Annotated in this window: 53 protein-coding genes (2 of these 53 only partly in view); 34 read left to right on the plus strand and 19 right to left on the minus strand. The window is 72.7% G+C overall.

Annotated elements, in window-relative coordinates; translation table 11 throughout:
* The 10 genes from DSM112329_RS08615 to DSM112329_RS08660 all read left to right on the plus strand — a co-directional run.
* Window positions 1–900: the 3' portion of an MlaD family protein gene (locus DSM112329_RS08615; RefSeq protein ID WP_354701409.1), read on the plus strand. 477 nt of this gene lie to the left of the window's left edge; 900 of the gene's 1,377 nt are visible here — the last part of the coding sequence; its start codon lies beyond the left edge, outside the window; the stop codon is at window positions 898–900.
* Complete coding sequence (locus DSM112329_RS08620) at window positions 897–2,342, plus strand: MlaD family protein (RefSeq protein ID WP_354701410.1); 1,446 nt, start codon at window positions 897–899, stop codon at window positions 2,340–2,342. Before DSM112329_RS08615 ends, DSM112329_RS08620 begins: the two co-directional genes overlap by 4 nt.
* Window positions 2,339–3,673 (plus strand): MlaD family protein, encoded by a 1,335-nt coding sequence (locus DSM112329_RS08625; protein WP_354701411.1) that lies wholly within the window; start codon window positions 2,339–2,341, stop codon window positions 3,671–3,673. The genes DSM112329_RS08620 and DSM112329_RS08625 overlap by 4 nt, the downstream gene beginning before the upstream one ends.
* Complete coding sequence (locus DSM112329_RS08630) at window positions 3,670–5,019, plus strand: MlaD family protein (RefSeq protein ID WP_354701412.1); 1,350 nt, start codon at window positions 3,670–3,672, stop codon at window positions 5,017–5,019. Before DSM112329_RS08625 ends, DSM112329_RS08630 begins: the two co-directional genes overlap by 4 nt.
* Window positions 5,016–6,368, plus strand: a complete 1,353-nt coding sequence (locus DSM112329_RS08635; protein ID WP_354701413.1) for an MlaD family protein — start codon at window positions 5,016–5,018, stop codon at window positions 6,366–6,368. The genes DSM112329_RS08630 and DSM112329_RS08635 overlap by 4 nt, the downstream gene beginning before the upstream one ends.
* Entirely contained in the window at window positions 6,365–7,732 is a 1,368-nt protein-coding gene (locus DSM112329_RS08640) for an MlaD family protein (RefSeq protein WP_354701414.1), read from the plus strand. The genes DSM112329_RS08635 and DSM112329_RS08640 overlap by 4 nt, the downstream gene beginning before the upstream one ends.
* On the plus strand, window positions 7,732–8,523 hold the full coding sequence (locus DSM112329_RS08645) for a hypothetical protein (protein ID WP_354701415.1): 792 nt from the start codon (window positions 7,732–7,734) through the stop codon (window positions 8,521–8,523). Before DSM112329_RS08640 ends, DSM112329_RS08645 begins: the two co-directional genes overlap by 1 nt.
* Entirely contained in the window at window positions 8,520–9,107 is a 588-nt protein-coding gene (locus DSM112329_RS08650; RefSeq protein ID WP_354701416.1) for a cytochrome c oxidase subunit 3, read from the plus strand. The genes DSM112329_RS08645 and DSM112329_RS08650 overlap by 4 nt, the downstream gene beginning before the upstream one ends.
* On the plus strand, window positions 9,104–9,373 hold the full coding sequence (locus tag DSM112329_RS08655) for a cytochrome C oxidase subunit IV family protein (RefSeq protein WP_354701417.1): 270 nt from the start codon (window positions 9,104–9,106) through the stop codon (window positions 9,371–9,373). Before DSM112329_RS08650 ends, DSM112329_RS08655 begins: the two co-directional genes overlap by 4 nt.
* A gap of 327 nt (window positions 9,374–9,700) precedes the next feature.
* Window positions 9,701–10,339 (plus strand): lysophospholipid acyltransferase family protein, encoded by a 639-nt coding sequence (locus DSM112329_RS08660; RefSeq protein WP_354701418.1) that lies wholly within the window; start codon window positions 9,701–9,703, stop codon window positions 10,337–10,339.
* Window positions 10,340–10,396: 57 nt separating this feature from the next.
* Here the strand turns inward: DSM112329_RS08660 and DSM112329_RS08665 are convergent, their stop codons facing one another.
* Window positions 10,397–11,326, minus strand: a complete 930-nt coding sequence (locus tag DSM112329_RS08665) for a LysR family transcriptional regulator (RefSeq protein ID WP_354701419.1) — start codon at window positions 11,324–11,326, stop codon at window positions 10,397–10,399.
* 119 nt (window positions 11,327–11,445) lie between these two features.
* Here DSM112329_RS08665 and DSM112329_RS08670 point away from each other — a divergent pair, with 119 nt between their 5' ends.
* The 4 genes from DSM112329_RS08670 to DSM112329_RS08685 all read left to right on the plus strand — a co-directional run bounded on the left by DSM112329_RS08670 (window position 11,446) and on the right by DSM112329_RS08685 (window position 14,729).
* Entirely contained in the window at window positions 11,446–12,261 is an 816-nt protein-coding gene (locus DSM112329_RS08670; RefSeq protein ID WP_354702456.1) for an EamA family transporter, read from the plus strand.
* A 145-nt stretch (window positions 12,262–12,406) separates the two neighbouring features.
* Window positions 12,407–13,840 (plus strand): alpha/beta hydrolase, encoded by a 1,434-nt coding sequence (locus DSM112329_RS08675; RefSeq protein ID WP_354701420.1) that lies wholly within the window; start codon window positions 12,407–12,409, stop codon window positions 13,838–13,840.
* 76 nt (window positions 13,841–13,916) lie between these two features.
* Complete coding sequence (locus DSM112329_RS08680) at window positions 13,917–14,378, plus strand: hypothetical protein (RefSeq protein ID WP_354701421.1); 462 nt, start codon at window positions 13,917–13,919, stop codon at window positions 14,376–14,378.
* A gap of 141 nt (window positions 14,379–14,519) precedes the next feature.
* Window positions 14,520–14,729 carry a hypothetical protein gene (locus tag DSM112329_RS08685; protein WP_354701422.1) on the plus strand — a complete coding sequence of 70 codons (210 nt, stop codon included), beginning with the start codon at window positions 14,520–14,522 and terminating at the stop codon, window positions 14,727–14,729.
* Between the two features lie 25 nt (window positions 14,730–14,754).
* On the opposite strand, the gene DSM112329_RS08690 is transcribed toward DSM112329_RS08685, so the two are convergent.
* Window positions 14,755–17,046, minus strand: a complete 2,292-nt coding sequence (locus DSM112329_RS08690) for a molybdopterin-dependent oxidoreductase (RefSeq protein ID WP_354701423.1) — start codon at window positions 17,044–17,046, stop codon at window positions 14,755–14,757.
* Between the two features lie 55 nt (window positions 17,047–17,101).
* On the opposite strand from DSM112329_RS08690, the gene uvrC reads away from it, so the two are divergent.
* The 8 genes from uvrC (at window position 17,102) to gpmI (ending at window position 27,064) form a co-directional block, all read left to right on the plus strand.
* Window positions 17,102–18,991 (plus strand): excinuclease ABC subunit UvrC, encoded by a 1,890-nt coding sequence (gene uvrC / locus DSM112329_RS08695; protein ID WP_354701424.1) that lies wholly within the window; start codon window positions 17,102–17,104, stop codon window positions 18,989–18,991.
* 121 nt (window positions 18,992–19,112) lie between these two features.
* Entirely contained in the window at window positions 19,113–20,975 is a 1,863-nt protein-coding gene (locus DSM112329_RS08700) for a thrombospondin type 3 repeat-containing protein (RefSeq protein WP_354701425.1), read from the plus strand.
* A 189-nt stretch (window positions 20,976–21,164) separates the two neighbouring features.
* Window positions 21,165–22,088 (plus strand): RNase adapter RapZ, encoded by a 924-nt coding sequence (rapZ, locus tag DSM112329_RS08705; protein WP_354701426.1) that lies wholly within the window; start codon window positions 21,165–21,167, stop codon window positions 22,086–22,088.
* Between the two features lie 37 nt (window positions 22,089–22,125).
* Entirely contained in the window at window positions 22,126–22,491 is a 366-nt protein-coding gene (locus DSM112329_RS08710; RefSeq protein WP_354701427.1) for a VOC family protein, read from the plus strand.
* A 91-nt stretch (window positions 22,492–22,582) separates the two neighbouring features.
* Window positions 22,583–23,581 carry a type I glyceraldehyde-3-phosphate dehydrogenase gene (gene gap / locus DSM112329_RS08715; RefSeq protein ID WP_354701428.1) on the plus strand — a complete coding sequence of 333 codons (999 nt, stop codon included), beginning with the start codon at window positions 22,583–22,585 and terminating at the stop codon, window positions 23,579–23,581.
* A 44-nt stretch (window positions 23,582–23,625) separates the two neighbouring features.
* Window positions 23,626–24,768, plus strand: coding sequence for a phosphoglycerate kinase (locus tag DSM112329_RS08720; protein ID WP_354701429.1), 1,143 nt, complete (start codon window positions 23,626–23,628; stop codon window positions 24,766–24,768).
* On the plus strand, window positions 24,765–25,520 hold the full coding sequence (tpiA, locus tag DSM112329_RS08725) for a triose-phosphate isomerase (RefSeq protein ID WP_354701430.1): 756 nt from the start codon (window positions 24,765–24,767) through the stop codon (window positions 25,518–25,520). Before DSM112329_RS08720 ends, tpiA begins: the two co-directional genes overlap by 4 nt.
* Window positions 25,521–25,579: 59 nt before the next feature.
* Window positions 25,580–27,064 (plus strand): 2,3-bisphosphoglycerate-independent phosphoglycerate mutase, encoded by a 1,485-nt coding sequence (gene gpmI, locus DSM112329_RS08730; protein ID WP_354701431.1) that lies wholly within the window; start codon window positions 25,580–25,582, stop codon window positions 27,062–27,064.
* Window positions 27,065–27,074: 10 nt separating this feature from the next.
* On the opposite strand, the gene DSM112329_RS08735 is transcribed toward gpmI, so the two are convergent.
* From DSM112329_RS08735 to DSM112329_RS08755, 5 genes are all read right to left on the minus strand, one after another.
* Entirely contained in the window at window positions 27,075–27,935 is an 861-nt protein-coding gene (locus tag DSM112329_RS08735; protein ID WP_354701432.1) for an alpha/beta hydrolase, read from the minus strand.
* Window positions 27,936–27,993: 58 nt separating this feature from the next.
* Entirely contained in the window at window positions 27,994–28,449 is a 456-nt protein-coding gene (locus DSM112329_RS08740) for an MmcQ/YjbR family DNA-binding protein (protein WP_354701433.1), read from the minus strand.
* Window positions 28,446–28,949, minus strand: coding sequence for a GNAT family N-acetyltransferase (locus DSM112329_RS08745; RefSeq protein ID WP_354701434.1), 504 nt, complete (start codon window positions 28,947–28,949; stop codon window positions 28,446–28,448). Before DSM112329_RS08745 ends, DSM112329_RS08740 begins: the two co-directional genes overlap by 4 nt.
* A 171-nt stretch (window positions 28,950–29,120) precedes the next feature.
* On the minus strand, window positions 29,121–29,780 hold the full coding sequence (locus tag DSM112329_RS08750; RefSeq protein WP_354701435.1) for a phospholipase: 660 nt from the start codon (window positions 29,778–29,780) through the stop codon (window positions 29,121–29,123).
* Complete coding sequence (locus DSM112329_RS08755; protein WP_354701436.1) at window positions 29,777–30,724, minus strand: VOC family protein; 948 nt, start codon at window positions 30,722–30,724, stop codon at window positions 29,777–29,779. Before DSM112329_RS08755 ends, DSM112329_RS08750 begins: the two co-directional genes overlap by 4 nt.
* Before the next feature lie 128 nt (window positions 30,725–30,852).
* Between DSM112329_RS08755 and DSM112329_RS08760 the strand changes: the two genes are divergently transcribed.
* From DSM112329_RS08760 to DSM112329_RS08775, 4 genes are all read left to right on the plus strand, one after another.
* Window positions 30,853–31,257 (plus strand): hypothetical protein, encoded by a 405-nt coding sequence (locus DSM112329_RS08760; protein WP_354701437.1) that lies wholly within the window; start codon window positions 30,853–30,855, stop codon window positions 31,255–31,257.
* Between the two features lie 3 nt (window positions 31,258–31,260).
* Window positions 31,261–32,274: an agmatine deiminase family protein gene (locus DSM112329_RS08765; RefSeq protein ID WP_354701438.1), complete on the plus strand. Its 1,014-nt coding sequence runs from the start codon at window positions 31,261–31,263 to the stop codon at window positions 32,272–32,274.
* A gap of 125 nt (window positions 32,275–32,399) precedes the next feature.
* Complete coding sequence (locus DSM112329_RS08770; RefSeq protein ID WP_354702457.1) at window positions 32,400–33,365, plus strand: nitrilase-related carbon-nitrogen hydrolase; 966 nt, start codon at window positions 32,400–32,402, stop codon at window positions 33,363–33,365.
* An 83-nt stretch (window positions 33,366–33,448) separates the two neighbouring features.
* Window positions 33,449–34,318, plus strand: coding sequence for a hypothetical protein (locus DSM112329_RS08775; RefSeq protein ID WP_354701439.1), 870 nt, complete (start codon window positions 33,449–33,451; stop codon window positions 34,316–34,318).
* Window positions 34,319–34,383: 65 nt separating this feature from the next.
* Here DSM112329_RS08775 and DSM112329_RS08780 read toward each other — a convergent pair whose 3' ends face one another.
* Window positions 34,384–35,280 carry a DNA-formamidopyrimidine glycosylase family protein gene (locus DSM112329_RS08780; RefSeq protein ID WP_354701440.1) on the minus strand — a complete coding sequence of 299 codons (897 nt, stop codon included), beginning with the start codon at window positions 35,278–35,280 and terminating at the stop codon, window positions 34,384–34,386.
* 291 nt (window positions 35,281–35,571) lie between these two features.
* On the opposite strand from DSM112329_RS08780, the gene DSM112329_RS08785 reads away from it, so the two are divergent.
* Window positions 35,572–36,906, plus strand: coding sequence for a hypothetical protein (locus tag DSM112329_RS08785; protein ID WP_354701441.1), 1,335 nt, complete (start codon window positions 35,572–35,574; stop codon window positions 36,904–36,906).
* A gap of 89 nt (window positions 36,907–36,995) precedes the next feature.
* Here the strand turns inward: DSM112329_RS08785 and DSM112329_RS08790 are convergent, their stop codons facing one another.
* The 4 genes from DSM112329_RS08790 to DSM112329_RS08805 all read right to left on the minus strand — a co-directional run bounded on the left by DSM112329_RS08790 (window position 36,996) and on the right by DSM112329_RS08805 (window position 40,554).
* Window positions 36,996–37,238 (minus strand): hypothetical protein, encoded by a 243-nt coding sequence (locus DSM112329_RS08790; protein ID WP_354701442.1) that lies wholly within the window; start codon window positions 37,236–37,238, stop codon window positions 36,996–36,998.
* Window positions 37,238–38,164, minus strand: coding sequence for a CoA-binding protein (locus tag DSM112329_RS08795; protein ID WP_354701443.1), 927 nt, complete (start codon window positions 38,162–38,164; stop codon window positions 37,238–37,240). Before DSM112329_RS08795 ends, DSM112329_RS08790 begins: the two co-directional genes overlap by 1 nt.
* Entirely contained in the window at window positions 38,164–39,381 is a 1,218-nt protein-coding gene (locus tag DSM112329_RS08800) for an ATP-grasp domain-containing protein (RefSeq protein ID WP_354701444.1), read from the minus strand. Before DSM112329_RS08800 ends, DSM112329_RS08795 begins: the two co-directional genes overlap by 1 nt.
* 111 nt (window positions 39,382–39,492) lie before the next feature.
* Window positions 39,493–40,554 carry a CoA ester lyase gene (locus DSM112329_RS08805; protein WP_354701445.1) on the minus strand — a complete coding sequence of 354 codons (1,062 nt, stop codon included), beginning with the start codon at window positions 40,552–40,554 and terminating at the stop codon, window positions 39,493–39,495.
* A gap of 38 nt (window positions 40,555–40,592) precedes the next feature.
* Here DSM112329_RS08805 and DSM112329_RS08810 point away from each other — a divergent pair, with 38 nt between their 5' ends.
* From DSM112329_RS08810 to DSM112329_RS08830, 5 genes are all read left to right on the plus strand, one after another.
* Window positions 40,593–41,747 carry an acyltransferase gene (locus DSM112329_RS08810; RefSeq protein WP_354701446.1) on the plus strand — a complete coding sequence of 385 codons (1,155 nt, stop codon included), beginning with the start codon at window positions 40,593–40,595 and terminating at the stop codon, window positions 41,745–41,747.
* A 115-nt stretch (window positions 41,748–41,862) separates the two neighbouring features.
* Window positions 41,863–42,372, plus strand: coding sequence for a MaoC family dehydratase (locus DSM112329_RS08815; RefSeq protein ID WP_354701447.1), 510 nt, complete (start codon window positions 41,863–41,865; stop codon window positions 42,370–42,372).
* 137 nt (window positions 42,373–42,509) lie between these two features.
* Complete coding sequence (locus tag DSM112329_RS08820) at window positions 42,510–44,315, plus strand: phosphoenolpyruvate carboxykinase (GTP) (protein ID WP_354701448.1); 1,806 nt, start codon at window positions 42,510–42,512, stop codon at window positions 44,313–44,315.
* A gap of 88 nt (window positions 44,316–44,403) precedes the next feature.
* Window positions 44,404–45,525: a glycerophosphodiester phosphodiesterase gene (locus DSM112329_RS08825; protein ID WP_354701449.1), complete on the plus strand. Its 1,122-nt coding sequence runs from the start codon at window positions 44,404–44,406 to the stop codon at window positions 45,523–45,525.
* 51 nt (window positions 45,526–45,576) lie between these two features.
* Window positions 45,577–46,869 carry a Glu/Leu/Phe/Val dehydrogenase gene (locus DSM112329_RS08830; RefSeq protein WP_354701450.1) on the plus strand — a complete coding sequence of 431 codons (1,293 nt, stop codon included), beginning with the start codon at window positions 45,577–45,579 and terminating at the stop codon, window positions 46,867–46,869.
* A 341-nt stretch (window positions 46,870–47,210) separates the two neighbouring features.
* On the opposite strand, the gene DSM112329_RS08835 is transcribed toward DSM112329_RS08830, so the two are convergent.
* Entirely contained in the window at window positions 47,211–47,777 is a 567-nt protein-coding gene (locus DSM112329_RS08835; protein WP_354701451.1) for a hypothetical protein, read from the minus strand.
* 26 nt (window positions 47,778–47,803) lie between these two features.
* Between DSM112329_RS08835 and DSM112329_RS08840 the strand changes: the two genes are divergently transcribed.
* A complete protein-coding gene (locus DSM112329_RS08840; RefSeq protein WP_354701452.1) occupies window positions 47,804–48,469 on the plus strand; it encodes a molybdenum cofactor guanylyltransferase in 666 nt (221 codons plus the stop codon).
* Here the strand turns inward: DSM112329_RS08840 and DSM112329_RS08845 are convergent.
* From DSM112329_RS08845 to moaA, 3 genes are all read right to left on the minus strand, one after another.
* Complete coding sequence (locus DSM112329_RS08845) at window positions 48,456–50,252, minus strand: cytochrome c biogenesis protein DipZ (protein WP_354701453.1); 1,797 nt, start codon at window positions 50,250–50,252, stop codon at window positions 48,456–48,458. The genes DSM112329_RS08840 and DSM112329_RS08845 overlap by 14 nt on opposite strands.
* A gap of 78 nt (window positions 50,253–50,330) precedes the next feature.
* A complete protein-coding gene (locus DSM112329_RS08850; protein ID WP_354701454.1) occupies window positions 50,331–52,286 on the minus strand; it encodes a hypothetical protein in 1,956 nt (651 codons plus the stop codon).
* 49 nt (window positions 52,287–52,335) lie between these two features.
* The gene (gene moaA / locus DSM112329_RS08855; RefSeq protein WP_354701455.1) at window positions 52,336–53,337 is read right to left on the minus strand and encodes a GTP 3',8-cyclase MoaA; all 1,002 of its coding nucleotides are present in this window, start codon (window positions 53,335–53,337) and stop codon (window positions 52,336–52,338) included.
* Window positions 53,338–53,361: 24 nt separating this feature from the next.
* On the opposite strand from moaA, the gene DSM112329_RS08860 reads away from it, so the two are divergent.
* Window positions 53,362–53,889, plus strand: a complete 528-nt coding sequence (locus tag DSM112329_RS08860; RefSeq protein ID WP_354701456.1) for a hypothetical protein — start codon at window positions 53,362–53,364, stop codon at window positions 53,887–53,889.
* A gap of 16 nt (window positions 53,890–53,905) precedes the next feature.
* On the opposite strand, the gene DSM112329_RS08865 is transcribed toward DSM112329_RS08860, so the two are convergent.
* The 3 genes in view from DSM112329_RS08865 to DSM112329_RS08875 are tightly spaced (at most 14 nt apart) and all read right to left on the minus strand, a layout consistent with a single transcriptional unit that may run on beyond the window.
* Window positions 53,906–54,067 carry a hypothetical protein gene (locus tag DSM112329_RS08865; RefSeq protein ID WP_354701457.1) on the minus strand — a complete coding sequence of 54 codons (162 nt, stop codon included), beginning with the start codon at window positions 54,065–54,067 and terminating at the stop codon, window positions 53,906–53,908.
* The gene (locus DSM112329_RS08870) at window positions 54,064–55,074 is read right to left on the minus strand and encodes a GTP-binding protein (RefSeq protein WP_354701458.1); all 1,011 of its coding nucleotides are present in this window, start codon (window positions 55,072–55,074) and stop codon (window positions 54,064–54,066) included. The genes DSM112329_RS08865 and DSM112329_RS08870 overlap by 4 nt, the downstream gene beginning before the upstream one ends.
* Window positions 55,075–55,088: 14 nt before the next feature.
* Window positions 55,089–55,896: the end of a protein meaA gene (locus DSM112329_RS08875; protein WP_354701459.1), read on the minus strand. Its footprint extends 1,211 nt past the window's final position; only the last 808 of its 2,019 coding nucleotides appear in the window; its start codon lies off the right edge, out of view; the stop codon is at window positions 55,089–55,091.

The raw sequence follows: 55,896 nt of genomic DNA on the forward strand, positions 1-55,896 counted from the left end.
ACCGCCCTCGCGGCCGCGCGGCCCGGGCTGAGCGCCGCGCTCGACGAGGCACCGCCCGCGCTGGCCCAGGCCCGCGCCGTGCTCACCGACCTCGGCAGCGACGAGGCGGCCCTCGACCAGCTCGTGCGCTCCGGCGACCGCGTCACGGCGGCGATCAACGCCGCCGACCCGGGCCTCGGCCCGCTCGTCGCCGGAGCCGCGCAGACCTTCGCCGCGGTCGGCACCCGCGCGGACCGGCTGCAGACCGCGCTACGCGAGCTGCCCCCGACGCTGTCCACCGCCCGCGGGACGCTCCGCCGCGCCGACGTCACCCTCGCGAAGGCCGACCGGCTGACCGAGCGGCTCGCGCCCGGGATCGGCGAGGTCCGGAAGATCGCAGCCCCGCTGTCCCGGACGCTGACGACGCTCGCCGCCGTGGCGCCCGACGCCCGCGCGACCGTCGCCACCCTCCGCAAGGGCGCCCCGGACCTGACACGCGTCCTCACCGCCGCCCGGCCGCTGCTGCCGAAGCTCGGCGACGTCGGGAAGGAAGCCGCACGGCAGCTCTCGTGCGTCCGGCCCTACACCCCGGAGATCGCCGGCTTCGCGTCCACCTGGGGACAGGTGTCGTCCAACAGCGACGGCAAGGACAAGTTCGCCCGGATCACCGCCCAGGCCTACCCGTTCGGGACGTTCACGCCGCTGACGAACCCGCAGCTGAGCAAGGTGCTGCCGGCCGCGCAGGAGCAGTACGCGTTCCCGCGCCCGCCGGGCCAGAACGCGAACCAGACGTGGTACCTGCCCGAGTGCGGCGTCGGCCCCGACTCCACCGATCCCACGAAGGACCCCGAGGCGATCGCCTTCGACCCGCTCTCCAAGAACATCCTGGAGATCGACAACGACGACGAGTTCCGCCCATGAGCCCGCGTGTGCTGCTCACCGGGCTGTTCGCCTGCGTCGTGGCGCTGATCGCCGGCCTGCAGCTGGTCGGGGGCGACGACGCGTACGAGCTGAACCTGCGCCTGAAGTCCGCGAACGGGCTGCGCAACGGGTCGGAGGTCCGGACCGGCGGCGTCCCGGTCGGCCGCGTGCTCGCGCTGAAGCTCGGGCCGAAGGACGCGGTCGACGTGCGCATGGCGCTCGACGACGGGCATGACGCCGTCGGCCGCAACGCCACCGCGCGGATCGTCGCCACGAACCTCGTGGGGGAGAAGTACGTCGAGCTCGACCCGGGCGACACGCGGACCCCGCTGGCGTCCGGCGCCTGGCTGCCCACCCGCCGGGTGAGCACGTCCGTCGACCTGGACCAGGTCCTCGACGTCCTCGACTCAGGCGTGCGCACGCGGCTGGCCGTCCTCATCAACGAGACCGGCTTCGCCCTGACGCACCGCCGGGCGGACTTCAACGCGTTCCTCCACGAGCTGCCGCCGGCGCTCAGCGCCGGTCGGAAGCTCGTCGGTCAGCTCGCTCAGGACAACCACACCGTCGGGGACGTGGTCGATCGCGCGGGCCGCCTCGTTGCCCGCGTGAACGCCGAGCGCGATGAGCTGAACCGGATGGTCGACGTCACCGGGAAGACCGCGGCCGCGGTCGCCGCAAAGCGTGCGCAGCTGCGCCAGACCCTCGCCGAGGCGCCCACCACCCTCGCGTCCGCCGACCGCCTGCTCACCGATCTGCAGGACACCACGCGGCCGCTCGCCTCCGCGGCCCGCCTCATCACCCGGACCGCGCCGGGCCTCCGCGCCACGCTGACCCAGGTGGAGCCGTTCGAGGCGAGCGCCCGCCCCGCGCTCGACGAGGTCCCGGACCTCGCCCCGGAGCTCACGCGCCTCGGCGTGAAGGCGGCGCCCGTCGCGCGGCAGGCGGTGCCGACGGCCAAGGCGTTGACCGCGCTGCTCACCACCTCCGGGCCGGCGACCCGGACGCTCGGCGCCTCGGTCGACGACCTCCTCGGGCTGGCCGAGGGCTGGTCGCGCTCGATCCAGCTGCGCGACGGCCTCTCACACGTCTTCCGGGGCCGCGCGTCGATCTCGGTCGACACGATCCAGACCCTGACGCGACGGCTGCAGCTGCTGAGCCCGACGGCCCCGGCGCGCCGGACGGGCGGCACCGGCGGCGCAACCAAGCCAGGCCCGGCGCCTTCTGGCGCGGCCGCCACGCCCGCCCGGCAGGACGACAGGCGCCCGGGTCCTGCCAAGGCCCTGAAGGACGTCGTCGGCAAGACGCAGGACACCGTCACCGGCGTGCTCGCAAAGCTGCTGCCCGGCCTCGCGGGCCCGGCCGGATCAGCTCCGGCGCCAGCCCCGGACGACAGCCGTGACGACCCGGCCGGTGCCCTCCTCGACTTCCTCCTGAAGCCATGACGAGCGCTCGCCGAACCCGCCGCCCGCGCCGCGAGCAGGCGCGCCCCTTCACCGTCCTGAGCACCGGGCTGCTCGTCCTCGCGCTGCTGGCGGGCGTACTCACCGTCGCGCTGCGCTCCCCGGGTGGCGTCCCGGGCGTCAGCTACGGCAGCTACGAGGTCGCCCTCCCGGACGCCGGGAACCTGCGCCCGCACAACGAGGTCCGCATCGCCGGCGTGCGCGTCGGCCAGGTGGCGAGCAAGGACGTCCGCGACGGGCAGGCCCTGCTCCGCCTCAAGCTCGACTCCGGGACGGGTCCGCTGCCGCGCGACACCACCGTCTTCATCCGCAGCCGTGGCCTGCTCGGGCAGCGCTACCTCGAGCTCGTCCCCGGACGCAGCAGCACGATGCTCGCCCAGGACGCGACGATCCGCTCCGGCACGGATTCGCTGACCTTCGGCGTTCCCGAGACGCTCGACACCTTCGACACCGCCACCCGGCAGGGGCTCGGGACGACGTTCGGCGAACTGGGCCGTGGCCTGCTCGGCCGCGGCGACGACCTCAACGGCGCCCTGCGCGTCGTCGCCCCGACCGGCCGCCGCCTGCGCACCACGATCGGCACGGTCCTGGAGCGCGACGGCGCGGTCGCCCGCCTCGCCCCGTCGCTGAACGCCGCCGCCACGCCGCTCGACGGCGCCCGCGAGGACATCGCCCGCGGCCTGAAGCCCGGCGCCGATGCGCTGACCCCGTTCGCCGACCACGGCGAGGACGTGCAGCAGCTCCTGGCCGAGGCGCCGCCGGCCCTGCGCACCGCCCGCGCCGGTCTCGACGGCGGCGCCCGGCTGCTGGCCTCCGTCCGGACCGTCGCGCGCGCCGCGGACGGCACGCTCCCGGCTGCCCCCGCCGCCCTGCGCCAGACCGCCACGCTCCTGCGCACCAGCCGCGAGCCCCTGCGCCGGACGACCCGCCTGCTGAAGGCCGCCGGCCCCGCAGTCCCGGCGCTCGTCAAGGTCACCGACGCCCTCGAGCCGGACCTCAAGCTCCTCACGAACGCCGCGAACGCCCTCCGGCCGACGCTCGTCACCGTGGGGCAGCACGGCTGCGACGTGAAGAACTTCGCCACCGTCTGGCGCAGCTTCCTCGGTTTCGGAGTCGCCGGCGGCGGGGCGATCGGGCCGCTGAACAGCATCCGCGTCGTCGCGACCCCCGCCTTCGAGGAGATCCGTGGACAGGGTGAGCTCATCACGAGCGTGACCGAGAAGCTCGTCGACCACGACCCCTACCCGCGCCCCTGCAAGTTCGTCCCCGGCGCCTACTACCCGGTGTCGCTAACGCAGGGAGCACCCAAGTGATCCGTCGCCTGCAGCAGCTCGGCATGAGCGCCGAACGCCACGTCGTCCTCGTCGGCGTCGTGTCGACGGCGGTCCTCGCCTTCGTCGTCGTCGCCGTCTACAGCGGGGCGTACCGGAAGCCGTTCGCCGCGGACACGACCACGGTCCGCGCCGTCTTCACCGACACCGCGCAGCTCACCAAGAGCGACCCGGTCCGCGTCAAGGGCGTGAACGTCGGCACCGTCTCGGACATCACGCTCGACGGGGACGGGCGCACCGCGACCGTGACCATGAAGGTGGACGAGACCGCTGCGCCGATCTACGCCGACGCGACCGCCACGCTGCGCTGGCGCACCGTCCTGGGCGGGACCTTCGCCGTCGACCTGGACCGCGGGTCGAGCACGGCGGGGACGCTGACCGGCCCGATCCCGGCCGTGCGCACCGAGGGCCAGGTCGAGCTCGACGACGTCCTCGCGAGCGTGCGCGGGCCGCAGCGCGCGGGCCTGCAGAGCCTGCTGCACGAGCTGCCGCAGGTGTTCGCCGACCCGGCGGCGCCCGCGACGGCGCTCGACACGCTGGCCGCGTCCGCCCCCGACCTGCGCAAGGCACTCGCAGCCGCGCGGGGCCGCAGCGACGGCGACCTGCCCGCCCTCGTCCGGAACACCGCCGCGGCCGTCCGCGCCGTGAACACTCCCGGTGACGCCATCCGCGACGTCGTCCAGGGCGGCGCCACGACCCTCACGACGACCGGTAACCGCGCCGGCGACATCGGTCAGGCGATCGACCTGCTGGCCGACATCACGCCGCGGGTGCGCGCCACGCTGACCCGGCTCGACACCACCCTCACCGGGGTCGACGGCCTCGCCGACGACCTCGACGCGCCGGCGGGGCAGCTCGCACCGGCCGTCGCGCGGCTGCGGCCCGTCGTCCGCCGCGCCGAGCCGCTGCTGCGCGACGTCAGGCCGCTCGTCAGGCGCCTGCGTCCCGCGGTCCGCTCGCTGGTGGTGACCGCCCGCGCCGGGACCCCCGTCATCGAGGACCTCACGCCGAGCGTCGACCGCGTCCGCGACACGATCCTCCCGTTCCTGGCCGAGCGCGACGCGGTGAGCAAGCGCACGACCTACGAGATGATCGGCCCGACGTTCGCCTCCACGAACTCCGCGATGGCGGGCTACGACAAGTCCTCGAGCCTGTTCCGGTTCCCCCTCTTCGCGCAGGGCACCGCGATCGACTCGCTGCCGTGCGGCGAGATCATCACGGACCCTGAGAAGAGCGCGGTCCTGCAGTGCGAGAACCTCATGAGCTCGATCAAGCAGCTGTCGGGCTACAACCCGCTCGGCCCCGTTCCCGGAAGCGTGAACCCATGACGGGCGGCCTGCTCGACGGCGACCGGGACGAGGACCACGTGGACCCCCGCGACCGCCTCACCGAGGGTCTCACGCGCGACCGCCTGACGGTCGAGCTCCGCCGCGCCGCCCACCCCGCCGTCGTCACGCTGATCGGCGGGCTGCTCGGCCTCGCTGCCTTCGGGTTCATCGTGTCCAAGACCTCGTCCGGCAGCTTCCACGGGCAGACCGAGCTGCGCTTCGCGGTCCGCGACGCGACCGCCGTCGTCCCCGCCGGCCGCGACGAGGTCCGCTTCCACGGGATCCCCGCCGGCGTCATCACGACCGTCAAGACGGTCGATCACCAGCCGATCCTGACCGTGAAGCTGCGCTCGTCGATGGGCCCGATCTACCGCAACGCCAGGGCGCAGTTGCGGCCCAACACCGCGCTACAGGACATGTACCTGGACATCGTGGACCGCGGCACCCCCGATGCCGGGAAGGCGAGCGCCGACGTCCCGATCGTCGCCTCCCGCACCGACACCAGCGTCAACGTCGCCGACGTCCTGCAGACCTTCGACCCCGAGGCCCGCGCCCACGTCTCGACCGTCCTGCGCGACCTGGGCGAGGGACTCGGCGACCGCGGCGACGAGCTGCGCCAGGCGTTCGTCGAGGTCACGCCGTTCCTGCGCGTCGCCGACCGGCTCTCGCAGCAGCTCGCGGTCCGCAGCGAGCACACCCGGAACCTCGTCAGCGACACCGCGTCCCTCACCGGTGCCCTCAGCCGCCGCGACCGGCAGCTCCGGCGCCTGATCACCGAGGGCGGCACCACGCTCAACACCCTCGCCGCCGGCTCGCCGGACCTGGACGCGACGCTCACGCGCCTGCCGCCCGTCCTGCGCCGCCTGGACTCGAGCTTCACCGCGGTCCGCGGGGTCGTCGGCGACGTCGACCGCGCGGTGGCCGCCGTCCGCCCCGCCGCCGGGGACCTGACCGACGCCCTGCCCGCCGTCCGCCGCCTCGCCGACCACGCGGACCCCGCCGTCCGCGCTCTGGCCCGGCCCGTCGTCGCGCTGCAGCCGCTGGCCCGCGACCTGCGCCCGCTCGCCCGGGACCTCAGCACCGCGCTCGTCGCGCTGCAGCCGCAGGTCGCGGACGTCGACCGCGTCACCAAGAGCGCGGCCGGCTGCAAGCTGCCCCTCCAGCGGTTCTTCCAGTGGACCCCCTCCGTCTTCAAGATGGGCGACGCCAAGGGCGTCGGGCCGCGTGCGGACGTCACGCTGGCCGTCGAGTCCAGCGGCATCGCCCGCGACCCGCGTCTGTTCGCCGGCAAGAGCTGCGCCCCCGGCATCCAGCTCGGCGGCTCCATCGCCAAGAGGTTCGACCCATGAACGCCCGCCCGCGCGGCTTCGCCGGCCACGTCCTCACCGTCCTCGCGGCGGCGCTCGTCGCCGTCGCGTTCGGCGGCGCGATCCTCTACCAGGCCGGGACGTTCAGCTTCCTCGAAGACCCTTACGAGGTGCAGGCGCTCGTGCCCACCGTCGCGTCCCTCGGCTCCGGCGCCAGCGTCCGGATCGGCGGCGTCCGAGTCGGCCGCGTGACCGAAGTGCGGCGCCAGGGGCTCGGCGCCCGGATCGCGATGGAGATCGACAAGGAGCACGGGCCGCTCGCACAGGACGCCCGCGCGACCGTCCGGCTGCGGACGCTGATCGGGGAGAACTACGTCGAGCTCGAGCCTGGCACGTCGACGTCGAAGCTCGACTCCGGGTCCACCCTGCCGATGTCCCGCGCCGGCGACTACGTCGAGGTCGACCAGGTCCTCTCCGTCCTGCGCGGCGAGACCCGTGAGCGCGCCCGCCGGCTGATGCAGGACACCGGCCGCGCGCTCGACGGCCGCGGCGACGAGGTCAACGACGTGGCGCGTGACCTGTCGGGCGCGATCAGCAGCGGCTTCACCCCGATCAGCAAGGTCCTCTACCAGGACCGCGACCGCCTGGCGGCCTTCGTCGACCAGCTCGGGGTGTTGTCCCGCGCCGTCGGGGACCGCGGGGATCGCATCCGCGGGCTGGCGCGGCAGGCTCGCAGGAGCTTCGCGGCGATCGCCGCCCAGGACCGCTCGGTCCGCACGCTGCTGACCGACCTGCCGCCGACCCTGCGCCAGGTCCGGGCGACGACTCAGGCTCTGCGCACCGTCTCCGGCCGGGCGGCACCGGTCCTGAACGAGCTCGGCGGCGCGCTGGTCGACCTGCGGCCCGCCGTGGGGAGCCTGCGCCCCGCGGCCACCGAAGGCACCGCGCTCGTCCAGCAGCTCGGCCGCGCGGCCCCCCGCCTGGAGAAGACGCTCGACGCCGCGAAGGCCGCGAGCGACCCGGCGGCCAAGGCGCTCCCGCAGCTGAAGGCCGTCCTCTGCCAGGTGAACCCGATGCTCCGCTACCTCGCCCCGTACCGCGACGACGCGATCGCTGTGCTGAGCGGCCTCGGCTCGACCGTCAACTACTACGACGCCGTCGGCCACGCCGGGCGCGTGTCCCCGACCATCGGCGAGGACACCCTCGTCGCGATGCCGCAGTCCGTGGCGACGGCCGCGAACACGCTGATCCAGGCCGGCCTGCTCAGCAAGGTGCGGCAGTTCGGCTACAACGCCTACCCGCCGCCGCGGGCCGGCGGGACCACTGAGCTCGGGAACCGCGCCTCGGGCCCGGTCGACAGCGGCAAGGCCGGCGTCCACTTCAGTCGCGTGATGGCGGACTGCTGATGGCGCTGCTCCAGCACGAGCGCGAGACACCCGTGGCCCCGCGCGCCGCCGCGGGCGTCCCGCTCGACATCACGCTGCAGCGGATCTGCACGTGGAGCGGGCCGATCTTCGTCGCCGTCTTCTTCACCGGCATCCTCGTGGCCGGCTGGCTTCCGCCCGTGTCCGCCAACCAGACCGCCGCGCAGGTCAAGGCGATGTACCTGCAGGACACCGACCAGATCCGGCTCGGCGCCGTCCTGATCGGCATGTCCAGCTTCTTCCAAGGCGTCTGGGCGGCCGTGATGAGCGTCCAGCTCCGGCGCATCGAGGGTCACCGGCCGCTGCTCACCTACGCGCAGCTCGCCGCCGGTGGAGTCGGCATGTTCGTGGTGATCCTGCCCGCGTTCATCTTCGCCGCGGCCGCCTTCCACCCCGAGCGCAGCGCCGATGTCACGCAGGCGCTGCACGACTTCGGCTGGCTCGCGCTCGTCGGCGTCGGCTGGCCCGCGATCCTGCAGTGCGTCGCGGTCGCGGCCGCCACGCTGACGGACGGATCCGAGCATCCGGTCTTCCCACGCTGGTTCGGCTGGTTCAACCTCTGGACGGCATTCGGGTTCCTCCCCGGCCCGTTCCTCGTCTTCTTCCATGCCGGCCCGTTCGCATGGTCAGGCGCTGCGGCCTTCTGGCTGCCGGCCGTCGTGTTCAGCCTGTGGTTCCCGGTCTGGTTCGTCGTCCTGCGCCGGGCGATCACCGCCGAGGCCAACGAGCGGATGTCGTCCGCGCGGACCCGGGACGCGGGGGTGCGCACATGAGCACGGCGGAGGACGGGCGGCTGCGCAGCCCCGGAGCGATCCCGGGCGAGGGCGGCCTGTGGCTGTTCATCCTGGCCGACATGACGCTGTTCGCCCTGTTCTTCGCGATCGTGCTGATCGTCCGGGCCGACGACCCGGCGATGTTCGCCCGCTCGTCCGCCGAGCTGCACCAGGGGCTGGGCCTGACGAACACGTTGCTGCTGCTCACCGGCTCGGGGCTGGTCGCGGCGGCGGTCCGCGCGACCCGCCGTGCCGACGACCGTCTGGCGGCCCGGCTGCTCGGCGCCGCGATCGTCTGCGCCGCCGGGTTCCTCGCCATCAAGGCGATCGAATGGCGGGACCTGCTCGCGAACGGGCACTCGGTCTCGACCGACAGCTTCTTCCAGCTGTACTTCATGCTCACCGGCATGCACCTCGCGCACGTCCTCATCGGGACGGCGACGCTCGTGTTCCTGCTGCGCCGGCTGCGGCAGCCGGCACCCGGCCCCCACGACGCGCGACTGCTGGAAGGCGGTGCCGGCTACTGGCACATGGTCGACCTGCTGTGGCTCGTCCTCTTCCCGCTGCTGTACCTGATCGGATGAGCGCCGTCGTCTGTTCCCCTCCGGTCGTCGTCTGGTTCGTCCTCGTCGCGGCGACCGTCGCGTCGTACGTGCTCGGGGTCGAGCACGGCGTGACCGACCCCGGAGCACTCGCCGCCCTGTTGATCGCCATCGCGTTCGTCAAGGTCGCGCTCGTCGGACGGCACTTCATGGAGCTGCACGCCGCAGCGCCTCCGCTACGACGGGCCTTCCAGCTGTACCTCTGGATCGTCGGCGGGGGTCTCGTCGTGCTCGCAGTCGCCCTCTGACCGCCGCAGGCCGGCGGGCATCGGCGGGGCATCTATTCCCGATCGACCGCGCGGCGCCGCGCCAGCCGGTCGCGAATGCGGTCGTGGACGAGGGGAAGTCGCTCCGCTGACCATGGCTTGTCGCCCCCCGCGAACCTCGCGGACTGGAGCTCGAGGATCGGAGGCCAACGGTGGTGTTGAGCGCGGCGGACATCCAGGCGATGGCTCGTGCCCGTCTCGAACAGCACAAGGTCGCGCTCCTCGTCGGTCGGGACCAGGCCGAACGGAGCCGGGCCCCGTTCAGCCAATCGGGCCGGTGCGTGACGCGCACGTAGTATCCGGAGCCTGATGGCGGAGCCCGTGCCAGCGATGTACCGCGTCGCCATGGGTGCAACCACGCCTGCGGTGAAGTGGTGGGGGCGTCTGCAGGTCGCCGGGCTCGAGCACCTGCCCGAGGAGGGGCCGGTGATCCTGGCCGGCAACCACGATTCGTGGTGGGACTCGGTGGCGGTCGGCATCGCCGGCCTGCCGCGGCGCCAGGTCAAGGCCCTGGCGAAGGCGTCGCTGTGGGAGCGGCCCGGGCTCGGCCGCGTCCTCGACGGGATGGGACAGATCCCGATCAACCGCGGTGCCGGTGACGCGCATGCTCTGGAGCGGGCGATCCAGGAGCTGCGCCTCGGGGCGTGCATCGGGGTGTTTCCCGAGGGCACCCGGGCGCGCGGGCGGGAGCTCCGGGCCCGCACGGGGCTGGGACGGCTTGCCGCTGCCGTCCCTGAGACTGAGATCCGGTGCTGCGCGGTGACCGGGACCTCGGACATCTCCCGCTTCCCGTACCGGCCGCTCGTCACGGTCCGGTTCTTCGTGCCGCGCGGGGGAGGCCTGCTGCGAGGCGAGGCGCCGGGGGAGCTTGCCAAGCGCCTCCTCGACGAGATCCGGGAGCAGGCGCCCGTCGTCAGGTCGGTGCCGCGCAGACTCGACCGGCGGTAAGGACTGTCGGAGTCGTGTCGGACTCGGCCACGCTGGCGGTGCGACTGGTGAAGTGACCTAGGAGTCGCTGGTCTCCGGCGGGTGCTCGGGCGGCATCGCGGCCAGCATGCTGGAGACGAGCGCGACCGGGGCCCAGCGCTCGCGACCGCGACGGGTGACGGCGAACGCGCGGAGCGTCGCACCCGGGTCGCGAAGGCCGATGAGGTGCAGCCCGGGATGCGGTGGGTGGTCGGCGGGCAGCAGGCCGACGCCGAGGCCGGCCAGGATGAGCTCCTGGACGAGCTCGAGGCCGTCGGCGCGGTGGGCGATCGTCGGCGCGAAGCCGGCGATCGAGGCGATCGTCCGGACGGCCTGCTCGTCAGCGGTGTTGCGGGAGTTGACGATCCAGTCGTGGCCGGCGTAGCGCCGGGCAACGTCCGGGGACGCCGACGCGGCCGGCTGCGGCGGGGCTCCGTCCGGGCCGGCCGGCACGGCAAGCGCCCACGGCGCGGTCCACAGCGGCGTCGGGACCAGCGCGTCGTCGAACGTGTGCGGGGCGAGGTCGTAGTCGTAGACCAGCGCAAGGTCGACCTCGTCCGCGGCCAGCAGCGCGAACGCCTCGGGGGGCTCGTGCTCGTGGATGCGGAAGTGCACCGCCGGGTGCTCGACGGCGATCTGCCGGGCGATCGGCACGAGCATGCGCCGGATCGCGGTCGCGAACCCGGCGACGCGGACGGTCCCGGCCGGGGCCGCGCCCGGGTCGAGGTCGACGCGCGCCGCCTCGACCGCGGCCAGGATCACGGCCGCGTGGTCGGCGAGGCGCCGGCCGGCAGGGGTGAGGCGGACCCGTCGCCCGTCCGGCTCGAGCAAGGGGGTGCCGGCCTCGCGTGCAAGGGTCGCCAGCTGCTGCGAGACGGTCGACGTCGTGTAGCCGAGCTCGTCGCCGACGGCGCGCATCGAGCCGTGACGCGACAGCTCGAGCAGGAGCCGCAGGCGGTGAAGGTCCATCGCACCATTGTCCGGCAGGACCGAACGGTACGTCAACGAATCCGGCGTGGACGCTGACGATCATCGGCGCTGTAGTGCTCCAGGTGCACAAGCTCACATCGACGCGCGCCGGGGCCGGGATGGCGGTCGTCTCGATGCTCTGCGTGCAGGTCGGGATCGCCGCGTCGGTCGGCCTCTTCGATCAGCTGGGGCCTGCGGGGGTTGCGTCGCTCCGCCTGGTCTGGGCCGGGGTGCTGCTGCTGGTCATCGTCCGCCCGCGGGTGCGGACCTTCTCACGGGTGGCGCTGAAGACCGCCGGACTGCTCGGCCTGGTCACCGCCGGCGTGACGCTGTCGTTCATGGCCGCCGTCGACCACCTGCCGCTCGGGACCGCCGTCGCGCTCGAGTTCCTCGGTCCGCTGGGGGTCGCGGTGGTCACCGGGCACGGAGCGAGCGCGCGGTGGCCGGCGGTCGCCGCGGCAGGCGTCCTCCTGCTGACCGAGCCGTGGAGCGGAGCGGTCAGCGCGATCGGGGTCGGCTTCGCGCTCACCGCCGCATGCAGCTGGGCTGCGTACATCGTCCTCACCCAACGGGTCGGCGACGAGCTCGCCGGCATCACCGGCCTGGCCGTCAGCATGCCGGTCGCCGCGCTCGCGTCGCTGCTCGTCGCCGGACCGCCACTCGCCGCCGACCTCACCCCAGGGCTCCTCCTCGCCGGGCTCGGCCTCGCCCTCCTGCTGCCGGTGATCCCGTTCGCGCTCGAGATGCTCGCCCTCCGGCGCCTCACCACCGCGGCCTTCGGGACGCTCATGTGCCTCGAGCCCGCGTTCGCCGTCCTCGTCGGCCTGCTGTTCCTCGGGCAGGTGCCCGGCGCGCTCGCGGCCGCCGGCGTGCTGCTGGTGATGATCGCGGGGGCCGGGGCCGAACGCGCCGGCGCCCGCTCGGACAGGCCGTGAGCGTCGTCGCGCCCAGTCAGAAGCGACGAGGCGTCGCGTTTCGGCGGGCCGGGTACCGCCGCCGCAGAAGCCCACCGTCCCTGTCAGACGAAAGACCTCCGCCATGCCGTCAGCAGTTCGTAGAGGGGCCGCGCTCGCTGCTCTGGTGTCCGTCGTGGCAGTCGCGGCACCGGCCGCCGCAAGCGGCGCGCAGGCGTCGGTGCAGGCCCGCGTCGCCAAGTGCCCGAAGCTGCCGGCCGGGGTGAAGGAGGGCAAGGACGTGCGGTGCTACGCGGTGCGCCAGCCGCTGCGCCACGGCCGCCGACCGGACGACCAGCGGAAGGTCACCATCGGCGTCACGCGCGCCGTGGCGCTGAGGCACACCAGCGCCCCGCCGCTGATCTTCCTGTCCGGCGGCCCGGGCGAGCCGAACGCGCAGAACGTCCTGGCGGCTGTGAAGCCCAAGCAGCCGAACGCGCTGTCCAGCCTGCGCCGCACGCGGGACATCTATTTCATCGAGCAGCGCGGGGTCGGCCTGTCGAGGCCCGAGCTCAGCTGCGAGAAGGAGATGAAGGCCGCAACGTCGATCCCGGGCACCGATGCGGAGATCAGCGCCTTGGTGATCGCGACCTACGAGGCCTGCGCCGGCCGCCTCAAGCGCCAGGGCATCGACCTGGGCGGGTTCACCACCGCCCAGATCGCGCAGGACCTCGACAGCGTGCGCCGCGCGCTGCACATCGGACGGGCCGACGTGCAGGCGACGTCGTACGGCACGAAGGTCGCGCTCGCGGCCGCGCAGCGCAACCCGAAGTGGATCCGGCGGATGTTGCTGGTGTCGACGATCGACCCGCGCGCGAACTTCGCCCTCGACGCGCCGGGGAACCTCGTCCGTGCCGTCAACACCCTCAACGCCACCTGCAACCTCACCAGCTGCCGCACGCGCTACGGCAACCTGCGGGAGAAGCTCGACGCCGGCATCGAGTCCCTCGCCCAGGCTCCGCTCACCAGTCCGGCCGCACCCGGACAGGTCCTGACGGCGGGTCTCGCGATCACGAAGGTGTTCAGCGCCTTCTACACCAAGCAGGGCATCGATCAGCTTCCGTCGCTCATCAGCGCGATCGCCCGTCGCGATCCCAAGCTGCTCAAGGCCGGCGACGCGGGCGCCACCGCCGGCCTGGTGACCGGCCAGGAGTACTCGGTGCTCTGCGGCGAGGAGCTCTCCCACCTGACCGCGGCGCGGATCGCCCGCGCCAGCGCGTCGCTGCCCAGCTACGCCCGGACCTTCGCCGGGACCCAGACCACGCTCGGGCTGCCGGCTGTCTCCATCTGCAAGGCGTTCGATCGCAAGCCCCAGGTCGCGCGCCCGACCGGGCTCAGCAACGTGCGCATGCCGGTGTTGCTGGTGTCCGGCTCGCTGGACCAGGTGACGCCGCCGAGCTACGCCGCGGCCGTGCGCAAGCGGCTGCCGCGCGCCACCAGCATCACGCTGCCGGCCGGGCACTCGGCGGTCAACAACGTCGGGCCGTGCGGCCAGAAGCTCGTCGTCGCGTTCTTCGACGTCAAGCGCCTGCCGCAGTGCCCGAAGCAGCGCCGGAACTGATCAGGCGAGCGGGCGCGCAAAGACCCGGGTGGGAACCCTGATGTGAGGAGGGGTGCGCTGCGACAGCATGCGGCCCATGCGACGCCTCCTGCTGCTCCTCGCCCTGTCCCCGCTCGTCCTGCTCGTCGGTTGCGGCGACAGCAACTCGGACTCCACCGGGGGCACGTCCGCCACCACGGCCGTGACGACGACGATCGCCGCCGCCCCCGATACCGACGCGGCCGCCGCCTGGTCCGGGAGCTGGCGGTCGTCGTTTGGGGCGATGGAGCTGTCCGCGGGAGCCGACGGCAGGGTCACCGGGACCTACGCGTACTGCGGCGGCACCGTCACCGGCACCGTGTCGGGGACGGTCTTCACCGGCACCTGGGCCGAGGACCCGTCCTCCGGAAGCTGTCAGAAGCGGGGCGCGACCGCGGACACCTCCGGCGACTTCACCTTCACGATGAACGGCGACGGGACGTCGTTCGAGGGCAGCTGGACCTACGCCGACGGCCGGAAGAACAGCGGCGGCGACCGCTGGACGGGCACCCGCGGCTGAGGCCCCAGCCTGCACTCGGCGAACGCCGGCGCGGGAGCCGCGGCCGCCGACCGGATCGGTGCGTCGTCCCCGCGTCGGTGCTTCCGAATGGACACCCCGACGTCCGCTAGATTAGTGTCCAGGTCGAATCTAGAGACACTGATGTCTGCTCCCGCCCAACACGCCCAACCGGGCTCCCGCACCTACGTCTTGGACAACGCCTCGGAATCCGCCCTGCAGTGCGTCCTGGCCGCACGGCTCGAGATCGCCGCGGCCGTGGGCGGCGACGCCGAGGCACTCGACCGCCTGGAACGGGCGCTGGACGCGGCCGTGCTGGCGCTCCGCGATCTCACGGAGGACGGCGCGGTCTGAAGGCGCGGGCGCGCCCGTGCCGTCGTCAGCCGGCGACGGCCGCCGGCACGCGGACCGGTTCCAGCGCCACGGCGATCCCGTTGAGGATCGCGGTCCCGCTCAGCGGCTCGAGCTCCTGGTCGTCGGCCAGGATGTTCGAGTTGACGCCCGCGTGCGCGGCGGCGACCTGCATCGCCATGCCCGGCAGGTCGTGGCCCCAGCCGTGCGGGATCGAGACGACCCCCGGCATCACGTCGGCCGTCACCTGGACCGGCAGCTCGATGGCGCCGGTCCGGGCGGTGACGCGGGCACTGCCGCCGTCGACGAGCTCCAGGCGGTCGGCGTCGTCCGGGTGCACCCAGACCGTGCAGCGCTCCTTGCCCTTCACCAGCGGCGTGAGGTTGTGCATCCACGAGTTGTTCGACCGCAGGTCGCGGCGCCCGACCAGCCGCAGCGGCCGGTCCGGGTCGGCGCGCTCGACCGTCCACTCCTCGAGCCGGACGTGCAGGCGCTCGACGTCACCCACGAGCAGTGGCGGTGTCAGGTCGATACGGCCGGTCGGCGTCCGGAGCACCTCGGGCAGCCGCGGTTTCAGCGCGCCGAGGTCGATCCCGTGGGGCTCCGCCTCGAGCGCGGCGAGGGACAGCGTCCCCGGTGCGTCGCCCGCACCGAAGCCGTCGCCGTACGGACCGGTGCGGAGCAGCAGGTCGAGCAGCCGCTCGGGGCCGACCCGCGGCGCGAGCGCGGCCAGGATCTCGTCGACGGACCGATCGGCGATGACAGAGCCCGTCGCGCCGATCGCGCGCCGGACCGCCTCGCCCGCGACGAACGCGTCGATCGCCGGAACGCTCGCGTCCGCGCCCTGCCCGGTCACCACCCCGACGAGCCGCAGCAGCGTCTCCCACTCGTGCGGCATCCCCGCCGGCGGATCGAACAGCGGCGGCGAGTAGTTGGCCACGTCGCGGATCGCGAAGCTGTAAAGCGCGACGTCGTAGTGGGGGCGTTCGAGCGGGGAGGGCACCGGCAGGATCACGTCCGCGTGCCGGGTCGTCTCGTTGAGGTAGATGTCGACGCTGACCATGAACTCGAGCTCGTCGAAGGCGGCGGCAAGCCGGCTCGAGTTCGGGGTCGAGACGATCGGGTTGCCGGCCATCGTGATCAGCGCACGGACCCGGCCCTCGCCGGGCGTCTGGATCTCTTCCGCAAGCACGGCGGCCGGGAGCTCGCCGAAGACCTCGGGCAGCCCGCGGACCCGCGAGCTGAACCGCCCGGGGGCGACCCCGCGGCCGCGGCCGGGCTCACCGGTGAGGTTCGGTCCGCCGGTCGCCGGGGTCGTGAACATCGCGCCGCCGGGGCGATCGAGGTTCCCGGTCAGGACGTTGAGCACGTCGACCAGCCACGACGCAGTCGTCCCGAAGGTCGTCGTCGTCGTGCCGATCCGGCCGTAGACGGCGGCGGCCTGAGCAGCCGCGAGCTCGCGCGCCATCCGCTCGATCACGTCCGCCGGGATGCCACAGGCGGCGGCGACCTCGGCCGGGGGGAAGCCCGCCGCCAGCTCGCGCAGCTCGTCGAGGCCGTCGAGCAGGCCGTCGACCTGCGCGCCCGGGGCGACCAGGGACTCGGCGAACAGCACGTGCACCATCGCGAACAGCAGCAGGCTGTCGGTTCCGGGGCGGATGAAGACGTGCTCGTCGGCGACCTGGGCGGTCCGGGTGCGCCGCGGGTCGACGACGACGACCTTGCCGCCGCGCTCCTGGATGGCGCGCAGGCGGCCCCGGACGTTCGGCGCCGTCATCAGCGAGCCGTTGGAGGCGAGGGGGTTCGCGCCCAGGATCAGCAGGTGGTCGGTCCGGTCGAGGTCCGGGATCGGGACGCTGACGGCCGTCCCGAACATCAGCCCGGACGCGAGCTGCTTGGGGTACTGGTCGACCGTCGACGCCGAGGTGATGTTCTTCGTCCCCAGCGCCTTCAGCAGGACCCGGCCGTAGAGCATCTGCGACAGGTTGTGCGCGCTCGGGTTGCCGAGGTAGGCCGCGACGCTGTCCCGCCCGTGCTCGGCCTGGATCGGGGGCAGGCGGCGCTCGATCACCGCGAACGCCTCGTCCCACGTCGCCTCCGCGAACGTCCCGTCGGACTGCTTGACGAGCGGCACCCGCAACCGGTCCGGGTCGTCGTGGAGCGCGGCGAGCGAGCCACCCTTCGGGCAGATGAAGCCCGCCGAGAAGACGTCGTCGGCGTCGCCCTGGATCCGGGTGACGCGGTCGTCCTCCACCGTGACCTCCAGTCCGCACGTGGCTTCGCACAGCGGACAGGTCCTGACGCTCACCGAGTCGGGCATGACGGGAGTCTACGGGGCGCGGGAACGCCTGACCGCGTCTCTATCCTCGATCGCGGTGAGTCCCGATGGTCAGACAGACAGCCGCAGGTCGCGGCTGGCCGCGCAGCGCAAGCAGCTCCCCGACGGTCCGGGCGTCTACCTGTTCCGGGACGAGAAGGGCAAGGTCATCTACGTCGGCAAGGCGATCTCGATCCGCAAGCGGGTCGGGTCGCACTTCTCGAACCCGGTCACCCGGGGCGCCGTCGAGATGACCTCGGTGATCGACAGCGTCGAGTTCGTCCTCGTGTCGTCCGAGACCGAGGCGCTGCTGACCGAGCAGGGGTTCATCAAGCAGTACCGCCCGCGGTTCAACATCCGCCTGCGGGACGACAAGTCCTACCCGTACATCGCGATCTCGATGGACGAGGACTACCCCCGCGTCTACTTCACGCGCGAGCGACACCGCAAGAGCCGGCTCTACTTCGGGCCCTACTCGAACGCGAAGCGGGTGCGGTCCACCCTCGACACGCTCGGCAAGGTCTTCATGATCCGCTCCTGCACCGGCGCCGAGCCGGGCCGTCGCAGCGGGTCGCCCTGCCTGGACTTCCACATCAAGCGCTGCGGCGCGCCGTGCGTCGACTACGTCAGCAAGGCCGAGTACCGCGAGGGGATCGACGGGGTCGTCCGCTTCCTGTCCGGGCGCTACCGCGACATCGAGCGGGAGCTCGAGCAGCGGATGCGCGACGCCTCCGCCGTCCAGGAGTACGAGCAGGCCGCGGTCGAGCACAACCGGCTGCGCGCGGTGCGGTCCCTGCTCGAGCGCCAGCGGGTCGCGAACGAGTCGGTGGGGACGGTCGACTGCGTCGCGATCGCGGTCGAGGGGACGGACGCCAACGCGCAGGTCTTCCAGGTCCGGGACGGGGTGCTGAGCGACCGGCAGTCGTTCTACCTCGAGAACCTGACCGAGTCGCCGATCGGCGAGGTCGCGCGCGAGTTCGTCCTGCAGTACTACGCGGGGGCGATCGCGATCCCGCCGCAGATCGTGGTCCAGGCGGGCTTCGAGGACGCGGTCGCGACGGCGGGCGCGTTGAGCGAGCGGCGCGGGGCCAAGGTCGAGGTCCGGCTGGCGGAGCGGGGGGACAAGCGGCGGCTGCTGGACCTGGCCGAGCGCAACGCTCAGCTCGCGCTCGACCAGGAGAAGCTGAAGAGCGAGCGCAAGCGGCAGCAGCGGGTCGAGGCGCTGGACGGGCTGCAGGAGGCACTCGGGATGGACGTGCTGCCGCTGCGGGTCGAGTGCTTCGACATCTCGAACCTGATGGGGACGCACACCGTCGCGTCGATGGTCGTGTTCGAGGGCGGCGCGCCGAAGAAGTCCGACTACCGGCGGTTCACCATCCGCGGCGGGACCGAGGGCGTGCCGGACGACTTCGCGTCGATGGAGGAGGTGCTGTCGCGCCGCCTGAAGCAGTGGGAGGCGCAGCAGGACCTCAGCCCGCACGACCCGAACCGCAACGAGTCGTTCGCGACGCTGCCGAACGTCGTGGTCATCGACGGCGGTCCGGGTCAGCTCGCTGCCGGCATGCGCGCGCTCGACGGCTGGCAGGAGAAGGGGGTGACGATCATCTCGCTCGCCAAGCGCATCGAGGAGGTCTTCGTCCCGAGCCGGCGGGCCCCGATCGTCCTCGGCCACGAGACCCCCGAGCTCCAGCTGCTGCAACGGGTGCGCGACGAGGCGCACCGGTTCGCCATCAGCCACCACCGCATCCGCCGCGACGGCGCGATGCTGACGTCGGCGCTCGATTCGCTGCCGGGGGTCGGCCCGGCGCGCAAACGGGTCCTGCTGAAGCACTTCGGGTCGCCGGAGGCGGTGCTCTCGGCGACGCGGGACCAGCTGGAGAGCGTGCCGGGGCTGCCGGGCAAGACCGCGCGCGAGGTCTACACGTTCCTGCACCGGACCGGCGACTGACGCCGCGCGGAGCGCCGCGTCGTCGCTGTCTCCGCTCGGTCCGGCGACTGACGCCGCGCGGAGCATTTGAGCATGAAAAGTATTTGGTCGAAATTCTAGGTATCACGGTATGCTCGCGGGTATGTCCCGACGTGGTGTGCCTCCGCTTGTCGCAGTCCGTCGTGCCGGCCTGGTCCTCGCCGCCGCAGTCCTCGCGTCGTTCGCCGCGCCGACGGCGCAGGCGGCGTCGGTCACCGCCTCGAGTGGTGCCACGCCGACGACCGTTGCCTTCGCCGGGGGCCCGGCGGGCGCGGCGAACGTCATCCCGGCGCACCCGGCTTGGGCTTCGCTCGGCGGCTCGTCGTGGATCGGCTACCGGTCCGCGCAGGACGGTCCGGCCGGGCCCTACGTCTACCGGGCGACCCTGACGTTGCCGCCCGGAGCGCAGAACGGCTCGATCGCGATCACGTGGTACGGCGACGACTGCTCCAGCGTCAGCGTCAACGGCGCCGCAAGCGGCCCCTGCGCCGGCAACTTCGCTGCCGGCGGCGTCCAGACCGTTACGCGGCCGGCCATCGTCGGCGCCAACGCGCTGCGCTTCGACGTCACGAACGGCGGCGGCCCGACCGGCCTCCTCTACCGGGCCGTGGCGACCTACGACGCCGACACGGACCTGGACGGGGTCGTCGACCCGGTCGACAACTGCCCCGCCGTCCCCAACGCCGGCCAGGCCAACCTCGACGGCGACGCGTTCGGCGACGCCTGCGACGACGACATCGATGGCGACTTCGTCCTCAACGCGAACGACGCGTTCCCGCTCGACCCGGCGCGCGCCGCGACCGGGACGGCCGGCACCGGCGGCGACCCCGACGGCGACCAGGTGACGGTCGCCAAGGCCGAGGACGCGCTCGCCCTCGAAGCGGGCGAGACGCGCACCGCCACCCTCAGCTGCCCTGCCGGCGGGATCATGTCGGACGCCACGGTTCGCGTCGACGCCGTGGACCAGGGCACCGGTACCCCGGCCTCCGTGCAGGTCCTCGAGCAGCGCTCGACCGCGCCCGGGACGTTCACGTTCACCATCCGCAACACCGCCAGTGGCCGCGCGCAGGTGAAGCTGACCGCCGTCTGCCTCCCGGCCGCGACCTCCGCGGGCACGCCGCTCGTGGTCGGCGCGCCGCTCGCGACACCGCCCACGTCGGTCGGTCCCGGCCCGCAGACCGCTCGCCTGTCGTGCGCGAACGGCCAGATCGCGATCGCGCCTGGCTTCGTCGCGAGCAGCGGCGTCGCCCGCCTGATCGGCGTCGCCTACGTCGCCGACCAGGGCGCGGTGGGGACGCCCGCGCAGCGCTACCGCACCATCGAGCTCACGTGGGTGGGGGACCCTGCCCCGGCAACGGTCGTCGGCAGCGTCCGCTGCCTCAGCGCCACGCTCGGCAGTGGCGCGGGCTCGCGGGCGCTGGCGCTCTCGACGCGCACCGGCGGCATCGACGCCGCGCCCGGGCAGACGGCGTCCGGCCAGGTCGTGTGCGCGGACGATGCGAAGGGCATCGTCGCGACCTATGCGCTGGCCCCCGGACTGCTACTGACCGGCTTCGACCCGCAACCCAAGACCCGGGTCTTCCAGGTCTTCAACCCTACGGGCGGCGGGCTGCACGCCGACCTCGGCCTCCTGTGCCTGGGTGACCGGACCGGTCGCGCCGGCACGACGACGGTGCTCCGCTCGCTGCGGCTGCGCAGCGCCGCGTCGCTGTCGCGGACGGGCCGCGCGGTTCTCGTGACGGCCACGTGCGCGCAGGCCTGCACTGGGCGCATCACGCTGCGCGCCGCGGGCTCGAGCGTCGTGTCCGCCCGCGGCGTCGTCATACGCGCGGCCAAGGGCACGAGCCGCGTCGTCCTCCGGGTCCTGCCGGGCCAGGCGCAGCGGGTGCGGCGTGCACGGACGGCGCAGGTGACGCTCGTCACGACAGCCGGCACCCAGGTCCAGACGGTCACGCTCCGTCGCTGACTGCGGTCGGCGGCCCGCCCGAAGGTCGCTGCGGCCGGTCGGCGCGGTGGCGCGCGGCGCGTCGCTCTCGCTCGACGCGCCGCGGCGACCTCACCGGAGCCCCGCTGCGGACAACATAAGCGTTCTCTTAGGCGTTGTCGACCCGATCGCGGTGCGCACTGCCTGCAGCGCGCACGTCATCATGGGCCGATGGCCCCAGCCGGAGCGGACGAGCCCGTCGCACCCGCCGCCGCGCCCTCGCGGCTGCAGGACCTCGTGGTGATCACGGGATTCAGCGGCGCCGGCAAGTCGACCGCCATGAACGTCTTCGAGGACGCGGGCTACTTCTGCGTCGACAACCTGCCGCCGGAGATGATCCGCGGGCTGGTCGACCTGTTCATGCACGAGGGCTCCAAGGTCGAGCACGCGGCGGTGGTCTCGGACGTCCGGGGCGGCGAGTTCTTCGACGCACTCAGCGCGGTCGTGGACGGGCTGACGACGCTCCAGGTCGCGCACCGGGTCCTCTTCCTGGACGCCGACGAGCAGACGCTGATGAACCGCTACAAGGAGACGCGGCGCCGGCATCCACTGGCGCCGACGTCGTCGATCGCCACGGGAATCGCCGCAGAGCAGGCGGCGCTGGAGCCGCTGAAGGCACGGGCGGACTTCGTCGTGGACACCACGGGCCTGAGCGCCGCGGACCTCCGGCGCCGGATCGCCGCCGAGTACCTGCCGCGCGCCAACGCCGGGCGGCTCGCCGTGACCTTCCAGTCCTTCGGCTTCAAGCACGGCCCGCCGCGGGACGCCGACCTCGCCTTCGACGTCCGCTTCCTGCCGAACCCGTACTACGTGCCCGAGCTGCGACTGCTGACGGGTCGCGACGCGCAGGTCGTCGACTACGTCGCGCGCGACGGCCACCTGTCGGACTTCTACGACCGGCTGATCCCGCTGCTCGACTTCCTGCTGCCCCAGTACCAGGCCGAGGGCAAGTCGCACCTGGTGGTCGCCGTCGGCTGCACCGGCGGCCGGCATCGCTCGGTGGCGGTCAGCGAGCACCTCGCGTCCCGGTACGGCGGGCGGGAGGACCTGGTGGTGGAGGTCACGCACAGGGACGCAGGCAGGGCGAAGCCCTAGTCGGGACGTCCGGGGCGCGCGGGACGATCCCCCGCCTATGTTCGACCACGTCGGCTTCGAGGTCTCTGACCTCGCGCGCTCCGCTGTCTTCTACGACGCCGTCATGCACCGCATCGGCGGGCGGCGCATGCACGAGTCGCCGGCGGCGATCGCCTACGGTCGCACGAGCGCCGCGCTGTGGATCGTCGAGCGCGGCCGGACGCCGTTGCCGGGCTACGGCCACATCGCGCTGACCGCTGCCGGCAAGGCCGCGGTCGACGCTGCGTACCTGGCGGGACTGGAGGCGGGCGGATCGGACGACGGCCCGCCCGGTCCACGGCCCCAGTACGGGCCGCGCTACTACGCCGCTTACCTGTGCGACCCGGACGGGCTCCGCGTGGAGGTCGTCTCGGGGGCGCATTGAGTAGGCTCCGGGGCCACTTCAGAGCGCCCGGGTCGTCTTGCTGCGCGGGGCTCCTGCTCACGATCCCACCCCTCCAGGAAGGTCCGATCACATGTCCGTACGCGTCGGCATCAACGGCTTCGGCCGCATCGGCCGCAACGTCTTCCGCGCCGCCAAGAAGGCCGGCGCCGACATCGAGTTCGTTGCGTTCAACGACCTGACCGACAACGCCACGCTTGCGCACCTCGTCAAGTACGACTCGATCCTCGGGCCGTACCCGGGCACCGTCGAGTCCTCGGACGCCGGCATCGTGATCGACGGCACGGAGATCCGCGTCTTCGAGGAGAAGGACCCGGCGAACATCGACTGGAACAGCGTCGGCGCCGACATCGTCATCGAGTCGACCGGCTTCTTCACCAAGGCGGAGGCGGCCAAGGCCCACCTCGGCGGCTCGGTCCAGAAGGTCATCATCTCGGCGCCCGCGTCGGGCGAGGACATCACGGTCGTCCTCGGCGTGAACTTCGACCAGTACGACAAGGAGAAGCACCACATCATCTCCAACGCGTCGTGCACGACGAACTGCCTCGCGCCGTTCGCCAAGGCGATCAACGACGCGGTCGGCATCGAGCACGGCCTGATGACGACGATCCACGCGTACACCGGCGACCAGCGCCTGCTCGACGCGCCGCACAGCGACCTGCGTCGCGCCCGCTCGGCCGCGACGAACCTGATCCCGGCCTCGACCGGTGCCGCGAAGGCCGTCGGCCTCGTGCTCCCCGAGCTCAACGGCAAGCTGTCCGGCTTCGCGGTGCGCGCCCCCGTCCCGACCGGCTCGGTCGTCGACCTGACCATCCGCACGGCGAAGGACACGACGGTCGAGGAGGTCAACGCCGCGGTCAAGGCCGCCGCCGACGGCCCCATGAACGGGATCCTCGCCTACACGACCGACCCGATCGTCTCCTCGGACATCGTCACCGACCCGCACAGCTCGATCTTCGACTCGCAGCTGACGGTCGCGATGGACGGCCGCATGGTCAAGGTCGTCTCCTGGTACGACAACGAGTGGGGCTACTCGAACCGCGTCGTCGACCTGGTCCAGCAGGTCCTCTGAGGGCCTCACGGCGCGGCGCCGGACAAACGAGTTAGGACGAACGGATGCGGACCCTCGACGACCTGGAGCTGGACGGCGCACGTGTCGTCGTCCGGGTGGACTTCAACGTCCCCCTGGACGGCAGCGACATCACGGACGACACCCGCATCCGGGCGGCGCTCCCGACCCTGGCGGCGCTGAAAGAGCGCGGCGCCGCACAGGTCATCCTGCTGGCGCACCTCGGCCGGCCGAAGGCCCGCGAGCCCGAGTTCTCGCTGGCCCCGGTCGCCGCGCGCCTGGGCGAGCTGCTCGGCCGGGACGTGCCGCTGGCGGACGAGCCGGAGCGCGACGAGCTCGGGGACGGCCCCGTCGTCATGGTCGAGAACGTCCGCTACTTCGCGGGCGAGACGAAGGACGACGCGGACCTGGCCGCCCGCTACGCCGCGCTCGGCGACGTCTTCGTCAACGACGCGTTCGGTGCCGCCCATCGCGCTCACGCGTCGAACCACGGCATCGCGAAGCTGCTCCCGTCCGGGGCCGGGCTGCTGCTGCAGCGCGAGGTGGAGACCCTCACCGGCATCCTCGCGAACCCCGGCCGTCCCCTGGTCGCGATCGTCGGCGGCTCCAAGGTCACCGACAAGATCGGTGTCCTGCAGGCCTTCCTCGAGCGCGCCGACACGGTGCTCATCGGCGGCGCGATGTGCTTCCCGTTCTTCGCCGCGCAGGGCATCGGCGTGGGATCCTCGCTGTGCGAGGAGGCAGGCATCGAGCCGGCCCGCGAGGTCCTCGCGAACGCCAAGCCCGGGCAGCTGCGCCTGCCGACCGACCTCACCCTCGGCCGGTCGTTCGCGGCCGACACGGAGACGCAGCACGTCGACGGCGTCGAGACGCCGGACGGCTGGATGGGACTGGACGTCGGCCCGAAGACCGCGGCGGAGTACGCCGGGATCGTCGAGTCGGCGGGATCGGTCTTCTGGAACGGCCCGATGGGCGCGTTCGAGCTCGCGCCGTTCGAGCCGGGTACCAGGGCGGTGGCCGAGGCCATGGCGCGGACGCAGGCCACCACAGTGGTCGGCGGCGGCGACAGCGCGGCGGCACTGACGCAGTTCGGCCTGGAGTCCCAGGTCACCCATCTCTCCACGGGCGGCGGCGCCTCCCTGGAGCTCATCGAAGGCAAACGCCTTCCCGGAGTCGAGGTCCTCTCATGAGCCGTACCCCTTTCATTGCCGGCAACTGGAAGATGCACAAGACGGTCGAGGAGGCCGAGGAGTTCATCCAGGGTCTCCTGCCGCGCGTCTACGCGGCGGACGCCGTCGACGTGGCGATCTGCGTCCCGTACACCGCGCTCACGGCCATGGTCGACTCCACGCGCGGGTCCCGCGTCGGCGTCTACGCCCAGAACATGCACTACGCGTCGCACGGTGCCTACACCGGCGAGGTCAGCGCGTCGATGCTCACCGAGCTCGAGGTCGGCGGCGTGGTCCTCGGCCACTCCGAGCGCCGCCAGTTCTTCGGCGAGACCGACGAGGCGCTGCAGCAGAAGGTGCCCGCCGCCCTGGAGGCCGGCCTGACGCCGATCCTGTGCTGCGGCGAGACCGAGGACGAGCGCGAGCGCGGCGACACCGAGCGCAAGCTGCGTCATCAGATCCTCGAGGGCCTGGAGAAGGTCCCGAAGGACCGCCTGCACGAGGTCGTCGTCGCGTACGAGCCCATCTGGGCGATCGGCACCGGCCTGACCGCGTCGCCGCAGCAGGCCCAGGATGCGTGCGCGTTCTGCCGTGCCCTCGTCGCGCACTTCTCGAAGGACGCGGCCGAGCAGGTCCGGGTGCTCTACGGCGGCTCGGTCAAGGGCGAGAACGCCAAGGAGCTGCTGGCGCTCGAGGACGTCGACGGCGCCCTCGTCGGCGGCGCGTCCCTGGACCCGGACTCGTTCGGCGACATCGTCGACGCTGCTGCGTAGGCGCACCCCGTAGCACCCGCTCGCCCGTACCACCCGCGCAAGAAACCAGGAGCAACACCATGAGCCATCCGAGCGTCTGCCTCGTCATCCTCGACGGCTGGGGGCTGGCGCCGGATGGTCCGGGGAACGCCGTCTCCCTGGCCCACACGCCGATCTTCGACGAGCTGTGGGACCGGTACCCGCACACGCAGCTCACGGCGTGCGGTCGTGCGGTCGGCCTGCCGGACGGGCAGATGGGCAACTCCGAGGTCGGTCACCTGAACCTCGGCGCGGGCGCGGTCGTCCGGCAGGACCTGACGCGGATCGACGACGCGGTCGCCGACGGCACGCTCGCATCGAACCCCACGCTGCGCGCGGCGTTCGAGGGCTTCGAGCGGGTGCACCTGATGGGGCTCGTCTCCGACGGCGGCGTGCACTCCTCCGATCAGCACCTGAAGGCGCTCATCGAGCTCGGCGGGGAACTCGGCGTGAAGGAGCTGGTCGTGCACGCGTTCACCGACGGCCGCGACACGCTGCCGAAGGCGGGCGCCGGGTTCGTGGGGGAGGTCGACGCGTGGTGCGCTGCGCTGGCCCCGGGGACCGACGCCCGCGTCGGCACCGTCATCGGCCGCTACTACGGGATGGACCGCGACCAGCGCGCCGAGCGGACGGGGATGGCGGTCGATCTGCTCGTGGACGGCACCGGCGCGTACGTCGCGGACGACGGGGCGGACGCGGTCCAGCAGGCCTACGACCGCGACGAGACGGATGAGTTCGTGGCGGCGACGGTGGTCGGCGGCGAGTCGCGGGTGCGGCCGCAGGACTCGGTCCTGGCCTTCAACTTCCGGCCGGACCGCATGCGCCAGATCACCGCAGCGCTCGCGCCCAAGGTGGCGCGGTACACGTCGCTGACCGAGTACGACGAGACCTGGGACTGGCCCGTCGCGTTCGGCCCCGAGCGGCCGGCCGTCACGCTGGCGCAGGTGATTGCGGCCGGCGGCGGCCGACAGGTGCACGCCGCGGAGACCGAGAAGTACCCGCATGTGACCTACTTCTTCAACGGCGGCGAGGAGCAGCCGTACGAGGGGGAGCGCCGTGAGGTCGTCCCGTCGCCGCGGGACGTCGCCACCTACGACCTCAAGCCGGAGATGAGCGCCCGGGGTGCGGCCGACGCGTTCCTGGCCGCCTGGGGGCAGGACTCGCCGCAGTTCGGCGTCATCAACTTCGCGAACGCCGACATGGTGGGGCACACGGGCGTCATCCCGGCGGCGGTCGAGGCGATCGAGACGGTGGACCGCTGTCTGGGGGACATCGTGCTGTCCGTCCAGCGGTCGGGCGGGGTGCTGATCATCACCGCCGACCACGGCAACGCGGACAACATGCTCGAGCCGGACGGGTCGCCGAACACGGCGCACTCGCTGAACCCGGTCCCGCTGATCGTCACCGACGAGGACGTCGCGCCGCTGCGCAGCGGAGGCGTCCTGGCGGACGTCGCGCCGACCGTGCTGGAGCTGCTCGGGATCGCGCAGCCGGCGGAGATGACGGGCGTCTCGCTGCTGGGGTAGGCGGTCCTCGTTAGGCCGCGCTGTGGGCGAGGATCGCCCCCGCGATCTGGTTCCAGTCGCCGGGGTGCAGCTCGTGGCCGCCACCGGCGATCCGCTCGAGGCGGGCGCCGGGCATCTCCGCTGCGAGCGCCTCGCCGTGCTCGATCGGGAACAGCGGGTCCGCGTCGCCGTGCACGACCAGGGCGGGGACGGTCAGCGAAGTCAGCTTCGGCGGCGGCCCGTCGTCGTTCCCGTCCCCGAGCAGCGTGTGGTTGATGAGGCTCGCGGGCCGCACGGCCCGTTCGAGGTCCGCGGTGACCAGGGCCCGGGCCGCCTCGGCGTCGTGCGGGTGCCGCGTGCCGGCGAGCGCGGCGCAGTCGGCGAGGATCGCGTCGCGGATCTGCCCCGTGTCGGACCAGTCCGTCTCGCCGCCCTGCTGCGCCTGCTCGAGGTAGGCGGGGGTGGGGTCCGGGAGCTCGTGCACCGGCGGCCGGGTGATCGAGGTCGTGCTGATGACGGTGAGCGTCGCGACCCGGTCCGGTCCGGTGAGCGCGAGCATCTGCGCGACGATGCCGCCCATCGACATCCCGACGACGTGCGCGCGGTCGATCCCGTGACCGTCGAGGACCGCGGCCGCGTCGGCGACCAGGTCCGCCGCCGAGTAGCTGGGGTGCCCGGGCTCGTCGCCACCCGACAGCCCGGTGTCGCGCTGGTCGTACCGGATGACGTACCGGCCGCCGGCGGCGAGGCGCTCGCAGAGTCCCTCCGGCCACCACAGCATCGACGCCATCTGGCCCATGATCAGCAGCAGCGGCGGATCGCCGGGGGTTCCGAACGCCTCGCTGTGCAGGGGCGTGCCGCTGTTGGGGACGACGGTCGTGACGCGATTCACGCCATGCTTCATGCCCGCAGCCGCGCCGAGTGATAGCTGACACGCGGACGGGTGTGCGTCAGCTATCACTCGGCGCCGCGGGGGGCGGGGGACGGACCGGCGGCGGGCCGTCGACCGACTCCGCCAGCCGCTTGGGCGCCAGCGCGCGGTAGCTCTCGGTCAGCAGCTCGGCGACCTCCGTCCAGTCGGTCCCGTCGCCGAGGATCAGGCCGACGCTGTCCGCCGGCCAGGGCGGGGCGAAGAACGGGTGGCCGATCGCCCGCAGCACCTCGAGCTCCTGACCCGCCGCGCGGAACGTGAGCAGGTCGGCCCGCCCGTCCGTTCCCGCGGCCCGGGCGAACACCGGCGGACGGCCCTCGTCGACCGGGAGGACGTGGGCGAAGGTCCGCGTCCGGATGCGCCAGCGGGTCCCGACCCAGGCCGGCTGCTCGTGGGCCTCGGGCAGGGCGAGGCAGATCGCGCGCAGGCGTGCGACCACGGCGGGCGGGACCTCGGGAGCCGTCTCGGGGGTCACGTCCCCGTGGGCGCGAGCCGCTTGACGTAGCGCCGGCAGGGGACGGTGAACGGCCCGGCCGCGGTCTCCGCCGCGTAGGCCAGCGGCCCGCCGTCCTCCCAGCCGCTGCGCTCGTAGAACCGGCGGGCCCGCGCGTTGCCGGCGACGACCGCGAGCCAGGCGGCGGGATGCTCGGCGCCGATGGTCGCCTCGGCGTGGGCGATGAGCGCGCCGGCGGCGCCGTGGCCGCGGTGGGCAGTCGCGACGTACAGCTGCTCGAGCTCGTCGGCGTGCAGCGTCGCGAACCCGGCGACCTCGCCTTCGACGACCGCGACCGTGGTGGTCGCGAGCCGTGGGGGCACCCTGTCGCGGAACGTGTCGAGGCCGCGGTGGTCGTGGAGCTCCGGGGGGACGTGGCCGGCGTGACCGTCGTGCCAGCCGGCCGACCAGATCAGGGCGATCGCCTCGGCGTCGTCTTCGGTCGCCGGGCGGAGCAGGAGCGGTGCACGGTCGGCAGGCATGGGCGGTGAACACCATATTCCGCCGTCGGCGTCGCGCCGAGCGACAGCGCCCGCCGCGGTGCGGTCTTGTCAGCCGGCTTCGTCCGCGGGCGTGTCGATGTGCCACACGTGCGCGGGTGGCGTGCGGTGGCACATCGAGCAGCGTCATCGGACACGGGTCCGGGGTCCGGGTCAGGCCACCGGTGCCGGCGCGAGGGTCTGCGCCAGCCAGCGCTGCGCCTCCGGGATCACCCGCGGGTCGATGTGGTGCGCGGCCGCGGTCTCGTGGTATTCGACGTCGGCCCCGCCCGCCGTCAGCAGCTCCCTGGCGTCGCGGGCGAACTGCGGGCCCATGATCGGGTCGTTGGTCCCGTGGGCCAGGAAGACCGGCAGGCCAGGACGTGTCCCGAGGTCCGGCGTCCAGCCGTCGACGGTCGGGATGAACCCGCTGAACGCCAGCACCCCCGCCGGCGCCGGCCTTCCGGCGCCAAGCCCGAGGGAGTAGGACATGACCGTGCCCTGCGAGAAGCCGCCGACGACCGTGCGGCTCCAGTCCAGGCCGAGCTCGTCGTCGAGCAGGCTGCCGAGAGCGGCGTAGGACGCGGCGAACGTCCGGGGCTCGGGGAAGCCGACGCGCGGCACGATGTACCAGTGGCGGCCGCCCGGGGGAATGTCCGTCAGCGGCCCGCCGACGGTGACGCCGCGCAGGCGCCCGGCCGGGTCCAGGACGTCGAACAACCCGAAGAGGTCGTTCTCGTCCGCGCCGCGGCCGTGCAGGAGGACGAGGGTCCCGGCGGGGTGCGCGGGGTCCGAGTTCCGCGGCTCGCGGATCCGGTGCACCAGCGCGCTCATGAGGCCACCGGCGCCTGACGCGGGTTGACGATCGGCGTGAGCTGCGCGGCGATGGTCGCCCGGCGGGACTCGTACTGCGGCGGGAGCTTCAGCTCGCTGCCGAGCGTCGCACCCGGCTCGTCGATGTCGAAGCCGATGTCCCGCGAGGCGAGCTCGAACAGGATCCCGCTCGGCTCACGGAAGTAGACCGAGTGGAAGTACTGGCGGTCGATGATACCCGTGGGGTGGGCGCCGCCCGATGCCGCCTCCTTGCGGAACGCGTCGAGCTCGAAGTCGTCGGCGGCGCTCCAGGCGATGTGGTGGATGGTGCCCGCGCCCGGCCGTCCGCGGCCGCCCGCCGGCGCCTCGTAGGTGATCGCGCCCTGCCGGTCGGCGCCTTGGGCCGCCCAGGTCGTGCCGTCGTCGCTCGTCAAGCCCAGGTGGGTGAGGACGTCGGCGCTCGCCTGCGGCCGGGACGCGTACGCGCGGACCCCGTGGAAGCCCTGCAGGGCGTGCTCGGCCGGGATGTCGTCGGCGGCGGCGACGAGCGGCGTGTCGGCGATGTCGCCGGTGACGACGAGCTCGTGCGTGAGGCCCTCAGGATCGTCGAAGCGCAGCGAGCCGTCGTCCGCGAAGCGGGTGGCGACCTCGTTCGCAGCCAGGCGCGCAGCCCAGAACTCGAGCGCGGCGGTCGAGGCGACGCGCCACTGGATCGTGTGCACCATGCCGTCGCCGGCGGTTCCGCCAGCGGCGTTCGGGAACTCGAAGAACGTGAGGATCGAGCCGGGCTTGCCATGCTCGTCGCCGTAGTACAGGTGGTAGACGTCCGGCTGGTCGAAGTTCACCGTCTTCTTGACGAGGCGCAGCCCGAAGACCCGAGCGTAGAAGTCGACGTTCCGGGGTGCGTCGGCCGTGATCGCCGTGATGTGGTGCAGGCCCTCGAGGGTCAGGCTGGTGGGGGTCATGGTCCGCTCCGTTTCGTCGTCGCTGCAAAGTAGTTGCATGCACAACTATACCGGACCGGAGTCCGATTGCAAGCAGTGCACCGGCGCCGGCGCGGGTCTCCGGACGCCGGACGGATAGGCTGCGCGCCATGTCAGGCGACGCGAAGCAGCTCATCGAGACGGCGGCCAAGACCTTCCTGGAGGAGGTGCCGGCGCTGAAGCCGATGAAGGTCGTCGTCGCGTTCGACCTGACGGGCGGGCGGTCGGACCTGCAGCAGTTCCGCCTGCAGCTGCCGGAGCTGACCGTGACCAAGGACATCGGGGCGGACGCGCGGATCCGCGTCGCGATGCGGCGCGAGTTCTTCAACCTGATGGTCGAGCACGGCGCGCGGGTCGCCGACTGGCGCGAGGCGTTCCACGACGGCAAGGCCAAGGCGACGGGCGTCGAGCAGTACCTGAAGCTGATCCTCACCGTGGTCGAGAAGCAGGAGGAGCGCGACCGCCTGCGCCGTCCGAAGCATCCCGGCGGGACGAAGCCCCCGGGTGGCCACTGACGCATGACGGTCCTCGCGGGCACGCCGGCCGCGGCCGGCTTCGCGATGCCCGCGGAGTGGGAGCCGCACGAGCGCACGCTGATGGCGTGGCCGTGCCGGCGCGACATGTGGGGGGCGCAGCTCGCCGGCGCGAAGGAGCAGTACGCCGGCGTGGCGAACGCCGTCGCGGCCTTCGAACCGGTGACGATGGTCTGCGCGACGGCGGCGGACGCGGCCGAGGCGGCAGCGGCCTGCACCGGCGACGTGACCGTGATCGAGCGGCCGATCGACGACTCCTGGCTGCGGGACAGCGGGCCGATCTTCGTCAGGGACGCGTCCGGGCGAAGGGCCGGCGTCCACTTCGGGTTCAACGCCTGGGGCGAGAAGTTCGTCCCCTGGGACCGGGACGCCGCGGTCGGCGGCCTGCTGGTCGAGCACGTCGGCGATCCGCTGTTCCGCGCGCCGCTGATCCTCGAAGGCGGGTCGATCTGCGTCGACGGCGCGGGGCGCCTCGTGACGACCGAGCAGTGCCTGCTGCACCCGTCCCGCAACCCGTCGCTAGGCCCGGACGCGATCACGCAGCACCTGCAGGACTGGCTCGGCGTCGACCGGGTCATCTGGCTGAAGGACGGTCTGGTCGAGGACAAGGACACCGACGGGCACGTCGACCTCGTCGCGGCGTTCACCGGGCCGGGCCGGCTGCTGCTGCAGTCCTGCCTGCCGGGGGACCCGAACCACGCGGCGATGGAGCTGAACGCCGACCGGGCAAGCGGGGCCGGCCTCGACGTGACCCCGTTCCCGCTGCTGGCCCGGCCGACCGTGGCCGGCGAGCAGATCGGCGCGTCCTACCTGAACTTCACGATCGTCAACGGTGCGGTGATCGTCCCGACGGCCGGCGTCGCGACGGACGCCGAGGCCCTCGAGCGCATCGCGGCCGTCTACCCCGACCGCGAGGTCGTGGGTGTCCCGGGCGAGATCATCGCCTGGGGCGGCGGCGGGCCGCACTGCATCACGCAGCAGGTCCCGGCGATCCCCTGAGGCCCGGCGTGCGGTCCAGAGCTCCTCATGGCAGCTCTGGACCGCACGCCGCCCGTGCTCGCCGCCCGCGCCGGGTGGGACATGGGCCCGCTTCCTAGACTGGCGCCGTGCCCACGGACTTCCAGCTGATCGCCGCCACCACGGTCCCGCCGTCCCCGGCGCGCGTCGACGCCCCCCGCCGCACACCCCTGCGCGTCGGCGCCGTCCAGCAGGCGTGGGACCCGGACCCCGCCGCGCACCGTGCGTCGCTGGGCGACGGGGTTGCGCTGGCGGCGCGCGCGGGCGCGACCCTCGTCTGCCTGCAGGAGCTGACGCTGTCGCCGTACTTCGCGATCACGGCGGACGGCCCGTCGGCCGCCGGCGCCGCCCCGGAGGAGCTGCCGGGCGGGGCGACGCACGCGCTGGCGACCGAGCTGGCGGCGGCGCACGGCGTCCACGTCCACGCGTCCCTCTACGAGCGGGCGGACGCGGACGACGGCCTCGGCTTCAACACCGCGATCGTCGTCGCCCCCGACGGCACACTGGTGGCCCGCACCCGCAAGCTCCACATCCCGGTCACCGAGGGCTACTTCGAGGACCGGTACTTCCGCCCCGGACCGGCGGGCGACGAGGCGTTCCCGGTCGTCCCGCTGGCCGGTGCCCGGTTCGGCTTCCCGACGTGCTGGGACCAGTGGTTCCCGGAGCTCGCGCGGGCCTACTCGCTGGCCGGGGCCGAGGTCCTGGTCTACCCGACCGCGATCGGCTCCGAGCCCGGTCACCCCGGGTTCGACACGCAGCCGCTGTGGCAGCACGTGATCGTCGGCAACGGCATCACGTCGGGGACCTTCATGGTCGCGGTCAACCGGATCGGGACCGAGGCGGTCGAGGGCTCGGGCGCGATCACGTTCTACGGCTCCTCGTTCATCTCCGATCCGTACGGACGGGTCCTGGTGCAGGCCCCGCGCGACGCGCCGGCGGTGATCGTCGCCGACCTCGACGTCGACCAGCGCGAGGACTGGCTCACGCTGTTCCCCTTCCTCACGACGCGCCGGCCGGACGCCTACGCGTCGCTGGCGGACGTGTCGGCGACACCCCGCCGCCCGGTCCCGTAGCGGGGTCGTCGCCCGCGCAAGGTGAGACCGATGTGCGACGCCGGAACGGTCCCACGGGGGTCGCGCGAGCTTAGGGTTCTGGCATGCACTCGCGTGGACGCCGGATCGCGGCCCTGACCACCGTCGTGGCCGTCGCGCTGGGCGGCGCGGTCGCCGTGACCGCGGCGGCGGCGCCCAAGTCGAAGGTGCCGAAGGTCCGCACGCGGATCGCGAAGCTCCAGCTGAACGTCGCGGGCTACGTGGAGATGCGGCAGCTGAAGGACACCGCGTCGGACTGCTTCCCCGGCGAGCGCTGGATCCAGACGAACACGTTCAGCTTCGAGACGGGACGCTTCGTGAACGTGTCGGTGAAGAACGTCTCGGTTCCCGGCTATGGCTCGGTGGCCACGTCGACGTTCTCGCCCACGGTGGGCCGCGCGAAGGTCGACAGCGGCATCACCGCGTACAAGGCCACGAACTACTGCAAGGGGACGCCGGCGAAGCTGGACGGCCCGCCGACGTGCTCGTCGAGCAGCGGCAAGATTGCCGTGGCGCTCACCCCGGGAGAGATCCCGGAGGGGGCGGGGGAGGACGACCCTGCCCCGCTCGCCGGGCGGCCGCTGCTGCTGTCCGTGCGGCGAGCCGGCGGCGGGCGGGATGCGCTGGGCTGCCTCGGGGGCGGGCCGGAGTCGCTCAGCGGCCCGAACGCCGACCTGTCGATCGTCACCACGTCGATCGCCCCGGGGGTGTCCGAGGTCCTGCCCGCGAACCTCGATGCGGTGAAGGTCTTCGCGATCCGCGCGCGCCAGACGATGAAGCGGGCGATCGTGATCTCCGGGCCGTGCACCAAGACGACGGTGAAGGTCGTCCCGCCGCCCGGCGCCGCGCCGAACTCCGGCAACCTGAACGCCGACGGCGACTGCTGGATGACGGGCAAGGTCATCGTGACCGTCCGCCCGCGGCCGGCGACGTAGGCCCTACGCGGGCCAGGCCTGCTCCACCGAGCACCACCACGTCGTCCGGCCGCCGCCGACGTGAGCTACGGCCAGGCCTGCTCCACCGAGCACCACCACGTCGTCCGGCCGCCGACCGCCGCCTTGACCATCGCGCCGCCGCAGCGGGGACAGGCGGCGTCCTTCTTGCGGAACTCGATCACGCGGCCGGTGTGGACGCCCCCGTGCTTCATGGCCGCCCGGGTGCAGCGGCGCAGCACCTTCCAGAGGTCGTCGAGCTCGTCGGTGGTGAGGGTCCCCGCCGGGCGGAGGGGCGCGAGCCGCGCCTGCCAGAGCGTCTCGTCGGCCAGCAGGTTGCCGACGCCCGCGATCACCGACTGGTCCATGATCCGCGCCTTCAGCGGCGCCTCGCCGACGCCGACGCGCTCGCGGAACGTCGCCTTCGGGACCAGCAGCGCGTCCGGCCCCAGCCGCGAGAGGTCGGGGTTCAGGACGGCGCGGCCGAGGCGGCGCTTGTCGAACAGGATCAGCGCCGCGTCGTCGTCGAAGGTGATGGTGAAGCGCGCCCAGGCCGGGTCGCCCGACAGGCGCGGGTCGGGGTGCCCGCCCGCGGGTGGCGCCGGCGCTTCGGTGGACGCATTCGCGCCCGCGCCCGCCGCCGCCAGGATCTCGTTGGCGGACATCGGGTCGCCGGCGTAGGCGGTGACCTGGGCGTCCTCGCCGTCGACGAACACCATCCGGCCCGCCATGCCGAGGTGCAGGCCGAGGATCGGGCCGTCGCCGTCGTCGGTGTCCAGGAACATCGACTTGCCGATGCGGCCGGCCGCGGTCAGGGTCCGGCCGACCAGCGCCGAGGCGATGTCCCCGGGCAGGTGGGGCCGGCACACGTAGGTGTCGGCGTCGTCGACGGCGGCGACGGTGCGGCCGACGGCGCGCTCGGCGATCAGGGTCCGCGCGGCTTCGACCTCGGGCAGCTCAGGCATCGCGCGGGATCGTAGTGGCCGGGCGCCAGGCAGACTGAGTCGCGCGGGCGTCGGTGGCGGATCGCACGGCTCCGGGCCTGGTGGATCGGCATTCACCGCAGGCGGGGCGGGTGAGTGGTGGATCGCACGGCTCCGGGCCTGGTGGATCGGCATTCACCGCAGGCGGGGCGGGTGAGTGGTGGATCACATGACTCCGGACCTGGTGGATCGGCATTCACCGCCAGGCTGGGGCGGCGTCCTGGCCGCGCCGGGCTGCGACCGGACGTCGTGCCCGGCGGTAGCCTCGCGGCGGTGAGGCACGCGTCACGGACGACACGCCGGATCACCGCGCGGCCACGGCTCCTGTCGGCGATCGCAGCGACAGCGCTGGCCGTCGGCACCGCGGCCGGCTGCGGCGGCACCGAACGCGACCGCGCGGCGCCCAGCGGCCCGTCGAAGCGCGTCGTCGCGATCGTCCAGGACGACGCCGAGCTGCTGCACCGCTCGCCGCAGCGGATCGCGGCCACGCTCGACGATCTGCGCGGCCTCGGGGTCGACTGGGTCCGCGTCACCGCCGGCTGGTCGGTCATCGCGCCCGACCCGACCGCCGACCGCCGGCCCGCCGGCTTCGACGCGGCCGACCCGGGCGCGTACCCCGACGGCGCGTGGGACGCGCTGGACCGGCTGCAGCGCCTGACACGGCGGCGCGGGCTGCGGATCGCGATCGACATCGCCTTCTGGGCGCCGCGCTGGGCGGTCGCGCGACCGAACGCGGACCGCGAGCAGCGCAACGAGCGCAGCGGCATCGACCCCGGCGAGTTCGCGGCCTTCGCGCAGGCCGTCGCCCGCCGCTACCCCGACGCCGCCGCGTTCACGATCTGGAACGAGCCGAACCACACCGCGTTCCTGCTGCCCCAGTGGCAGCAGGACCCGGCCGGGAACTGGACGGCCGCCTCGCCGCAGAACTACCGCGACATGCTCCGTGCCTCCGTCCCGAAGGTGAAGGCCGCGGCGCCGGACGCCGTCGTCCTCATCGGCGCGACCTCGTCGCTCGGGACCGCCCAGGGGACCGACGCCCGCGAGCGCATGTCGCCGCTGACGTTCGCCCGCCGGCTCGCCTGCGTGGACGACGCGCTCCGGCCCGACCCGCGGCAGCCCGGATGTGCCGGCTTCACGCCGCTCCCGGGGGACGGCTGGTCGCACCATCCGTACGCGGTCGACGTCCCGCCGTCCGCCCGCGACCCGCGACCCGAGACGGTCCGCCTGGGCGACCTGGACCGCCTGACGACGTTGCTGCACGCGCTGCACGCCGCCGGCCGCACGACCACCGACCTCCCCGTGTACCTCACGGAGTTCGGCTACCAGACCAGTCCGCCGGACCCGACCCAGGAGGTGTCCCTCGCCGACCAGGCCGCGTGGGTCGCCGAGGCCGAGCAGGTCGCCCGCAGCCACCCCGAGGTCCGCGCCACCGCGCAGTTCCTCGTCCGCGACCTCCCCGAGCGGCCGGGCGACGACCTGCGCACGCGCTGGCGCGACTACCAGTCGGGCCTGCGCTTCGAGGACGGCCGGCCGAAGCCGGCCTACCTCACCTACGCCGTCGCCCTCGCGATCGCCCGGGCGCAGGAGGCGATCGCCGCCGCCCCGTGACGTACGACACGGCTGCTGAGCAACCATGTCGTACGGTCGGGTGCGGCTCGGCGAAGGGGCGCGCCGATCAGCCCGCCGGGTCGTTGGTGCTAGCGGAGCGGTGCGCCGTCCTCGTACAACTTGAGCACAGCGACCGCACCGTCCGGCGCGGCGTCGTAGCAGAGGCCGCAAAGCACGCACTCGTCGATCGCGTCGTCGACGATGTCCACGCCGTCGGGCGTCCCCTTGTAGATGTTCACGGGGCAGACCTCGTTGAGCTTGGCGCCCAGGGCCGGGTCGGACGTGAACTCGTCCTTGACCTCGATGCCGATGAAGATGGCGTCTTTGCGCATCAGGCTGCACTCCTCTCGGCGATCTTCGCCTTGACCAGGTCGGGGATCTCGTCGATGCGCTGCACGACGGGGATGCCGGCGGCCTCCAGGCGGGCGATCTTCTCGGTCGCGGAGTCCTCCTTGCCCTCGACGATCGTGCCGGCGTGGCCGAACGACATGCCCTGCATCTCGTCGTCGTCCATGAACTTGCCGGCCATGAACGCGATGATCGGCAGGCGCGAGTTGTTGTCCGCGACCCACTGCGAGAGCTGCGCCTCCATGCGGCCGCCGGGCTCGGTGTAGATGACGATCGCCTGCGTCTGCTCGTCCGCCTCGAAGTACGGCATGAGCTCGGCGTACGTGGAGCCGATGATCGCGTCGCCGCCGATCGAGACCGCCGTCGACACGCCGAGGCCTGCCGCCGTCAGCGTCGAGGAGATCTCAGTGGTCATGCCGCCGGAGCGCGACATCACGCCGACCGACCCCGGCTGGTAGGCGACCGCGGCGTTCTTCGCCGGACCGCCGATGCCGCCCATCTTGGCGACGCCGGGGACGATCAGCCCGAGGCAGTTCGGGCCGATGATGCGGGCGCCGTTGAGGTCGGCGAGCTCGACCATCGCGGCCACGTCCCGGCGCGGGATGCGCTCGGTGACGATGACGATCGTCTTGATGCCGGCGTAGAGCGCCTCGAAGACCGCGTCCTTCGTGCCGCCGGGGGGGACCGTGACGACCGAGCCGTCCGGGACGACCCCGCCGTTGTGCTCGACGAGCTGCGCGATCGTGTCGAAGACCGGGACGCCGTGGACCTCGCGGCCCTTGCGGCCCGGGGTCACGCCGCCGACGATCTTGGAGCCGTAGTCCAGGCACTCACGCGTGAGGTTCACGGCCTCGCGGCCCGTGATGCCCTGGATGATGAACGTCGTGTCCTTGTCGATGAGGATGGACATCAGGCAGCCGCTCCTTGGATCTTCTCGACCGCACGTCCGGCGGCCTCCCACAGCGACACGGACCGGTCGCAGTACTCGATGCCGTATTTGTCGAGGATCTTGAAGCCCTCTTCCTCCCAGGCGCCTGGGATCCGGAAGATGGCGATCGTCTCGGCCGGGTCCTTGCCGAGCTCGAGGCAGGCCTTGATGACGCCGCGCGCGACGATGTCGACGCGGGTGTTGGAGACGATCGACATCATGACGGCGATCTGCTCCACGCCGTCCTTCTCCAGGACCGCCTTCGCCAGGCCGCAGGCCTTCGCGACCGACGGGTTGCCGCCGATCTCGGAGTAGTTGGCCGGCTTGCCGCCCTGCTGGCGGACCGCGTCCGTCAGCGTCAGCGACCCGCCGCCGGCGCCGATGATCAGGCCGATGGTGCCGTCGAACCCGTGGTCCTTGCCCTGGATGACGCCGCGGTGGTCCGCCGCGTCGACCGCGGCGACCGCGTCCTCGAAGGGGGACGGGACGTAGGTCTCGCGCGCGCCCTCCTCGGCGCCGATGCCGAGGGCCTTGATGAGCGCCTTCTGGCGCGGCATGCCCTCGTTCTCCATCTCCATGTGCGCGTCGAGTGCGACGAACGTGCCGTCGTGGAGCTCGGCGATCGGGTTGATCTCGGCCAGGATCATGTCGTTGTCCAGGAACAGCTGCGCGAGCCGCGCCAGGATCGGCGTGCAGCGCTGCAGCGCCTTGCCGGTGACGCCGGCGTCCGCGATGACCTGCTTGGCCATGAAGTCGCTGAACGGCTGCAGCGTCGAGAAGTGGCCGCGGCCGACGTGGTCGGGGTGCTCCTCCGCGACCTGCTCGATGTCGATGCCGCCCATGTCGCTGAACAGCATCAGCGGCTTCTTCGCGGCGCCGTCCCAGACGACGCCCATGTAGTACTCCTGCTTGACGTCGGCCTTCGGGTCGACGAGCACGCCGCGCGGCTCGAGCCCGTTGATCTCGAGCTTGAGGATGTCCTTGGCGTAGGCCTCGGCCTCCGCGGGCGTGTCGGCGAACTTCACGCCGCCGGCCTTCATGCGACCGCCCGTCAGGACCTGCGACTTGATGACTGTGGGGCCGCCGATGCGGGCGGCGATCTCCTTCGCCTCCGCGGCGTCGGTCGTGAAGCCGTAGTCGGTGACGGGGATACCGGCGCGCTTGACGATCTCGCGCGCCTCGTACTCGTAGAATCTCATGGAGCTCCTGATGACCTGGGTCGGAAGGCCGGACGTCGCGCTGCGGCCGCGGCGAACCCTATTACGGGGCCACGGCGGACAGCAGCCCGCCCGCCGCGCCCCGCGATGGAGCTAGAAGCCGTAGGCCTCTTTCAGCTCCGGGTCCTTCTCGGCGAGCATTTTCGCCAGGGTCACCATGACCTGGCACTGCTTCCAGGTCGCGTCGTCCTGCATCTTGCCGTCGATCATGTGGACGCCGGCGCCGTCCGGGATGGCCTCGAGGACCTTCTTGGCGAACAGGACCTCGTCCACCGGCGGCGAGAAGACCTTCTTCGCGATGCCGATCTGGACGGGGTGCAGCGACCATGCGCCGACGCAGCCGAGCAGGAACGCCGCGCGGAACTGCGCCTCGCAGGCGACGACGTCCTTGATGTCGCCGAACGGCCCGTAGAAGGGGAGCAGCCCGTTCATCGTGCACGCGTCGACCATGCGCGCGATCGAGTAGTGCCACGGGTCCTGCTGCGCGGTGATGCGGGTCTGGCCCTCGACGATCTGGCCGTCCTCGATCTGCGGGTCGGACATCGAGATGTAGCCCGGGTGGCCGCCGCCGACGCGCGTGGTCTTCATGCGGCGGGACGCGGCGAGGTCGGCCGGGCCGAAGGACATGCCCTGCATGCGGGGGGACGCCGCGGCGATCTCCTCGACGTGGGCGACGCCCTGGGCGGTCTCCAGGAGCGCGTGGATCAGGATCGGCTTCTTGACGCCGGCCTTCGCCTCGAGCTGCGCCAGGAGGCGGTCGACGTAGTGGATGTCCCACGGGCCTTCGACCTTCGGGACCATGATCACGTCGAGCTTGTCGCCGATCTCGGTGACGAGCGTCGTGAGGTCGTCCAGGACCCACGGGCTGTCGAGCGCGTTGACGCGCGTCCACAGCTGCGTCGAGCCGAGGTCGATGGTCTTGCCGACCTTGACGAGGCCCTCACGCGCCGGGACCTTGCGGTCGAGCGGGACGGCGTCCTCGAGGTTGCCGAGGACGATGTCGGCCTTGGCCGCCGTGTCCGGGAGCTTGGCGACCATCTTCTCGTTCGACGCGTCGAAGAAGTGGATCATCCGCGACGGCGGGAACGGGATCTCGCGGAGCGGATCCGGTGCGCCCACACAGAGCGGCTTGAAGAAGTCCTTGGGGCTGCGCATAGACGCCGAACCGTACCTTGCGGGTTAGGCTCCACGTCTTGTCGACGAGCACCTCATCGGAAGCGACCGTCCCGGTCGAGCAGGCAGGCGAGCGGCGCAGCGCCCGGGTCGAGTCGCTCCGGGCCCTCGCGGCGCTGGCGGTCTTCGTCGGCCACGCCTTCGCGCTCTCGTTCGGCAACGAGGGCGGCGTCTTCGACGGGACGAAGAACAAGCTGCTCGTCGGCGGCGGCCTCGGGGTCTTCCTGTTCTTCACCCTTTCGGGCTACCTGCTGTTCCTCCCGTTCCTGAAGGCGCAGCTCGGCCTGCGCGGTCGCGTGCAGCTGGCGGACTACGCGCGCAACCGGATCCTGCGCATCCTGCCGCTGTACGTCGTCGTCATCACCGTCCTCAGCGTCATCCGCCCGTTCGAGGGCCAGGTGTCGGACTGGTGGCGCTTCATGCTCTTCATCCAGAACTACTCCGGTGAGTCGATCACGCTGCCCGACAGCCCGGTCTGGTCGCTCCAGGTCGAGATGCACTTCTACATCGTGCTGCCGCTGTTCGCCTTCCTGCTCGCGCTCGTCGCCCGCCGGTCGCTCGTCGTCACGTCGCTCATCCTGCTGGCGCTCGCCGGCGTGAGCTACAAGGTGCGCGAGCACGGCGTCTTCGAGCACGACCAGCTCGGCGTCCTCTACGGCCTGTACTCGCTGCCCGGCCTGATGTACCTGTTCATCAGCGGGATGCTGCTCGCCGTCGCGAAGGTGTGGTGCGATCGCGCCCGGCCCGGCTGGATGGACCTGCCGGTCATCGGCTGGTCGGTGGTCTGGTTCGCGGTCGGCGTCGGGCTGTACGCGTACATGGCGACGAAGAACCAGCTCGTCCAGACGCAGCTGCTGCCGTTCGCGGGCTTCCTCGTCGTCGCGTCCGCGGTGCTGCCGCTGCGCTCCGGCCTGCAGAACGCGGTCCTCGAGTGGCGGCCGCTGGCGCTGGTCGGCGTGGCGTCCTACAGCCTCTACCTGGTCCACGTCCCGATCATCCAGGTGATCACGGGGACGCACGTCCGCGGGGTCGACGGAGCGCTCGTCACGTTCGGCGACGGCATGGACTTCAAGGTCACGCTGCTGCTCGCCATCGTGGTCGTCGCACCGGTCACGGCGGCGTCCTACCTCGGCATCGAGCGGCCGTTCCTGCGCCTGCGCAAGCGCTGGGTGTAGCCCGCTCCGACACGGCCGAAGGGCCCGGTTCCCCCGCTGGGGGCGGACGTGAACGCTCGCGGACACCTAGAATCCGCCGCCGCCAGTCCGACCCCCTGACACGCAGGAGATCCACATGTCCGACGATTTCACCACCGACCAGCGCGAGCGCGAAGCTTCCGGCGGCCACGCCTACGGCCGCTACTTCGAGGAGTTCGAGGAGGGCGCGGTCTACAAGCACTGGCCCGCCAAGACGGTCACCGAGTCGGACGATCATCTCTTCTGCCTGATCACGATGAACCACCACCCGCTGCACCTGAACGACGTGTACGCGGCGCAGTCGCAGCAGAAGCGCAACGTCGTCGTCGGGCCGCTGGTCTACTCGCTGGCGCTCGGCATGTCCGTGTCGGACGTCTCCGGCAAGGCGATCGCGAACCTGGCGACCGAGGAGCTCTCGCACCCCAACCCGGTCTTCCACGGCGACACGCTGTTCGTCGAGACCGAGGTCGTCTCAAAGAAGGCCTCGTCCTCCAAGCCCGACCGCGGCGTCGTCAAGGTCCACACGAAGGTCCTCAACCAGGACGGCGTCCTCGTCGCGGAGTTCAAGCGCCTGGTCCTCGTCCCGAAGAAGAACCCGGGCACCTGAGCCCACCCTGGCTCGGGGGCGTTGTCCGCGACGCCTTCCGGGTAAGGGGGCGGTAGTCTTTCGACCCCCACCCCGGCGCTCCTCTGCGCCGGGGATCTTTTCTTTTCAGCCGTCACCCAGTCCAGGAGTCCAGCACCGTGAGCGAGACCGCCGCCGCCCCCACGAAGAACGCCAAGCTGCTGGCCTGGGTAGAGGAGATCGCCGCGCTGACCAAGCCCGACGCGATCCACTGGTGTGACGGCTCCGCCGAGGAGTACGAGTCGCTGACGCAGGGGCTCGTCGACGCCGGCACGTTCAAGAAGCTCTCGGACGCCAAGCGCCCGAACAGCTACCTCGCCTGGTCGGACCCGTCGGACGTCGCCCGCGTCGAGGACCGCACCTACATCTGCGCCGCGACGGCCGAGCAGGCCGGCCCGACCAACAACTGGCGCGACCCGGCCGAGATGCGCGAGGTCATGAACGGCCTCTTCGACGGCGCGATGACCGGTCGCACGATGTACGTGATGCCGTTCTCGATGGGCCCGCTCGGCTCGGACAAGTCCTACATCGGCGTGCAGGTCACCGATTCGCCGTACGTGGTCGTCTCGATGCGCGTCATGACCCGCATGGGCCAGAAGGCGCTCGACGTCCTGGGCGAGAACGGCGACTTCGTGCCGTGCGTCCACTCCATCGGCGCCCCGCTGGCCGACGGCGCCGCCGACAGCGCCTGGCCGACGAACGCCGAGACGAAGTACATCGTCCACTACCCCGAGACGCGCGAGATCTGGTCCTACGGCTCGGGTTACGGCGGCAACGCCCTGCTCGGCAAGAAGTGCCTCGCGCTGCGGATCGCCTCCATCATCGCCCGCGACGAGGGCTGGATGGCGGAGCACATGCTGATCCTCAAGCTGACCTCGCCGGAGGGCAAGGTCAAGTTCGTCACGGGCGCCTTCCCGAGCGCGTGCGGCAAGACGAACCTCGCGATGCTCGTCCCGTCCCTTGAGGGCTGGACGGTCGAGACCGTGGGCGACGACATCGCCTGGATGAAGATCGGCGAGGACGGCCGCCTGTACGCCATCAACCCCGAGGCGGGCTTCTTCGGCGTCGCTCCCGGCACCGGCTACGACACGAACCCGAACGCCATGGCCTCCATCACGGAGAACACGGTCTTCACCAACACGGCGCTGACGGACGACGGCGACGTCTGGTGGGAGGGCATGACCGACGAGAAGCCCGCGCACCTGATCGACTGGCACGGCAACGACTGGACGCCGGAGTCCGACATCCCGGCTGCGCATCCGAACTCGCGCTTCGCGGTGAGCGCGGGCCAGTGCCCGTCCATCGCCCCCGAGTGGGAGGACCCGACCGGCGTGCCGATCGACGCGTTCCTCTTCGGCGGCCGCCGCGCGACCGTCCTGCCGCTCGTCCGCGAGGCGACCTCGTGGGAGCACGGCACGTTCCTCGGCGCGACCATGTCCTCGGAGATGACCGCGGCCGCCTTCGGCACCGTCGGCCAGCTGCGCTTCGACCCGTTCGCCCAGCTGCCGTTCGCGGGCTACAACATGGGCGACTACATCGGCCACTGGCTGTCGATGACCGAGCGCACCGACGCCGACAAGCTGCCCAAGATCTTCTACGTCAACTGGTTCCGCAAGGACGAGAACGGCAAGTTCATCTGGCCCGGGTTCGGCGAGAACTCGCGCGTCCTGGAGTGGATCTTCCGCCGCATCGACGGCGAGGTCGAGGCGATCGCCACCCCGATCGGCAACGTGCCGGTCGCCGGCGACATCAACGTCGAGGGCCTGGACCTCTCCGACGACCAGATGGCCGCGCTGCTCGCCGTCGACACCGACGCCGTCAAGGCCGAGCTGCCGCAGGTCGAGGAGTTCCTCGCGAAGTTCGGCGACCACCTGCCCGCCGAGATGACGACGCAGCTCGATCAGCTCAAGGCTGCGCTCGGCTAGCACCACGAATCGGTGGTGACCGCCGCGCCCGCGGTCCGGTCACCACCTGTTCACCGGACGGGGGAGCGCAGCGGGGAGAACTCCCCGCATGACCCCCACCCCGACACGCCGCGGCGCCGCCCTGGTCGCGGCCTCGCTGGCCTTCCTCCTCACCGTCGCCGGCTTCGCCGCGGCCGCGGGCGGCTCCCGTGACCGCGGACGCGCGACCGCCGACGCGCCGCTCGTCCTCGGCCACCGGGGCGCATCGGGCCTGCGCCCCGAGCACACGCTCGCCTCATACGAGCTCGCGGCGCGCCTGGGCGCCGACTACATCGAGCCCGATCTCGTCGCCACCAAGGACGACGTCCTGGTCGCCCGGCACGAGAACGACATCACCGGGACGACGAACGTCGCGGCCCGTCCCGAGTTCGCGGCGCGCAAGACGACAAAGAAGATCGACGGCGTCGACGTCACCGGCTGGTTCACGGAGGACTTCACGCTCGCGGAGCTGAAGACCCTGCGCGCGAAGGAGCGGCTGCCGGCCGTCCGCCAGCGGAACACCATCTTCGACGGGCGCTTCCAGATCCCGACCCTGCAGGAGGTCATCGACCTGTCCCGCAAGCTCACCAAGGAGCTCGGCCGGCCGATCGGCATCATCCCCGAGACCAAGCACCCCACCTACTTCGCGGGCATCGGACACGACCTCACGCCGCTGCTGGTCCGCACGCTGAAGGCCAACCGCCTGGACGACGCCAAGGACAGGGTCTTCGTCCAGTCCTTCGAGACGGCGAACCTGCGGGCGATCCACAAGCTGCTGCCGCGCACGAAGCTCGTTCAGCTGACGTCGGCGTCGGGGCAGCCGTACGACTTCACGGTCGCCGGCGACAAGCGGACCTACGCGGCCATCACGACGCCGGCAGGCCTGAAGGTCATCGCGAACTACGCGGAGGCGATCGGCCCCGACAAGGCGCAGATCGTCCCGAGGAAGCCTGACGGGTCCTCGGCCCCGGCGACGAGCCTCGTGGCCGACGCGCACCGCGCCGGGCTGAAGGTCACCCCGTACACGTTCCGGCCCGAGAACCAGTTCCTGCCCCTGGAGCGGCGCTCGAGCGCGGACCCCAACGCCTACGGCGACCTGATCGGCGAGCTGCAGCAGTACCTCGCCCTCGGCGTCGACGGGTTCTTCACCGACAACCCGGACATCGGTGTGGAGGCGGTCCGCTCACGCTGACGCGGTACGACGGTCGTCCGCGACTCCTGCGCCCGGGGTAGGGTCGCGGACATGGCCTTGGACTCCTTCACCGAGGGTGCGGTTCACGAGGGCGCGGAGTGGTCCGGTGAGCTCTACCGGATCGCCTCGACGCAGTTCGCCGGCACCGCCGACGTCCTCGACTTGGACGCCGAGGCGCGCACCCGGCTGCTCGAGCCCCGCCGCGCCCTGACCGTCAACTTCCCGATCCGGATGGACGACGGCTCCGTCCGGGAGTTCACCGGGTACCGCGTTCAGCACACGCTGACGATGGGCCCGACGAAGGGCGGCTTCCGCTACGCCCCCGGCGTCTCGCTGGGGGAGTGCGCGGCGCTGGCGATGTGGATGACGTGGAAGTGCGCGCTGCTGGGCCTGCCGTTCGGCGGCGCCAAGGGCGGTGTGCGGTGCGACCCGACGCAGCTCAGCGCGGGCGAGCTCGAGCGCATCACGCGGCGCTACACCGCCGAGCTGATCCCGGTCATCGGCCCCGACCGCGACATCCCGGCCCCCGACATGGGCACGGGCGAGCGCGAGATGGCCTGGCTCTACGACACCTACTCGCAGGCGATGGGCTACTCGGTCCCGGCGGTGGTGACCGGCAAGCCCGTGGTGCTCGGCGGCGTCGAGGCGCGCCAGCCCGCGACGGGCCTCGGCTGCGTGTACGTCATCGAGGCGCTGCTCGAGCGGCTCGGCTGGCCGATCCGCGAGCAGCGCTTCGTCGTGCAGGGCTTCGGCAACGTCGGCCGCGTCGCCGCCCGCGAGCTCTTCGCGATCGGCGCGCCGGTCGTCGGGCTGAGCGACGTCACGGGCGGGATCGTCGACCCGGCGGGCCTGGACGTGGACGACGTTGCGGCCTGGGTCGACGCCGAGGGATCGCTCGAGGGCTATCCGCGGGCGCAGGCAGTCGGCCGCTCGGAGATCCTCGAGACCGAGTGCGACATCCTCGTCCCGGCGGCGCTGGAGCGGCAGCTGACGTCGGAGAACGCCGATCGCATCCGGTGCCGGCTCGTCGTCGAGGCCGCCAACGGCCCGACCACGCCCGAGGCCGAGTCGGTCCTCGCGGACCGCGGCATCCGCGTCGTCCCCGACGTCCTGGCGAACGCGGGCGGCGTCACGGTCTCCTACTTCGAGTGGGTCCAGGACCATCAGCGCTTCACGTGGGACGGCATCGAGCTGCAGGACCGGCTGCGGCGGATGATGCGCGCCGCGGCGATCAAGGTCTGGGAGGGCTCCGAGGAGCACGACGTCGACCTGCGAACGGCCGCACTGACGGTCGCGGTGCGGCGGGTGGCGGACGCGGGGGCGCGCCGGGGCATCTACCCCTGAGTGACAGGGACGTCGGGTGGCGCATCGAGGGGCCGCGCGGATGCGACCTGCGCGCGGCGGGCGGAGGGTCCGGTGGGCCTGACCCGTCGGATCCTCCGAGCGTCCGACGCGGCCCGGCTGCGCGGAAGGTCTGGCGGGCCTGACCCGTCGAAGGTTCCGCGGACCTCTGCGATCCGCCGCAGGCTCGGCCGGCGGCGGTCAATGGCGTATCGCCCGGCTGGGAGCCGCGTGATCCACCACTCGCCCCGGCAGGCGGGGGTCAGTGGCGTTCCACCCGGGTGCGAGCCGCGTGATCCACCACTCGCCCCGCCTGGCCGGCCCAGCGAGCCCCCGCGCAGGCGTCAGTGCCCGGCGGAGCCACCCGCGGCGGCCGCCGGCGGACGCGACTCCTCGGCCAGCGACGTGATCGCCAGGGCGCCGCGGGCGGCCTCTGTGAGGACCTCGCCGGCCTCCTCGGCGGACCGCGCGTACAGCTCCACGAGCAGGTGCACGACGATCGTGTCCTCCTCGTGCTTGTGGAAGCGGACGTGAGTGAAGAACTCGCGCGTGCCGTGCTCGCCGAACGCGGCGTAGCTCAGCGCGTCCCCGGCCTCGGGGCCGGAGCAGGTCTCGACGTCCTCGGCGTCGACGGCGACGGTGCAGGACGCGACCCACGGCGTCCCGGCGACCATGCGCTCCCAGCGGTCCTCGATCCGGTCCACCCGACCGCCCACGAACGCCAGGTGCGGCTGGTCGTGCATGCAGTCCAGGCACTGCACGACAGCCTCCTGCAGCTCGTCGACCACCTCGGCGCGCTCGCCCGTCTCCGGGTCGATCCGGTGGATCCCCTCGTAGTGGACCTGCACTTCGAGCTCTTGGGACCAGCAGCGGTAACAGCGCAGCCAGGGGCGGGGTTCGTCGGTACTCATGCGCTGTCGATCATAGAGTCCGTGTCGTGGGCCCCGTCCGACACCCCCTGCCGGTCGCCTGCGCGGGCGCGGTGCTGGCGGGCGGACAGGGTCGCCGGATCGGCGGGGAGAAGGCCGCGGTCGTGGTCGGCGGGCGGACGCTGCTGGACCGGGCGGTGGAGACGGTGGGCCGCGTCGCGCGGCCGGTGGCAGTCGTCGCCCGCCCGGAGACGGCGCTCCCACCGCCCCCGGCGCCCGTGGCTGACAGCTTCGGCACCGATGCGGGGCGTTTCCTGTCGGCGGGCGCGCCCGAGGTGTGGCTCGAGCCCGCCGACGCACCCCGGCACCCCCTGACCGGCGTGGTCTACGCCCTCGAGCAGGCGGAGGGCCGCGCGGTGCTGGTCTGCGCCGTCGACCTGCCGCTGCTGGACCCCGCGACGCTGCGGGTCATCCTGATCGCGGCGGCGCTGGCGCCGGACGCACCGGCGGTCGTCCCCCGGACCGGACGGCACCTGCAGGTGCTGTGCGCGCTCTACCGACCGGAGGCGCTCGACGGGCTGCGGGGCTTCGACCCCGACGCGCGCGCGATCGATGTCGTCGAGGCGCTGGGCCCCGCGATCGTCCCGTTCGACGACGACACGCCGTTCACGAACGTCAACCGCCCGGAGGACGTGACCGCGGCGGAGCGGCTGCTGAAGGTCAGCCGAAGGTGAACGCGAACCCGCTGACGCCGGGCGGCACGTCCAGGTGCAGCCGGTGCTCACCGGTCTCGGGGAGGCCGACGAGCTCGTAGATGTCCTGGCCGGTCACCTTGACGGTCCGGTACGGCTTGCCGTCCAGCGTGACCTTCACGTCGCGCCGCCTGTCGCCCGCGGACGCCAGGACGAGGTAGACGTTGCGCGCCTGGATCTGCGCGTCGATCGTCGCACCGGCGACGGCGGTCGAGGACTCCTCGTCGACCTTCCAGCGGCCGCCGAGCGTGAAGTTGTTCAGGCTCAGGTCGGACCCGGTGACCGGCTTGTAGCTGCGGGTCCCGTCGGCGGGACCGGACGGGATCCAGCCCTGGGCCCGCTGCGAGCCGAGGTAGGTCTCGGGCGTGATCTGGCTGTCGCTGACCGCGATCGTGCCCTTCGCGCGCACGCCACCGCCGAGTCCGGTCGTCCCGCGTTCGGCCAGCAGCGTCCGGATGACGGCTTCGGACTCCTCGTACTCGCCCTCGCCGAAGTGCGTGAACCGCACCTGGCCCTTGGCGTCGATGAAGTACTTGGCCGGCCAGTACTGGTTGCCCCAGGCGTTCCAGGTGGCCATCTCGTTGTCCTGCACCACCGGGTACTTCAGGCCGTTCTGCTTGATCGACGCGGCGACGTTCGAGGTCTTCTTCTCGAACGCGAACTCGGGCGCGTGGACCCCGACGATGACGAGGCCCTTCTTCGCGTACTTCTCCTGCCACGCCTTGAGGTAGGGGAGCGTGCGGATGCAGTTGATGCAGGTGTAGGTCCAGAAGTCGATCAGGACGACCTTCCCGCGCAGCTGCCGGAGCGTCAGCGGCTTGCCGTTCGCCGTGTTGAACCAGTGGCCGTCGCCCTCGAACTCCGGGGCGTCGCCGAGCTTCGGCAGGTCGGGGGTCGTGACCCCCGGCAGCCCGGGGCCGGTGGCGGCGGCCGCCGTCCCGGGGCCCGCGGCGGCGGCTCCGGGCTTCGTGGCCGCGGCGGCTGCGGCGCGCTTCTGGGCCGCCTCCTGGCGCTCCTCGAACTTCGACCGCCCCCGCAGGTCGGCGAGCCGGTCCTTCACCGCGCCGGACTCCTCGAGGCTCTTGGTCGGGTTCACGAGGAAGGCCGGCAGGTCGCTGGCGATCGCCGTCTGGAAGCGCGTGTCGAGGGAGAACGTCATGGCGAGCGCCGTGAGGACCATGACCGCGCCGAGCGCCCGCTGGACCTGGGGGCCGCGGCCGCCGCGGCGCACGCGCTCCAGGACGCCGCGCCCGCCCAGCGCGAGCGCGAACAGCACGACGGCGGAGCCCAGCGCGTAGGCGAATCCGATCACGAACGTCTTGCCGGTCGCGGCGCTGACGGCGATGACGGACGCCAGGATCGGGCCGGCGCACGGCGCGTAGACCAGGCCGAGCGCCGCGCCGACGCCCAGGCCGCTGACGAAGCCGTCGCCCACCGTCTTGGGCCCGAAGCGCGCCAGGCGCGAGAGCGGCGCCTCCAGCCGGTCGCCGAGCTTCGGCACCAGGACCGCCAGCCCGAACACGAACAGCGCGGCGATCGCGAGGTCGCGGGGCAGCGAGTCGCCGACGCCGACGCTGTCGACGACCTTGGCCAGCACCACGATCGTGATCGTGAAGGTGACGGTCAGGCCGGTGACGACGCCGAGCGGCCGGCGGCGCCCGCCGTCCGCAGAGGCCGACAGCAGCGCCGGGAGGACCGGGAGCACGCACGGGCTGATCGCGGTGCCGGCGCCGGCGACCAGGGCGAAGAGGGCGAGAAGGACCACGGTCCCATCATGTTCGCAATCTCCTTGCGATTGGATGACGGACACCGGTGCCGCGACCGGCGCCCGGCCAGGACGCCGTCAGCAGACGGGCAATGTGCCGCAGACCAGGCCGAGCGTCGACGTCAGGCCGGCGACGGTGCCTTCGAGCGTGCTGACCTTGCTCACCAGCCCGGTTCCCGGTGCGGTGACCGTGGTGTTGAGCGCGGAGACCGTCCCCGAGAGGCCCGAGATGGTGGTCTCGGTGGAGGCGAGGCCGCTCTGGACGGTGGCGATGGCGCTGCCGGCCGCGCTGATCTGCCCCGCGAGCGCCGTGTCGGCGAGGCCCAGGGCGGCAACCGTCGTGCCGAGCCCCGTGACCGTGCCGTCGAGCGTGGTGACGGTGCCCGTGAGCCCGGACAGCCCGGTGGTGACCGTCTGCAGCGTGGTGTCGAGGGCGTCGAGCTGCGCCTGCAGCCCGGCGTCGCTGATCCCGAGGGCGTCCAGCGTGGTGGTGAGCGTGGTGAGGGCCGCCTCGGCGCTGTCGACGCGGCCGCCCAGTCCGCCGACGAGGGCGACGAGGCCGGTGCCCGCGCCGCTCACGGTGCTCGTGAGCGCACTCAGCTGCGCGCTGAGGACGGTGTCCGCGGAGCCGAGCGCGCCCACCGTCGTCTGCAGGGTGCCGAGCGTCGCGCTCGTCCCGGTCAGGTCGCCGGCGAGCGAGGTCACGCTCGTGCCCAGCGCGGTCAGCGCCGACTGGACGGCGGCGCTGTCGATGCCCAGGCCGGCGACCGTCGTCTGGAGCCCGCCGACGTCGCCGAGGACGAGGCCCACGGTCCCGGTGAGGCCGGTCAGCGCCGACTGCACGGTCCCGACGGTCCCGGTCAGCGCGTTCAGCGAGGTGGTCAGCGAGCCGACCGTCGACCCGAGCGTGCTGACGGTGCCCGTGAGCGCGGTGAGGTCGGACTGCAGGGCGGCCACGGTCGTCGTCGTCAGGGTCGTCACCGAGCCGGTCAGGCTGGTGAGGCTCGCGGTGGCGGTCGTGAGCGCGGACTCGACGCTCGTCACCCGGCCCGTCAGCGTCGTCAGGGACGCCGCGATCGAGGTCACGGTCCCGGTGAGGGCGCCGAGTGCGGCGGGGTCCAGGCCGCTGAGGGATCCCAGGCCGGCCTCGACGGCGTCAAGGCGCGCGGTCAGCAGGGGCAGCGCCGTCTCGACCGCGCCCAGGCGGCCGGCCAGCGCGGCGAGCGTGCTCTGCAGCGCCGTCACCGAGCTCTCGAGCGCGGCCACCTTCGTCGCGGTCGCCTGCTGGGTCGCCTGGAGCGTCGTGACGTCCCCGGCGGTCCGGTCCATGCGATCGCGAAGCCCGCTGGTCCCCTGGTCGAGCGCGTCGACGCGTTCGCCCAGGGTCTTCCTGGCCTCGCTGAGACCGGCGTCCAGGCCGCCGACCTGGCCGGTCAGGCCCGCGAGCCCGGACTTCAGCGTGGCGAGCTGGGCCTGGACCGCGGCAACGACGCCGTCGACCCGGTCGATACGGGCGCCTAGGACGCCCGCCAGGCCGGCGACGGTGGTCGTGAGCGTGTCGACGCGCCCGGAGACCGTGGCGACGAGCGCGGCCAGCTCGCTGGTGGACAGCTCCGCCGAGCGCCGCGTGACGGTCGCGGTCCGGGCGACGACACGGGCGCTGGCCGCGCCGCGCTGGCTGCGCGGGACCCTGGCGGTCAGGGCCAGCCGGTCCCCGAGGCGCAGGCGGGACGGGACGACCGTCGTCCGCGCCGGCCCGGGCAGCGCGCGACGCCGGCCGACGAGGATGGTCGCCACCTGGCTCTCGAGGTGCGCGTTGCGGGCGCTGGCGCGCGTGAGCAGGACGGGGATCGCCGAGCGGGTTCCCGAGACGGGGTAGGCGGCCGCGACGACGGTGGCCTTGAGCGTCCGGACGGGGTTCGCCGCCGGCCGGGGCGACGCGGCCGCGTGGGCGGACGCGGGAGCGCCGGCGCACGCGCTGAGCAGCGCGGCGACGAGGGCGCCGGCAGGGACGAGGCGGCGGCGGGAGAGCATGGGCTGCCCGCAGTGGTCGGCGACCGGCCGACGCGCTTGACCCGGCCTGTCAGCCGCCGATGGCGCTCATCGTGCGCAGCGGCTGCACGTACCCGGGCTCGTTGACCCGGTGCTTGAGCTCCTTGCGCCAGACCGCGGCACGGATGATCGCGTCGATCGCGTCGTCGCTCGAGCCGTCGCGCAGCGGGGTGCGCAGGTCGGTCTCGTTGTGGCTGAAGAGGCAGGTGCGCAGCTTGCCGTCCGCGGTCAGCCGGATGCGGTTGCAGTCCCCGCAGAAGGGGTCGCTCACCGGATCGATGAAACCGAGCTGCCCCTGGCCGTCGGCGAACCGGTAGACGCGGGCCGTGGCGGACGGCTCGCGTGGCGCCTCCTCGAGCGGGTACTCGCGGCCGATCAGCTCGCGCAGCTCCGCGCCGGAGAGCACGCTGCCCGGCGTCCAGGTGTGATCGGCGTCGAGGGGCATGAACTCGATGAACCGCACCTCGTAGGGATGCTCGCGGGCGAAGCGCGCGAACGGGAGGACCTCGTCCTCGGTGAAGCCGCGGATCGCCACGGCGTTGATCTTAATCGGGTGCGCCTCCGGGTGGGCGGCGAGCCTCTCGATGCCCGCGAGGACCCGGGGGAGGGCGTCGCGACGGGTCATCTCGAAGAAGCGGTCGCGCTGGAGCGAGTCGATCGAGACGTTGAAGCGGTGCACGCCGGCGGCGACCAGGGCGTCGGCGTCCCGGTCCAGCAGGTACCCGTTGGTCGTGACGCTCAGGTCCTGCAGGCCGGGAATCGCGGCCAGCCGCGCCGCGAGCACGGGGAAGTCGCGCCGGACGAGCGGCTCGCCGCCGGTCAGCCGGACGTCGTGCACGCCCATCTGGACGAGCAGCGTCACGAGCCGCTCGATCTCCTCGAACGTCAGCACGTCCGACCGCTCGAGCCACGGCAGCCCCTCGGCCGGCATGCAGTACTGGCAGCGGAAGTTGCAGCGGTCGGTCACCGACACGCGGACGTCGCCGATCGCCCGGCCGTGACCGTCGACGAGGGGAGGGCGCACGCTGTTCACGCCCAGAGGTTAACGTCCCGGACGATGCCTGTTTCGCCTGTCGTCCCTGCCCGCACCCGCCGGGGCGCTCCCGACCGGCGCCGCGGCGCGGTCACCGGCGCCGGTGCTGCGGCAGCCACCCTGCTCACCGGGGTGCTGCTGGCCGGCTGCGGTTCCGACGAGGAGCCGGCCAAGGTGGTGGCCTCGCCGGAGGTCCGCGTGCGGACGGTCGTGCGCCAGTTCGGTGTCGCGTCCGCCGCGAAGGACTACCAGGCGATCTGCGACCGGCTGATCGCCAAGACCTTGTCGGACAACGTCGAGGAGCTCGGCCTCCCGTGCGAGCTCGCCTTCAAGGAGGGCCTGGAGAGCGTGCGCGGGGCGAGCCTGCGCATCGACGCGGTGCGCTTCGCGGGGGCGTCGAAGGCGTTCGCGAAGGTCCACACGTCCGCGGTCGGCCAGGCGCCGTCGGACGACACGCTCGAGCTCGTGCTCGTCGGCCGGTCGTGGCGGATCAGCTCGCTGAACGCGCCGGCGTCGTCGGTCCCGAAGCCGGTGCAGGTCAAGTTCTGGTGACCGCTGCCGCGGGCGCTCAGTCGCGCTTGACCATCACGTAGACCAGCGCGCCCGCGAACGCCAACTGCCCGAACGCCATCGCGGTGCCCAGGTTGGTCGCGCCGACGGCGAGCGCGATGAGCGTCACGCCGGCGAACGCGGCGAGCATGATCAGCAGGTCGATGCGGATGGTCTTCATGGACGGCTCAATTCGCGGGCGTGGTCTTCCAGGGCGGTGACCAGGGTAGGGATGTCCTCGCCCCGCGGCTGCACCGCGAGGAAGCGGCGGGCGGCGCGCAGGCCGCCGAGCGCGCGCAGGCCGCGGTCCCCGTGCTCGGCGACGAAGTCGGCCAGGGCGCTCGACCGGCGCGACTGCAGGCGCTGCTGCGGGATGTCCAGCGCCGCGCGGTGCGCGTCCAGGGCGACCGTGAGGTCCGCGATGCCGACCGGCGGCGTCGCGACCGCGCTGACCGCGACGACGGCGGTGTCCCGCGATCCCGCCGACCGCAGCGCCGCGTTCAGGTCGCGCCGGGCGCGCAGCGCGATGTCCCCGAGGTCGGCCTTCGTCACCACGAGGACGTCCGGGATCTCCATGATCCCCGACTTCAGGAACTGCAGCGAATCGCCGCTGCCGGGCTGTACGATCACGGCGACGCTGTCGGCGACCTCGGAGATCTCGGTCTCCGACTGGCCGACGCCGACCGTCTCGATGACGACGACGTCGAACGCGACGGCCAGCGCGTGCGCCGCGGCCCGCGTCGCCGGCGCCAGGCCGCCGAGCCGCGTGCCGGCCGCCGTCGACCGGATGAACGTCGCAGGATCGGCCGGGTCGAACATGATGCGCGCGCGGTCGCCCAGCAGCGAGCCCCCGCTGCGGCGGGACGACGGGTCGACGGCGAGGACCGCGACGCTGCGGTCCTCGCCGCGCCACTGCCGCACGAGTGCGCTGAGCAGCGTCGACTTGCCCGCGCCGGGGGGACCGGTCACGCCGATCACGTGCCCCGCGGCCTCGCCGCCGAGCGCCGCCGGGGCGACCGCACGCAGCAGGTCGGCGATCGCCGCGCGGGACGCGGAGCTGCGGTTCTCGACGAGGTTGAGGACGGCGGGGGCGACCGTGAGGTCCCCGTCGCGCAGCCGTGCGGCCAGCCCGGCGCCGTCGGGCGGGCCGGGGGCCTGTGCGCGGGGGGCCGCGTCGGTCGGGGCCACGGAGCGGCGGTGACCTACGCGGCGCCGGCAGGGACGGGCGCCGCCGGGATGCCGTTGTGCTCCGCCACCAGCGCGACGATGTCCCGCATGATCCGGCGCATGTCGAAGTCCTTCGGCGTGTAGACCGCCGTGACGCCGGCGTCCTTCAGCGGCTGCTCGTCCGCCTCGGGGATGATCCCGCCGACCACGACCGGGGCGTCGACGCCCGCCTCGCGCAGCGCCGTGACGATGTCCGGGATCAGCTCGCGGTGCGACCCGCTGAGGATGGACAGCCCGACGACGTGGACGCCCTCCTGCAGCGCACTCGCCGTGATCTGGGCGGGGGTCAGGCGGATGCCCTCGTACACGACGTCCATGCCGGCGTCACGGGCCCGCACGGCGATCTGCTCGGAGCCGTTGGAGTGCCCGTCCAGGCCGGGCTTGCCGACCAGGATCTTCAGGCGGCGGCCAAGGGCCTCGGACACGCGGTCGACCTCCTCGCGGAGCTCCTCGATGTCCGGGTCGTCCGCGCCCGCGGCGGCCTCGCCGACACCGGTCGGCCCGCGGTACTCGCCGAACGCCGACCGCAGCGCCTGCGACCACTCACCGGTGGTGACCCCGGCGCGGGCGGCGGCGATCGTCGCCTCCATGATGTTCTCGTCGGACCCGGCGACGCGCGCCAGCTCGGTCAGCGCCGCCTCGACCGCAGCGGCGTCACGGCCCGTCCGCCACTCCTCGAGGGCGGCGATCGCCTCCGCCTGGACCCCGAGGTCGACGGTCATGATGCCGCCCTCCTCGTCCATCAGGGGGGACGGTTCGGTCTCGGTGTACTTGTTCAGGCCG

Origin of the sequence: Paraconexibacter sp. AEG42_29 (assembly GCF_040581415.1) — a bacterium.
Taxonomy (GTDB): domain Bacteria; phylum Actinomycetota; class Thermoleophilia; order Solirubrobacterales; family Solirubrobacteraceae; genus Paraconexibacter.

Coding starts and splice junctions, on each gene's coding strand:
- DSM112329_RS08690 (WP_354701423.1), bottom strand. CDS start 17,046: ATGCCCGACTCGGTGAGCGTCAGGACCTGTCCGCTGTGCGAAGCCACG.
- DSM112329_RS08850 (WP_354701454.1), bottom strand. CDS start 52,286: ATGCTCTCCCGCCGCCGCCTCGTCCCTGCCGGCGCCCTCGTCGCCGCG.
- DSM112329_RS08680 (WP_354701421.1), top strand. CDS start 13,917: ATGCGACGCCTCCTGCTGCTCCTCGCCCTGTCCCCGCTCGTCCTGCTC.
- DSM112329_RS08665 (WP_354701419.1), bottom strand. CDS start 11,326: ATGGACCTTCACCGCCTGCGGCTCCTGCTCGAGCTGTCGCGTCACGGC.
- DSM112329_RS08710 (WP_354701427.1), top strand. CDS start 22,126: ATGTTCGACCACGTCGGCTTCGAGGTCTCTGACCTCGCGCGCTCCGCT.
- DSM112329_RS08835 (WP_354701451.1), bottom strand. CDS start 47,777: ATGAGTACCGACGAACCCCGCCCCTGGCTGCGCTGTTACCGCTGCTGG.
- DSM112329_RS08650 (WP_354701416.1), top strand. CDS start 8,520: ATGAGCACGGCGGAGGACGGGCGGCTGCGCAGCCCCGGAGCGATCCCG.
- DSM112329_RS08800 (WP_354701444.1), bottom strand. CDS start 39,381: ATGAGATTCTACGAGTACGAGGCGCGCGAGATCGTCAAGCGCGCCGGT.
- DSM112329_RS08750 (WP_354701435.1), bottom strand. CDS start 29,780: ATGAGCGCGCTGGTGCACCGGATCCGCGAGCCGCGGAACTCGGACCCC.
- DSM112329_RS08865 (WP_354701457.1), bottom strand. CDS start 54,067: ATGAAGACCATCCGCATCGACCTGCTGATCATGCTCGCCGCGTTCGCC.
- gap (WP_354701428.1), top strand. CDS start 22,583: ATGTCCGTACGCGTCGGCATCAACGGCTTCGGCCGCATCGGCCGCAAC.
- DSM112329_RS08635 (WP_354701413.1), top strand. CDS start 5,016: ATGACGGGCGGCCTGCTCGACGGCGACCGGGACGAGGACCACGTGGAC.
- DSM112329_RS08700 (WP_354701425.1), top strand. CDS start 19,113: ATGTCCCGACGTGGTGTGCCTCCGCTTGTCGCAGTCCGTCGTGCCGGC.
- DSM112329_RS08790 (WP_354701442.1), bottom strand. CDS start 37,238: ATGCGCAAAGACGCCATCTTCATCGGCATCGAGGTCAAGGACGAGTTC.
- DSM112329_RS08685 (WP_354701422.1), top strand. CDS start 14,520: ATGTCTGCTCCCGCCCAACACGCCCAACCGGGCTCCCGCACCTACGTC.
- DSM112329_RS08620 (WP_354701410.1), top strand. CDS start 897: ATGAGCCCGCGTGTGCTGCTCACCGGGCTGTTCGCCTGCGTCGTGGCG.
- DSM112329_RS08640 (WP_354701414.1), top strand. CDS start 6,365: ATGAACGCCCGCCCGCGCGGCTTCGCCGGCCACGTCCTCACCGTCCTC.
- tpiA (WP_354701430.1), top strand. CDS start 24,765: ATGAGCCGTACCCCTTTCATTGCCGGCAACTGGAAGATGCACAAGACG.
- rapZ (WP_354701426.1), top strand. CDS start 21,165: ATGGCCCCAGCCGGAGCGGACGAGCCCGTCGCACCCGCCGCCGCGCCC.
- gpmI (WP_354701431.1), top strand. CDS start 25,580: ATGAGCCATCCGAGCGTCTGCCTCGTCATCCTCGACGGCTGGGGGCTG.
- DSM112329_RS08825 (WP_354701449.1), top strand. CDS start 44,404: ATGACCCCCACCCCGACACGCCGCGGCGCCGCCCTGGTCGCGGCCTCG.
- DSM112329_RS08830 (WP_354701450.1), top strand. CDS start 45,577: ATGGCCTTGGACTCCTTCACCGAGGGTGCGGTTCACGAGGGCGCGGAG.
- DSM112329_RS08760 (WP_354701437.1), top strand. CDS start 30,853: ATGTCAGGCGACGCGAAGCAGCTCATCGAGACGGCGGCCAAGACCTTC.
- DSM112329_RS08645 (WP_354701415.1), top strand. CDS start 7,732: ATGGCGCTGCTCCAGCACGAGCGCGAGACACCCGTGGCCCCGCGCGCC.
- DSM112329_RS08670 (WP_354702456.1), top strand. CDS start 11,446: ATGGCGGTCGTCTCGATGCTCTGCGTGCAGGTCGGGATCGCCGCGTCG.
- DSM112329_RS08815 (WP_354701447.1), top strand. CDS start 41,863: ATGTCCGACGATTTCACCACCGACCAGCGCGAGCGCGAAGCTTCCGGC.
- DSM112329_RS08755 (WP_354701436.1), bottom strand. CDS start 30,724: ATGACCCCCACCAGCCTGACCCTCGAGGGCCTGCACCACATCACGGCG.
- DSM112329_RS08805 (WP_354701445.1), bottom strand. CDS start 40,554: ATGCGCAGCCCCAAGGACTTCTTCAAGCCGCTCTGTGTGGGCGCACCG.
- DSM112329_RS08625 (WP_354701411.1), top strand. CDS start 2,339: ATGACGAGCGCTCGCCGAACCCGCCGCCCGCGCCGCGAGCAGGCGCGC.
- DSM112329_RS08660 (WP_354701418.1), top strand. CDS start 9,701: ATGGCGGAGCCCGTGCCAGCGATGTACCGCGTCGCCATGGGTGCAACC.
- DSM112329_RS08795 (WP_354701443.1), bottom strand. CDS start 38,164: ATGTCCATCCTCATCGACAAGGACACGACGTTCATCATCCAGGGCATC.
- DSM112329_RS08775 (WP_354701439.1), top strand. CDS start 33,449: ATGCACTCGCGTGGACGCCGGATCGCGGCCCTGACCACCGTCGTGGCC.
- DSM112329_RS08655 (WP_354701417.1), top strand. CDS start 9,104: ATGAGCGCCGTCGTCTGTTCCCCTCCGGTCGTCGTCTGGTTCGTCCTC.
- DSM112329_RS08745 (WP_354701434.1), bottom strand. CDS start 28,949: ATGCCTGCCGACCGTGCACCGCTCCTGCTCCGCCCGGCGACCGAAGAC.
- DSM112329_RS08720 (WP_354701429.1), top strand. CDS start 23,626: ATGCGGACCCTCGACGACCTGGAGCTGGACGGCGCACGTGTCGTCGTC.
- DSM112329_RS08860 (WP_354701456.1), top strand. CDS start 53,362: ATGCCTGTTTCGCCTGTCGTCCCTGCCCGCACCCGCCGGGGCGCTCCC.
- DSM112329_RS08780 (WP_354701440.1), bottom strand. CDS start 35,280: ATGCCTGAGCTGCCCGAGGTCGAAGCCGCGCGGACCCTGATCGCCGAG.
- DSM112329_RS08765 (WP_354701438.1), top strand. CDS start 31,261: ATGACGGTCCTCGCGGGCACGCCGGCCGCGGCCGGCTTCGCGATGCCC.